General features: G+C 72.7%; 53 protein-coding genes (2 of these 53 running past the window's edge). 24 read left to right on the plus strand and 29 right to left on the minus strand.

What is annotated here, in order from left to right; genetic code table 11:
* Window positions 1-204, minus strand: partial view of a DUF2470 domain-containing protein gene (locus IOD16_RS37285; RefSeq protein ID WP_201438080.1) — the beginning only. 555 nt of this gene lie to the left of the window's left edge; 204 of the gene's 759 nt are visible here — the first part of the coding sequence; the start codon lies at window positions 202-204; the stop codon falls past the left edge of the window.
* A 250-nt stretch (window positions 205-454) separates the two neighbouring features.
* Here IOD16_RS37285 and IOD16_RS37290 point away from each other — a divergent pair, with 250 nt between their 5' ends.
* On the plus strand, window positions 455-928 hold the full coding sequence (locus IOD16_RS37290) for a hypothetical protein (protein ID WP_236594602.1): 474 nt from the start codon (window positions 455-457) through the stop codon (window positions 926-928).
* A gap of 60 nt (window positions 929-988) precedes the next feature.
* On the plus strand, window positions 989-1,453 hold the full coding sequence (locus tag IOD16_RS37295; protein WP_148088887.1) for a hypothetical protein: 465 nt from the start codon (window positions 989-991) through the stop codon (window positions 1,451-1,453).
* Between the two features lie 42 nt (window positions 1,454-1,495).
* Here the strand turns inward: IOD16_RS37295 and IOD16_RS37300 are convergent, their stop codons facing one another.
* The 6 genes from IOD16_RS37300 to IOD16_RS37325 form a co-directional block, all read right to left on the minus strand.
* Window positions 1,496-2,668 (minus strand): VWA domain-containing protein, encoded by a 1,173-nt coding sequence (locus IOD16_RS37300; protein WP_236594603.1) that lies wholly within the window; start codon window positions 2,666-2,668, stop codon window positions 1,496-1,498.
* Window positions 2,669-2,826: 158 nt separating this feature from the next.
* A complete protein-coding gene (locus IOD16_RS37305) occupies window positions 2,827-5,061 on the minus strand; it encodes a DUF5682 family protein (RefSeq protein ID WP_201438081.1) in 2,235 nt (744 codons plus the stop codon).
* On the minus strand, window positions 5,061-6,149 hold the full coding sequence (locus IOD16_RS37310) for an ATP-binding protein (RefSeq protein ID WP_201438082.1): 1,089 nt from the start codon (window positions 6,147-6,149) through the stop codon (window positions 5,061-5,063). The genes IOD16_RS37305 and IOD16_RS37310 overlap by 1 nt, the downstream gene beginning before the upstream one ends.
* Window positions 6,146-7,573, minus strand: a complete 1,428-nt coding sequence (locus tag IOD16_RS37315; protein WP_201438083.1) for a DUF5691 domain-containing protein — start codon at window positions 7,571-7,573, stop codon at window positions 6,146-6,148. Before IOD16_RS37315 ends, IOD16_RS37310 begins: the two co-directional genes overlap by 4 nt.
* A 259-nt stretch (window positions 7,574-7,832) precedes the next feature.
* Complete coding sequence (locus tag IOD16_RS37320) at window positions 7,833-9,107, minus strand: SWIM zinc finger family protein (RefSeq protein ID WP_201438084.1); 1,275 nt, start codon at window positions 9,105-9,107, stop codon at window positions 7,833-7,835.
* A gap of 60 nt (window positions 9,108-9,167) precedes the next feature.
* On the minus strand, window positions 9,168-10,346 hold the full coding sequence (locus IOD16_RS37325) for a homogentisate 1,2-dioxygenase (RefSeq protein WP_123744734.1): 1,179 nt from the start codon (window positions 10,344-10,346) through the stop codon (window positions 9,168-9,170).
* A 69-nt stretch (window positions 10,347-10,415) separates the two neighbouring features.
* Between IOD16_RS37325 and IOD16_RS37330 the strand changes: the two genes are divergently transcribed.
* From IOD16_RS37330 to IOD16_RS37340, 3 genes are read left to right on the plus strand one after another with little or no spacing between them, the layout of a single operon-like run.
* Entirely contained in the window at window positions 10,416-11,282 is an 867-nt protein-coding gene (locus IOD16_RS37330; protein ID WP_268957664.1) for a hypothetical protein, read from the plus strand.
* Window positions 11,279-12,451 (plus strand): fumarylacetoacetate hydrolase family protein, encoded by a 1,173-nt coding sequence (locus IOD16_RS37335; protein ID WP_201438085.1) that lies wholly within the window; start codon window positions 11,279-11,281, stop codon window positions 12,449-12,451. Before IOD16_RS37330 ends, IOD16_RS37335 begins: the two co-directional genes overlap by 4 nt.
* A 3-nt stretch (window positions 12,452-12,454) precedes the next feature.
* Window positions 12,455-13,123, plus strand: a complete 669-nt coding sequence (locus IOD16_RS37340; RefSeq protein ID WP_123744731.1) for an IclR family transcriptional regulator — start codon at window positions 12,455-12,457, stop codon at window positions 13,121-13,123.
* A 78-nt stretch (window positions 13,124-13,201) separates the two neighbouring features.
* Here IOD16_RS37340 and IOD16_RS37345 read toward each other — a convergent pair whose 3' ends face one another.
* A complete protein-coding gene (locus IOD16_RS37345; protein ID WP_123744730.1) occupies window positions 13,202-13,801 on the minus strand; it encodes a TMEM165/GDT1 family protein in 600 nt (199 codons plus the stop codon).
* A gap of 295 nt (window positions 13,802-14,096) precedes the next feature.
* Window positions 14,097-16,400: an RCC1 domain-containing protein gene (locus tag IOD16_RS37350; RefSeq protein ID WP_201438086.1), complete on the minus strand. Its 2,304-nt coding sequence runs from the start codon at window positions 16,398-16,400 to the stop codon at window positions 14,097-14,099.
* Window positions 16,401-16,566: 166 nt separating this feature from the next.
* Between IOD16_RS37350 and IOD16_RS37355 the strand changes: the two genes are divergently transcribed.
* From IOD16_RS37355 to IOD16_RS37370, 4 genes are read left to right on the plus strand one after another with little or no spacing between them, the layout of a single operon-like run.
* Window positions 16,567-18,051 (plus strand): cytochrome ubiquinol oxidase subunit I, encoded by a 1,485-nt coding sequence (locus tag IOD16_RS37355; RefSeq protein WP_123744728.1) that lies wholly within the window; start codon window positions 16,567-16,569, stop codon window positions 18,049-18,051.
* Between the two features lie 11 nt (window positions 18,052-18,062).
* The gene (gene cydB / locus IOD16_RS37360) at window positions 18,063-19,154 is read left to right on the plus strand and encodes a cytochrome d ubiquinol oxidase subunit II (protein ID WP_201438087.1); all 1,092 of its coding nucleotides are present in this window, start codon (window positions 18,063-18,065) and stop codon (window positions 19,152-19,154) included.
* Entirely contained in the window at window positions 19,151-22,273 is a 3,123-nt protein-coding gene (cydD, locus tag IOD16_RS37365; protein ID WP_201438088.1) for a thiol reductant ABC exporter subunit CydD, read from the plus strand. The genes cydB and cydD overlap by 4 nt, the downstream gene beginning before the upstream one ends.
* Window positions 22,270-23,391 (plus strand): GAF domain-containing sensor histidine kinase, encoded by a 1,122-nt coding sequence (locus IOD16_RS37370; RefSeq protein WP_442978081.1) that lies wholly within the window; start codon window positions 22,270-22,272, stop codon window positions 23,389-23,391. The genes cydD and IOD16_RS37370 overlap by 4 nt, the downstream gene beginning before the upstream one ends.
* A 26-nt stretch (window positions 23,392-23,417) precedes the next feature.
* Here IOD16_RS37370 and IOD16_RS37375 read toward each other — a convergent pair whose 3' ends face one another.
* Window positions 23,418-24,047, minus strand: a complete 630-nt coding sequence (locus IOD16_RS37375; protein WP_201438090.1) for a response regulator — start codon at window positions 24,045-24,047, stop codon at window positions 23,418-23,420.
* A gap of 60 nt (window positions 24,048-24,107) precedes the next feature.
* On the opposite strand from IOD16_RS37375, the gene IOD16_RS37380 reads away from it, so the two are divergent.
* On the plus strand, window positions 24,108-24,590 hold the full coding sequence (locus tag IOD16_RS37380; RefSeq protein WP_201438091.1) for a GNAT family N-acetyltransferase: 483 nt from the start codon (window positions 24,108-24,110) through the stop codon (window positions 24,588-24,590).
* Between the two features lie 59 nt (window positions 24,591-24,649).
* Here the strand turns inward: IOD16_RS37380 and IOD16_RS37385 are convergent, their stop codons facing one another.
* Window positions 24,650-25,252 carry a macro domain-containing protein gene (locus tag IOD16_RS37385; RefSeq protein WP_236594604.1) on the minus strand — a complete coding sequence of 201 codons (603 nt, stop codon included), beginning with the start codon at window positions 25,250-25,252 and terminating at the stop codon, window positions 24,650-24,652.
* Window positions 25,253-25,366: 114 nt separating this feature from the next.
* Between IOD16_RS37385 and pheA the strand changes: the two genes are divergently transcribed.
* Together pheA and IOD16_RS37395 are read left to right on the plus strand one after the other, a co-directional pair.
* Complete coding sequence (gene pheA / locus IOD16_RS37390) at window positions 25,367-26,260, plus strand: prephenate dehydratase (protein ID WP_236594605.1); 894 nt, start codon at window positions 25,367-25,369, stop codon at window positions 26,258-26,260.
* A complete protein-coding gene (locus IOD16_RS37395; protein WP_201438092.1) occupies window positions 26,257-26,871 on the plus strand; it encodes a histidine phosphatase family protein in 615 nt (204 codons plus the stop codon). Before pheA ends, IOD16_RS37395 begins: the two co-directional genes overlap by 4 nt.
* Window positions 26,872-26,902: 31 nt before the next feature.
* Here IOD16_RS37395 and IOD16_RS37400 read toward each other — a convergent pair whose 3' ends face one another.
* Window positions 26,903-27,253 carry a metallopeptidase family protein gene (locus IOD16_RS37400; RefSeq protein WP_123744719.1) on the minus strand — a complete coding sequence of 117 codons (351 nt, stop codon included), beginning with the start codon at window positions 27,251-27,253 and terminating at the stop codon, window positions 26,903-26,905.
* A 4-nt stretch (window positions 27,254-27,257) separates the two neighbouring features.
* Window positions 27,258-28,325, minus strand: coding sequence for a septum formation family protein (locus tag IOD16_RS37405; RefSeq protein ID WP_236594606.1), 1,068 nt, complete (start codon window positions 28,323-28,325; stop codon window positions 27,258-27,260).
* Window positions 28,326-28,445: 120 nt separating this feature from the next.
* On the opposite strand from IOD16_RS37405, the gene IOD16_RS37410 reads away from it, so the two are divergent.
* Genes IOD16_RS37410 through IOD16_RS37420 form a run of 3 tightly spaced genes read left to right on the plus strand, consistent with a single transcriptional unit; the run spans window position 28,446 to window position 30,768 of the window.
* Window positions 28,446-29,123, plus strand: coding sequence for a hypothetical protein (locus tag IOD16_RS37410; RefSeq protein ID WP_236594607.1), 678 nt, complete (start codon window positions 28,446-28,448; stop codon window positions 29,121-29,123).
* Window positions 29,124-30,287, plus strand: coding sequence for a glutathionylspermidine synthase family protein (locus tag IOD16_RS37415; RefSeq protein WP_123744716.1), 1,164 nt, complete (start codon window positions 29,124-29,126; stop codon window positions 30,285-30,287).
* 28 nt (window positions 30,288-30,315) lie between these two features.
* Window positions 30,316-30,768 carry a DUF350 domain-containing protein gene (locus tag IOD16_RS37420; protein WP_123744715.1) on the plus strand — a complete coding sequence of 151 codons (453 nt, stop codon included), beginning with the start codon at window positions 30,316-30,318 and terminating at the stop codon, window positions 30,766-30,768.
* 54 nt (window positions 30,769-30,822) lie between these two features.
* On the opposite strand, the gene IOD16_RS37425 is transcribed toward IOD16_RS37420, so the two are convergent.
* Complete coding sequence (locus IOD16_RS37425; protein ID WP_170185168.1) at window positions 30,823-31,437, minus strand: DUF6891 domain-containing protein; 615 nt, start codon at window positions 31,435-31,437, stop codon at window positions 30,823-30,825.
* 113 nt (window positions 31,438-31,550) lie between these two features.
* On the opposite strand from IOD16_RS37425, the gene serS reads away from it, so the two are divergent.
* The gene (gene serS, locus IOD16_RS37430; RefSeq protein WP_123744714.1) at window positions 31,551-32,801 is read left to right on the plus strand and encodes a serine--tRNA ligase; all 1,251 of its coding nucleotides are present in this window, start codon (window positions 31,551-31,553) and stop codon (window positions 32,799-32,801) included.
* 51 nt (window positions 32,802-32,852) lie between these two features.
* Here serS and lhgO read toward each other — a convergent pair whose 3' ends face one another.
* Together lhgO and IOD16_RS37440 are read right to left on the minus strand one after the other, a co-directional pair.
* A complete protein-coding gene (gene lhgO / locus IOD16_RS37435) occupies window positions 32,853-34,040 on the minus strand; it encodes an L-2-hydroxyglutarate oxidase (RefSeq protein WP_123744713.1) in 1,188 nt (395 codons plus the stop codon).
* 11 nt (window positions 34,041-34,051) lie between these two features.
* On the minus strand, window positions 34,052-34,942 hold the full coding sequence (locus IOD16_RS37440; RefSeq protein WP_201438093.1) for an LLM class flavin-dependent oxidoreductase: 891 nt from the start codon (window positions 34,940-34,942) through the stop codon (window positions 34,052-34,054).
* Window positions 34,943-34,989: 47 nt separating this feature from the next.
* On the opposite strand from IOD16_RS37440, the gene IOD16_RS37445 reads away from it, so the two are divergent.
* Together IOD16_RS37445 and IOD16_RS37450 are read left to right on the plus strand one after the other, a co-directional pair.
* A complete protein-coding gene (locus IOD16_RS37445) occupies window positions 34,990-35,808 on the plus strand; it encodes an HAD family hydrolase (protein ID WP_201438094.1) in 819 nt (272 codons plus the stop codon).
* Between the two features lie 43 nt (window positions 35,809-35,851).
* Window positions 35,852-36,787 carry an NAD-dependent epimerase/dehydratase family protein gene (locus IOD16_RS37450; protein WP_201438095.1) on the plus strand — a complete coding sequence of 312 codons (936 nt, stop codon included), beginning with the start codon at window positions 35,852-35,854 and terminating at the stop codon, window positions 36,785-36,787.
* Between the two features lie 65 nt (window positions 36,788-36,852).
* On the opposite strand, the gene IOD16_RS37455 is transcribed toward IOD16_RS37450, so the two are convergent.
* The 6 genes from IOD16_RS37455 to IOD16_RS37480 are packed head-to-tail and all read right to left on the minus strand — an operon-like array spanning window position 36,853 to window position 42,369.
* Window positions 36,853-37,407 (minus strand): acyltransferase, encoded by a 555-nt coding sequence (locus IOD16_RS37455; protein WP_236594608.1) that lies wholly within the window; start codon window positions 37,405-37,407, stop codon window positions 36,853-36,855.
* A gap of 5 nt (window positions 37,408-37,412) precedes the next feature.
* Window positions 37,413-38,528, minus strand: a complete 1,116-nt coding sequence (locus tag IOD16_RS37460; protein ID WP_201438096.1) for a DegT/DnrJ/EryC1/StrS family aminotransferase — start codon at window positions 38,526-38,528, stop codon at window positions 37,413-37,415.
* 4 nt (window positions 38,529-38,532) lie between these two features.
* Window positions 38,533-39,255, minus strand: coding sequence for a NeuD/PglB/VioB family sugar acetyltransferase (locus tag IOD16_RS37465; protein WP_201438097.1), 723 nt, complete (start codon window positions 39,253-39,255; stop codon window positions 38,533-38,535).
* On the minus strand, window positions 39,252-40,385 hold the full coding sequence (locus tag IOD16_RS37470; RefSeq protein ID WP_201438098.1) for a DegT/DnrJ/EryC1/StrS family aminotransferase: 1,134 nt from the start codon (window positions 40,383-40,385) through the stop codon (window positions 39,252-39,254). Before IOD16_RS37470 ends, IOD16_RS37465 begins: the two co-directional genes overlap by 4 nt.
* Entirely contained in the window at window positions 40,382-41,344 is a 963-nt protein-coding gene (locus IOD16_RS37475) for an SDR family NAD(P)-dependent oxidoreductase (protein WP_123744707.1), read from the minus strand. The genes IOD16_RS37470 and IOD16_RS37475 overlap by 4 nt, the downstream gene beginning before the upstream one ends.
* Window positions 41,344-42,369: a Gfo/Idh/MocA family protein gene (locus tag IOD16_RS37480; RefSeq protein ID WP_201438099.1), complete on the minus strand. Its 1,026-nt coding sequence runs from the start codon at window positions 42,367-42,369 to the stop codon at window positions 41,344-41,346. The genes IOD16_RS37475 and IOD16_RS37480 overlap by 1 nt, the downstream gene beginning before the upstream one ends.
* Before the next feature lie 168 nt (window positions 42,370-42,537).
* Here IOD16_RS37480 and IOD16_RS37485 point away from each other — a divergent pair, with 168 nt between their 5' ends.
* From IOD16_RS37485 to IOD16_RS37495, 3 genes are read left to right on the plus strand one after another with little or no spacing between them, the layout of a single operon-like run.
* Window positions 42,538-43,224, plus strand: a complete 687-nt coding sequence (locus IOD16_RS37485) for a glycosyltransferase family 2 protein (RefSeq protein ID WP_123744705.1) — start codon at window positions 42,538-42,540, stop codon at window positions 43,222-43,224.
* 2 nt (window positions 43,225-43,226) lie between these two features.
* The gene (locus tag IOD16_RS37490) at window positions 43,227-43,595 is read left to right on the plus strand and encodes a DUF2304 domain-containing protein (protein ID WP_201438100.1); all 369 of its coding nucleotides are present in this window, start codon (window positions 43,227-43,229) and stop codon (window positions 43,593-43,595) included.
* On the plus strand, window positions 43,592-44,479 hold the full coding sequence (locus IOD16_RS37495) for a glycosyltransferase family 2 protein (protein WP_123744703.1): 888 nt from the start codon (window positions 43,592-43,594) through the stop codon (window positions 44,477-44,479). Before IOD16_RS37490 ends, IOD16_RS37495 begins: the two co-directional genes overlap by 4 nt.
* A gap of 67 nt (window positions 44,480-44,546) precedes the next feature.
* Here IOD16_RS37495 and IOD16_RS37500 read toward each other — a convergent pair whose 3' ends face one another.
* Together IOD16_RS37500 and IOD16_RS37505 are read right to left on the minus strand one after the other, a co-directional pair.
* The gene (locus IOD16_RS37500; protein WP_201438101.1) at window positions 44,547-45,821 is read right to left on the minus strand and encodes a hypothetical protein; all 1,275 of its coding nucleotides are present in this window, start codon (window positions 45,819-45,821) and stop codon (window positions 44,547-44,549) included.
* A gap of 82 nt (window positions 45,822-45,903) precedes the next feature.
* Window positions 45,904-47,988 carry a DUF6541 family protein gene (locus tag IOD16_RS37505; RefSeq protein WP_201438102.1) on the minus strand — a complete coding sequence of 695 codons (2,085 nt, stop codon included), beginning with the start codon at window positions 47,986-47,988 and terminating at the stop codon, window positions 45,904-45,906.
* 237 nt (window positions 47,989-48,225) lie between these two features.
* Here IOD16_RS37505 and glf point away from each other — a divergent pair, with 237 nt between their 5' ends.
* The 3 genes from glf to IOD16_RS37520 all read left to right on the plus strand — a co-directional run bounded on the left by glf (window position 48,226) and on the right by IOD16_RS37520 (window position 53,234).
* Window positions 48,226-49,413, plus strand: coding sequence for a UDP-galactopyranose mutase (glf, locus tag IOD16_RS37510; protein ID WP_123744700.1), 1,188 nt, complete (start codon window positions 48,226-48,228; stop codon window positions 49,411-49,413).
* A 7-nt stretch (window positions 49,414-49,420) separates the two neighbouring features.
* The gene (locus IOD16_RS37515) at window positions 49,421-51,292 is read left to right on the plus strand and encodes a glycosyltransferase (RefSeq protein ID WP_201438103.1); all 1,872 of its coding nucleotides are present in this window, start codon (window positions 49,421-49,423) and stop codon (window positions 51,290-51,292) included.
* 85 nt (window positions 51,293-51,377) lie between these two features.
* Window positions 51,378-53,234, plus strand: a complete 1,857-nt coding sequence (locus IOD16_RS37520; RefSeq protein ID WP_236594609.1) for a glycosyltransferase — start codon at window positions 51,378-51,380, stop codon at window positions 53,232-53,234.
* 741 nt (window positions 53,235-53,975) lie between these two features.
* Here the strand turns inward: IOD16_RS37520 and IOD16_RS37525 are convergent.
* The 5 genes from IOD16_RS37525 to IOD16_RS37545 all read right to left on the minus strand — a co-directional run.
* Window positions 53,976-54,188 carry a hypothetical protein gene (locus tag IOD16_RS37525; protein WP_148088884.1) on the minus strand — a complete coding sequence of 71 codons (213 nt, stop codon included), beginning with the start codon at window positions 54,186-54,188 and terminating at the stop codon, window positions 53,976-53,978.
* A gap of 97 nt (window positions 54,189-54,285) precedes the next feature.
* The gene (glfT1, locus tag IOD16_RS37530; protein ID WP_201438104.1) at window positions 54,286-55,182 is read right to left on the minus strand and encodes a galactofuranosyltransferase GlfT1; all 897 of its coding nucleotides are present in this window, start codon (window positions 55,180-55,182) and stop codon (window positions 54,286-54,288) included.
* A gap of 9 nt (window positions 55,183-55,191) precedes the next feature.
* On the minus strand, window positions 55,192-56,007 hold the full coding sequence (wzt, locus tag IOD16_RS37535) for a galactan export ABC transporter ATP-binding subunit Wzt/RfbE (RefSeq protein WP_123748206.1): 816 nt from the start codon (window positions 56,005-56,007) through the stop codon (window positions 55,192-55,194).
* A gap of 18 nt (window positions 56,008-56,025) precedes the next feature.
* A complete protein-coding gene (wzm, locus tag IOD16_RS37540) occupies window positions 56,026-56,952 on the minus strand; it encodes a galactan export ABC transporter permease subunit Wzm/RfbD (RefSeq protein WP_201438105.1) in 927 nt (308 codons plus the stop codon).
* Between the two features lie 59 nt (window positions 56,953-57,011).
* Window positions 57,012-57,472: the 3' portion of a class I SAM-dependent methyltransferase gene (locus tag IOD16_RS37545; RefSeq protein WP_201438106.1), read on the minus strand. Its footprint extends 391 nt past the window's final position; the window shows 461 of its 852 coding nt (coding positions 392-852); its start codon lies beyond the right edge, outside the window — the gene reads right to left on this strand; the stop codon is at window positions 57,012-57,014.

The raw sequence follows: 57,472 nt of genomic DNA on the forward strand, positions 1-57,472 counted from the left end.
GGCCTCGCGCGCGGCCTCGACCAGCGGGTGCCCGTCGGGCAGCACGAGCGTCGCGTCACCGTTCGGGTGAACGTGGTGGAGCACCGGCGTGATCCGGTTCTCCGTGCCGCCGGAGGGCAGCAGGGCCGCGCGCCCACCGCGGGCGGCGATCGTGCGGGCCCGCTCCGCCGGATGCGGCGCCGGCGGTCGACGTGTCTCGTTCACCCGCTCACCTCCCCAACTTAGGGCAGCCTAACTTGACGAAGCCCGTGGCGGTAGTCCCACGTCCGGCTTACCGCGGCTCGCCGCGGGCCCGCGTGGTTCACGCAGGTTAGGGGGTCGGGCACGGCCCTGCCGAACGGGTCGGCGCACCGGGCGCCCGCGACGCCCCCGTCGAACGGCGGAACGGTCCGGTTGGCCGATTCGGCGGCCCGCGCGATCGTCGTAACCTTGGCTCGCCTGGCGGAGGTGGCTCGTGGTCGTGCCGAACAAGCCGTCCACCGGGGGCGCGGCCCTCGACGACCGGTGGACCCGGTACTGCGTGGAGATCGCCGGTCGGCGGGCGTTCGGCTGGGTCGTGGTCGGCGCGCTCGCGTTCCTCCTGCAACTCGCCCTGATCTTCGTGGTCGAGGTGTCGTCCTCCCTGCCGCTCCTGCTGCTGCTGTTCTCCGCGCTGGTGCTCGGCCACGGGCTCACCCGGCGGCCGGCGCTGCCCGAGGCGCTCGGCGAGCACGCCTGGGTCTACGTGCGCGTCCACTGGCGCGGCGGGCTGCTCGTCGTGCACGGACCCCGGCCGCTCGTGCTGGACGTGAGCGCCGGACCCGTCGTGCGCGGGCGGATCAACCGGCACCGGCGGGCGTGGGTCGTCGCACCCGACCGCGCCGGGAACACCGTGGTCACGTTCCGGGGCGTGCCGAAGCTCTTCCCGGCGAAGGTCGTGCGGCGATGAGTTTGCTGATCATCTATTCGGTTACCCCCGGAGGGGACATCTGGTTTGCTGGGAGCGGTGGTGGGCGAGGCTTGGGTGGACAAGTGCCTGACCAGTGCGGATCGCCGCGCGGTCGGGTTCGTCGGGCTGGCGTTGTTCGCCTTGCTGACGTTGTGGGTCGTGTCGGAGTGGGTCGGGTCGCGCTGGGTGTTCCTCCTCACCCCGCTGTGCGTCGAGTTCGCCGTGCCCGGGCTGCGGCACTTCTTCTCGCGCCGTTCCCTGCGGCGGCTGCTCGACACCTACCCGCGGCACGCCGTCTCGGTGCACTTCGTGCCGGGGCGCACGCGCGTCGGGCGGCAGACCTACCTGGAGACGGCGGGCTCCGACCGGACGTTCCTGCGGCTGGCCGAGATCCCCGAACGCGTCCGCGAGAACATCCACCGCGGCGGCCGGGTGTGGCTCGCCGGGCCCGACCCGCGCGGCCGGGCGGCCGTGCTGACCCGCGGCGCGCCGTTCATGACGCTGGGCCGGGTCGTCATCCGCTGAGGGGCGGTCGTTCGTCGACGGCCGCCACCCGTCGACCGGTGGTCAGCGACCCACCGGGATGCCGCTCTGCTCGGCCCACGCGGCGACGTCCTCCCGCCGCAACGCCGTGGCCAGCAGGTCGGGGAACCGGTCCGGGGTGCAGGCGAACGCGGGCGCGCCCAACTCCGACAGCTTCGCGGCCAGCTCGTGGTCGTAGGCGGGCGTGCCGCTGTCGGACAGCGCGAGCAGCACCACCACCGTCACCCCGCTCTGCACCAGCTCCCGCACCCGCCGCTGCAACTCCCGCGCCACACCACCCTCGTACAGGTCGCTGATCAGCACCACCACCGTGTCCGTCGGGCGGCGCACCAGCGACTGGCCGTAGGCGACGGCGCGGTTGATGTCCGTGCCGCCGCCCAGCTGGGTGGCGAACAGCAGGTCGACCGGGTCCTTGAGCTGCTCGGTCAGGTCGACCACCTCGGTGTCGAACACGACCAGCTTCGTGTCGACGGCCTTCAACGAGGCCAGCGACGCGCCGAGCACGGCGGAGTACACGACCGACTCGGCCATCGAGCCGGACTGGTCGACCAGCAGGATCACGTCCCGCAGCGACGCCTGGCGGCTGCGCCTGCTGTTGCCGACCAGGTCCTGCACGATCACCGTGCGCTGGTCGGGCTGGTAGTGGCGCAGGTTCTTGCGGATCGTGCGGTTCCAGTCCACGTCCGACAACCGCGGCCGGCTCGTGCGGCGGGACCGGTCGATCGCGCCGTGCACCGCGGCCAGGAGCCGGTCGGCGAGCTTGCGCTCGATGTCCTCCACCACCTTGCGCACCACGGCCCGGGCGGTCTCGCGGGTGCGTTCCGGGATGGCGCGGGAGAGGGAGACCAGCGTGCCGACCAGGCTCACGTCCGGCTCGACGCCCGACAGCAGCTCGGGTTCCAGGAGCAGCTGGCGCAGCCCCAACCGCTCGACGGCGTCCTTCTGCATCACCTGGACGACCGAGCTGGGGAAGTACGTGCGGACATCGCCCAGCCACCGGTGCAACACCGGCGACGACCCGCCCAACCCGGCGCCGCGCTTGCCCCCGGCGTCCACCGGGTCCCCGCCGCCGTACAACCCGGTCAACGCCGAATCGCGCCGCTGGTCGTCCTCCCCGAGGGCCCCGAGGTCCCCCGCCGCGCCGCCCAGCAACAAGCGCCACCGCCGCTGCCGCTCGACCGCGATATCCTGCGTCACGCGAACACCTGCCCGTCCCGGCCACCCCAAGGCCCTCGGTCACACCATCGGGTGATCATCGCCCGACAATGTACGGAAACACTGTTACCGCCCCTCGGTTAACACCATGAGGAGCCCCGACCAACCACCACCCGTCCCACCCCGGCAGGCCCGTCACGTCACGCGCCCGCCCCCAGCAGATCGCGCACGTGGCCGACCAGACGTGCCGCGAGCTCTTCGTCCCACTCGCCCACCGCCACCGCGCCACCCGCCGCCGTGCCCTTGACCCGGTCGCCGAGCATCCGGCGCTCCGCCGGGCTGAAATCGCCCACCGCGCGGCGCAGGAGCGGCAGCGCGGCGGCGAAGTCCGCGCCGGACAGGCCCGTCAGCCACTCGTCCACGACGCCGAACAGGCGCGGATCGGCGGTGAGCAGGGCGGCCGAGCCGCGCAGGAAGCCCGCCACGAACGCGGTCGCGCCCGCGGCCAGCGAGACCGCGCGGTGCAGGCGCGTGGCGACCTCGTCGGAGTCCAGGGCGCCCGTCTCCCACAGCAGACGCGTCGCGCGGCCGGTCGGCAGGCCGTGCGCGTCGGGCATCGCGACCAGCGACTTCAGCGCGCGCTGCCACGTGTCGCGGTGCTCGTCGTCCGCGGCCAGGCGGACCGCGTCGTCCGCGCCCTCGACCGCCTTGACCGCGCGTTCCGCCGTGTCCTCGTCCACGCCCCGGCACGCGAGCGGCAGACCCACCGCGCCGCGCGCGAGCAATCCGTGCAGGGCAACGCGAAGCAGCTCCGGGTCCGTGCCCCGCACCGAGCCGTAGCGGACGGTGGTCGCCAGGTCCGGCAGGGCCGCCAGGAGTTCCAGGGCGTCGGTCGCGGCGGCGGCGCAGCGGTCCAGCGCCCGCCGGGCCGCGGCGACGGCCTCCGGGATCTCGCAACCCACGGCCTCGCTCAACGCCTCGGCGGCGTCGACGACCCGGGTGGCCTCGGCGGCACGGGCGACCAGCACGGTCCGCGCGGCGGCCTCGACCGTCGTGCCGTGCCGCGCCGCGACGGCCAGCGCGACCGCGAACTCCGGCCGCCAGTGCAACTGCCAGGCCTCGGCGAACGTGCCCAACGTCCGGGTCGTGTCCGGCGTGCCCCACGGGACGTCGAGAACCACCAAGCGCCGCAACAACTTCGAGCGCTCACGATCGGTGTCCTTGCGCAGGTCGAAGCGCATCGGCTTGACCGCCGCACCGGCCGGCATGCGCAGGCGCCGCTGCAACCGCGCCAGGTCCGCGGCCAGCGGCGACGTCGGGACGTCGTCGCCCACCTCGCCCAACCGCTCACCGACCACCAACTGCTCGTGCACCAGGCGGAGCGGGGTCGCGTCACCGCCGCACAACACCGCCAGCGACGCCTCCATCACCTCCGACAACCCCGGCGACGGCCGCCCGCGCATCGCCGCCAACGCGTCCGCCAGCCGCACCGCCTCCACCGCGCTCGCCGTCGACGCGGGCAGGTCCTCCGCCCGCAACACCGCGCACGCCTTCGCGAACCAGCGCGGCACGGCGTCGCCGCGTTCGGCGCACTCCCACAGGTGCGCGTACCAACCCGGCGAAGCGACACCCGCGCCGTACCCGGACGACGCGGCCAGCCGACCGTGGCTCCACGGCACCCAGGTGCCCGAGATCTTCTTGCGCGGCAAGCCCTTCAGCGCCGCGGCGTCGACCGACGCGGGCGGCAGGGTGCGCAGCGCGGGCACGTGCCACGCGCCGGCCACCACCGCGATCGGACCCTCGACGTCCTTCAACGCCTGCCGCACGTTCTGCCGCATCGCGGCTTCCCGGCGCAACGTGCGGGCGTCCACCTGGTCGGCGAACTCCTCCCGCAACGCGCCCATCGCCTCCGCGACCGCCTCGGCCAGGTCACGCGGGTCGGTGTGGTGCTCGACCACGTCCTCCCACCAGCGCTCCGGGTCGTCGAAACCCGCCGCCTCCGCCAGCGTGCCGAGCGGGTCGAGCGCCGCTCTCGGGGAGCCGGGGGAACCGGCGGAATCGGGTGCCTCGGAGGGGTCGGGCGCGTCGGGCGTCTCCGGGTCGGCCAGGGAGGCGGCGGCCGGCAGGTCGAAGAACCGCACCGGCACACCGTGGGCGTGCGCCCACGTCATCGCCCGCCACTCCGGCGAGAACTCGGCGAACGGCCAGAACGCGGCCCGCGCCGGCTCCGCCTCGTCGTGCAGCAGCAACGCCACCGGCGGCGTCAGGTCCGGCACGTGCGGCAACAAGGCGTCACCCTCCGGCGGTCCCTCGATCAGGACCACCTCCGGCCGCAGAGCCGCCAACGCCGCCGCGACCATCCGCGCCGAACCCGGACCGTGGTGCCGGATCCCGAGCAGCGTCACCCGGTCGGGCAAGGGCTGGTCGCGTGCCATCAGCCCACCAGGTCCTGGCACGCCCGGTACAGGTCACGCCACTCGACGCGCTCCTTCACCACCGCCTCCAGGTACTCCTGCCACGCCGCCGCGTCCGACACCCGGTCCTTCACCACCGCGCCGAGCAGGCCGGACGCCAGCTCGTCGGCGGTGATCGAACCGTCGCCGAAGTGCCCGGCCAACGCCATGCCGCTGGTCACCACCGAGATCGCCTCGGCCGTCGACAGGCTGCCGCTCGGCTTCTTCAGCTCCGTTCGGCCGTCCACAGTGGACCCGTTGCGCAGCTCGCGGAAGATCCGCACCACCCGGCGCACCTCCTCCAGCGCCGGCGGCTCGGCGGGCAGCTGCAACGCCCGGCCCAGCTGGGCGGCGCGCGCCGACACGATCTGCACCTCGTCGTCCTCGGTCGCGGGCGGCGGCAGCACGACGGTGTTGAAGCGGCGGGCGAGCGCCGACGACATCTGGTTGACGCCCCGGTCGCGGTCGTTCGCGGTGGCGATCACGGTGAAGCCGGGCACCGCCTGCACCTGGATGCCCAGCTCGGGGACCGGCAGCGTCTTCTCGGACAGGATCGTGATGAACGAGTCCTGCACCTCGGCGGGCATCCGGGTCAGCTCCTCCACCCGGACGACCGCGCCCTCCCGCATCCCGGTCATCACCGGGCTCGCCACCACCGCCGCCTCGGACGGGCCCTCGGCGATCAGCCGCGCGTAGTTCCAGCCGTAGCGGACCTGGTCCTCGCCCGTGCCAGCGGTGCCCTGCACGACCAGCGTCGAGTTGCCGCTCACCGCCGCCGCGATGTGCTCGGACAGCCACGACTTCGCCGTGCCGGGCACGCCCACCAGCAGCAACGCCCGGTCGGTGACGAGCGTGCCGACGGCGATCTCGACCAGCCGCCGGTCGCCGACGTACTTCGGGGTGATCACGGTGCCGTCCGGGAGCCTGCCGCCGAGCACGTAGGTGACCACCGCCTGCGGCGACATCCGCCACCGCGGCGGCCGGGGCCGGTCGTCCGCCGCCGCCAGGGCCGCGAGCTCGGCGGCGTACTGCTGTTCCGCGGCGGGCCGCAGCACGGTTTCGGTGGTCACTGGCTTTCCTCCCGGTGGTTGAACGCCTCGCGCAGCTGCATGCGCAGGCGCAGGACGTCGAGTTCGACGGTGTGCTCGGGCCAGCGCTCGGTGATGCGGGCCCAGTTCGCGCCGAGGACCTCGGCGTCACCCCTGGCCAGCAGCACCGCGGGCGGCCGGCCGGCGCGCCACCGCGGGTCACGCATCCCGACGTAGCGGTCGAGCAGGTCCGCGGTGGCCCGCGCGCCCCACGGCGCGGGCAACTGCGAGCACGCGTGGTCCAGCAGGTCGTAGTTCCACTGCCGCGACACCTCGACCACGGTGCGCGCGGCCAGCTCGGCGGGCAGGCCGCCGAGCATCTCCAACTGCTCCATGCCGGTCAGCGACCGGGTCGCCGCGACGGCCCACGGCCGGGCGTCGTCGGCCAGCCTCAGGTTCTGCGCCACGCCTCGCAGCAGCGCGCTCGCCCACGGCCCGCGCGCGAGTTCGGCGGCGGCGCCCTCGTCGTCGGTGTCCAGCCGACCGGTCCAGTGCTGCGGCGGCACGCTCGCCGCCGCACCCCGCAACCGACCCGCGACACCCGCCTCGGAACCGTCTTTCAGCAGGTCACGGGCCTCTTCCGGCTCAGGCGCGGTCTCGGCCCACAGCTCCTCGGTCTGCACGTCGAACCCGTCCGCGGTCAGCCACAGGCCGCGGTGCAGGCGTTCGGCGGCGCGTTCGGCCAGGTGGGAGGTGGGCAGGGTGCGCAGCAGCCGCAGCGCTTCGTCGTGCACGCCGATCGCGCGGTCGTCCAGCGCGCGTTCGAGGAGCGGTTCGTCGTCCGGGCCGAGGTTCGCCTCCAGGGCGCTGACCAGCACCTGGCGGTCGGTGGCGCGGCGCTGGATTTCGAACTGCGCGGCCAGGAACGCGCGCGTCCCCGCCGGATCCTGGTTGCGCGCGCGGCGCAGGGCGGCGAGGCGGGACGTGCCGGGCAGGTCGAGGGCCTGGTCGAGGTCGATCTCCTCCGCGACCACGCCGGTCGCGGCCCAGGCCCAGGCCGGGCGGATGCCCGCCAGCCACCGGCCGCGAGCGCCGAGGACGGCGGACACGGCGGGGCGCAGGCCGGGGTGCGCGGTGCCCAGTCCCAGCAGCGCGGGCAGCTCGCGGTGGTCGGCGACGACGCGGGCCGACTTGGCCATGCCGCACCACTCCGTCAGCAGCACCTGGTCGTCCAGGGCCAGGATCTGGACCAGCACGGACCTGGCCGGCGGGTGGGCGCGCACGTCGTCGGAGGCGGGGGCGGCGGGGAGCGGCGGGGTGTCGACGGGCGGCGGGAGCTGCGCGCCGTGCGCGGCCACGCCCAGGGCGGCGACGCGGTCCAGCAGGGCGGTCGGCGTGGTGCCCGCGCGGTGCGCGCCGATCAGGGCCGCTTGGACGGCCTCGTCCCAGTCGGCTTGGAGGGTCATGGCCGGCCGCCGGTCGTCAGGGACGCGGCCGGGGTGGCGGTCGGGCGGATAGCGGTCGGTCGGAGGGGGAGTGGCCGAAGGGTGGTGGGCCGAAGGGTGGTGGGTCGGAGGGTGGTGGGGCGGGGTCGGTGATGGTCGTGGGGTTGGTGGGTCGCGGTTCCTCGTATGCAACCGAGGGGTGGTAACGGTGTTTCCGTACATTTTCGGGCGATGATCACCCGATCGTGTGCCGGGAGGGGTCCTGTTGCCTGCGTGATCATCATCCCACCACCTCCGGTGCTCCGCCTGGCGTGGCGACGGCGCCCAGGTGCAGTTCGCGGCCGTTCCACAGGCCCCACGCGTCGAAGCGGTCGCCGCCCGTCAGCGCCAACGCCTGGTCCAGCGCCGAGTCGCTCCGGACCCGGAGCCCGCGCCCTTCCTCGTCGACCAACTGCCCGGTGTCCTCGGTGACCCGCACCGACGCGCACCCCAGCGGGTGCAGGCGCAGCCACGGGTCGGCCCTCAGGCACTCCTCGAGGCCGGCCAGCGCGGCGCGCCACGACGCCGGCGCGGGCACCGGCTCCGGCTGCCGCTCCGCCGACAGCTCACCCACCGCGACCCGGTGCGGCGGGACGCCGGGATAGGGGTGCAGCACCCCCTCGACCTGCACGCCGTGCGTCAACGGCGGCACGGGGCGGCCCCCGCCGCCGGCGTGCCGCACCGCCACCACCCAGCCGTGCGCGCGCCCCCACACCCACTGCCGCACGGTCCGCACGAGGCCGTCGTCGCTCTCCACCTTCAGCAACGGCGCCCACCGGTCCGACCAGCCGGGCCCGGCGCGCACCTCCTCCTCGGCCACGGAGAACCCCAGCCGGCGGCGGATCACTGGATCAGGCGAGGACGACAGCCGGGCCAGCAGGTGCAGCCCACCCAGCCGGTCCGCCGCGTCGTGCGCCCACCGCGGCCCGCCCGCCGCCACGATCCCGCGCACCTCGTCGACCGCCGACGCGAGCCCCTTGGCCTGCGCGTCCACCATCCGCGCCTGGATCGAGTGCCACCACGCCGCGTCCCGGGCGGGCAGTCCCGCCAGGCCCGCGCCGGCCACGTCGCCCAGCCAGTCGGTCAGCCCGGCCACGCCGGCGCGCACCGCGGTCTCCCTGGACAGGGCCGTCTTCTCCTTGGCCCTGGCCCGCCGCTCGACCGCCTCCGGCGACTCGTCCGCAGCGGCCGGCGTGGCCGCCCGGTTGCGGCGGTTCAGCCACTCCGTCACCCAGTCCGGTGTCTCCGCCGCGGGGAACGGCTCGCGCACGTCCCGCAGCTGCAACGCCAACGCGTGCTTGCACGGGAACTTGCGCGACGGGCAGGAGCACTTGGTCGCCCGGTCGCCCAGGTCGACGCACACCTGGTACGGGTTCTTGCCGCTGCCCTTGCACAGCCCCCACAGGGCGGTGTCGCTGCGACCCGTCCCCTGCCACCCGGAGGACCCCGCCAGCCGGGTGGCGCTGCTCGCCACCCGGCCGTCCGGGGCCTGCTCCAGAAGCGCTTGTGCGTCCATGCCGGCAGACGTTAGAGGCACCCACCGACAGAAGCCGGACCCCCGGCGGCGGAAAGTGGATCAATCCAGGTCAGGACCCCGACGGGCCCACGACCAGGCGTACTTCGGGTCCTCGGAGGCCACCGCGGCCTCGCCGAGGTCCAGCGGCCGGAAGGTGTCGACCATGACCGCGGTCTCGTCGAAGTAGTCCACGCCGAGCGACGCCTCGACCGCGCCCGGCTGCGGGCCGTGCGTGCAGCCCGCCGGGTGCAGCGACAGCGACCCGATGCCGATGCCGGAGCCCTTGCGCGCCTCGTAGTTCCCGCCCACGTAGAACATCAGCTCGTCCGAGTCGACGTTGGCGTGGTTGTAGGGCACCGGGATGGCCAACGGGTGGTAGTCGACCTTGCGCGGCATGAACGAGCACACCACGAAGTTCGGCCCCTCGAACGTCTGGTGCACCGGCGGCGGCTGGTGCACGCGGCCCGTGATCGGCTCGAAGTCGCGGATGTTGAACACCCACGGGTACAGGCAGCCGTCCCAGCCGACCACGTCGAACGGGTGGTTGGCGTAGGTGAAGCGGGTGAGCCCCGCGCGGTGCCGCACGAGCACGTCCACGTCCTCGCCGTCCACCAGCAACGGCTCCGCCGGCCCGCGGACGTCGCGCTCGCAGTACGGCGAGTGCTCCAGGAACTGGCCCTTGGCCGACAGGTACCGCTTCGGCGGTCCGATGTGTCCGGTGGCCTCCAGCACCAGGATGTCCATGGGTCCGGACGGCACCACGCGGTACGTGCACGACGTCGGCAGCACCACGTAGTCGCCCTCGGCGACCGGCAGCGCGCCGTAGATCGTCTCCACCACGCCCTCGCCGGACCGCACGTACAGCAGCTCGTCGCCGGCCGCGTTGCGGTACAGCGGGCTGGGCGCGGTGGCGGTCACGAAACCGATCACCACGTCGGCGTTGCCGAACAGCGTGCGCCGGCCGGTGACCGCGTCGACGTCGGAGGAGTCCCAGGTCAACGCCGGTGTCTTGAAGTGCCGCGGCTTGAGCGGGAGGTTCGGCGTCAACGCGCCGCGCGTCTCTTCGACGGTGACCGCGTCGACGATCGCGGTCGGCAGGTGGCGGTGGTAGAGCAGCGCCGAGTCGGCCGAGAAGCCCTCGACCCCCATGAGCTCTTCCGCGTACAGCCCGCCCTCCGGTGTGCGGAACTGCGTGTGGCGCTTTCGGGGGATCTCACCCACCTGGCGGTAGTACGCCATGGTTCACTCCGGGCGTTCGATAGTCGGACATCTTTGTTCATTGACCGGTACGCCACTAGCGTGTCAGCCGTGTCAAGCGCCTTCGAACTCCGTGCGCCCGGTCCACGCGGCACTCCGCCCCTGCTCGCGAGGCTTGTCGACGACGCCGCGCTGTTCCCGCCGGGCAACGCTTCGATGCCCGACGCGGTCCGCGGCCACCTCGACGCACGTGTCGGGGACTGGGCCGGTGCGGTCGGTCTCTTCCTGTGCCCCGCGTCCCGGCTCGCCGAGCTCATCACCGAGCTGATCAAGGTCAAGCCGGTGAAGCCGGTGGCCCTGTCGCTGGTCATCGACACGGGTCTGGGAGGTGTGCCCAAGGCCGTGTCGATCGTCGAGTCCCGCAGTGAGCTCTTGGCGCTGCGGATGGTCGAGATGCCGGCCCCGTCCGACGTGGACGAGGTGTGGCTCGAACGCGTCTCGGAGTTCGTGCCCGAGGACGTCATCCGCGTCGTCGAGCCCCGCCGGGGCGGCGCCGAGTGGCTGGACGGCGTGCGCCGCGTCATCGAGCACGGCAGCTGGCCCAAGCTGCGCTGCGGCGGGGTCAGCAAGGAGAACTTCCCCAGCATCGACGAGGTCGCCGACTTCCTCGCCGTGGTGAGCGGCGGCGGCGTGGCCTTCAAGGCGACCGCCGGCCTGCACCACGCCGTGCGGCACACCGACGCCGATACCGGGTTCACCCACCACGGGTTCCTCAACCTGCTGGTGGCGACCGCGCGTTCGCTGTCCGGCGGCGACGTGCGCGAGGCGTTGGCCAGCACGGACGCGGTCGCGCTGGGCGACGAGGCCAACGGGCTGTCCGACCAGGCCGCGCACGCCGTGCGCGGCGTGTTCGCCTCCTACGGGTCATGCTCGCTGGACGAGCCGATCGCCGACCTGGAGGAGCTGGGTCTGCTGTGAGCTGGATCGAGGACCCCGCGTTCACCGCCGACGCGCCGTTCGGGCCGCAGACGCTGCCCTACGGCGTCGTGCCCGGCGGTGTCGCGGTGCGGGTGGGCGACCAGGCGTTGCTGCTGCGGGGACTGGCCCTGGGCGAGCGGCTGGAACCGGTGGTGGCCACGGGCACGCTGGACGCGCTGCTGGCGGCCGGCAGGCCCACGTGGAGCGAGCTGCGGGCGCGGCTGGTCGAGATCGTCTCGGCCACGTCGGCGCCGCGCGGCGCGGAGCTGGTCGGGCTCGACGGCGCCGTGCTGCCGTTCGCGGTGGCCGACTACGTCGACTTCTACTCGTCCCGCCACCACGCGGAGAACGTCGGCCGGATCTTCCGGCCCGACGGCGCGGCCCTGCTGCCGAACTGGACGCACCTGCCCGTCGGCTACCACGGCCGGGCGGGGACGGTGGTCGTGTCCGGCACGCCGATCGTCCGGCCGCACGGGCAGCGGCGGTCGTCGACCGGTCCGGTGTTCGGGCCGACGGGCCGGCTGGACATCGAGGCCGAGGTCGGGTTCGTCTGCGGCGGGCCGGTCGCGTCGCGGCTGACGCCCGACCGGGCGGTCGACCACGTCTTCGGCGTGGCGCTGGTCAACGACTGGTCCGCGCGGGACGTGCAGGCGTGGGAGTACCAGCCGCTGGGCCCGTTCCTGGGCAAGTCGTTCGCCACGTCGGTCTCGGCGTGGATCACGCCGCTGGAGGCGTTCGCGGTGGCCCGCGTGTCACCGCCGCCGCTGGGCAACGACGTGCTGCCGTACCTGGTCGAGGAGCGCTCGTGGGGCCTCGACATCGACCTCGAGGTCGAGTGGAACGGCACCGTGGTGTCCAGGCCGCCGTTCCGCGAGATGTCGTGGACGTTCGCGCAGCAGCTCGCGCACCTGTCGGTGAACGGCGCTACCGTTCGGCCGGGCGACCTGATCGCCTCGGGCACCGTGTCCGGTCCGGCCCGCGACGAGCGCGGCTCCTTCCTGGAGCTGAGCTGGGGCGGGAAGGAGCCGGTGGTGCTCGACGACGGCGAGCGGACGTTCCTGGAGGACGGCGACACGGTGCGGATCACCGCGACGGCGCCGGGTGAGGGCGGCTCGGTCGTCGGGCTGGCCGAGGTGGTCGGCACGGTCGTGCCCGCCGACGAGAGGTAGAGCGTGGTCAGACCCGATCCGCGCGGCCGGCTGCCGGCGCCCGCGTCGAAGGAGAGCTCGCTGACCCTGGAGCGGGGCCTGGCCCTGCTCCAGGCGGTGGCCGACGCCGAGTCGGAGGCGCCGTCGATCAGCGAGCTGGCGGCGGCCATCGGCGCGTCGCGGGCGGCGGTGTACCGGCTGCTGGTGCCGTTGCAGTCGCGGGGGCTGGTGCGGCGCGAGGGGTCGAAGGTGCGGCTCGGGCTGGGTGTGCTGCGGCTGGCGTCGAACGTGCTGCCGCAGCTGCGGCTGGCCGCGCAGCCCGCGTTGCGGACGTTGGCCGAGACGGTGGGCGCGACGTCGCACCTGACCGTGGCCGACGGGAGCGAGGCGCAGGCGGTGGCCGTGGTCGAGCCGTCGTGGACGGCCTACCACGTGGCGTACCGGGTCGGGTCCCGTCACCCCGTGCACCGGGGTGCGGCGGGCAAGGCCATCGGCCTGTCCCCGGAGGGGCGGCAGTGGGTCAACTCGACCGGCGAGCTCCAGCCGGGCGCGTTCGGGGTGGCGGCGCCGGTGCGGGGCGTGCCCGGATTGCGGGCCAGCGTGGGCGTGGTGGCCCTGGAGAAGCTGGACGGTGACGTGGTGGGGCCCCACGTCGTGAGGGCGGCTCAGGAGGTCGCTGACGCGTTGCGCTGACGGGTCGCACCGACCGGTCGCACAGCGCCACCGCTCGCCCGCCGCTCGGCGGGCGGGTCCGGACATCCCCGCGGTCCGTCAGCCGAGGACCGCCTGCCACGCGGCGACCAGGGCGAACGCGGCGAACACGAAGCCGCTCACCCGCTGGATCAGGTGGGTCGGGATGCGGGTGGCGATCTTGCGGCCCACCAGGACCGCGATGGCGGCCACGGTGGTCAGCGCCAGGAACGCGCCCAGGCCGACGAACACCGGGCTGGCGTAGCGGGCGGACAGGGCGGCGGTGGCCAGTTGCGAGGCGTCGCCCCACTCGGCGGCGAACAGCACGCCGAACGACGTGAGCGCGGCCCGCCGGAACGTCACCTGACCGGGCCCGGCGGCCGCCGCGCCGTCCTCGTCGCCGTCCTTCGAGAAACCCTCTTTGAGCAGCAGGAACGATCCGACGCCGAACAGCACCGCGACCACGGCCGCGACCACCCGGTCGGGCAGCAGGGTGAGCACGCCGCCGAACGTCGCGGCCACCACGCACTGGATCGCGAACGCCGCCGTGACCCCGGCGAAGACCGGCCACGCCCGGTACCTCGTGGTGAGCACCAGCGTGGCGACCATGGTCTTGTCCGGCAGCTCGGCCAGGAAGACGATGGCGAAAGCCGTCGCCAGCGCGATGAGTTCAGGTGCCACGGGAACCTCCGACGTCCGAAACGGTCCCGGACGGAGGCAGCACGACCCCGACCGGGCGTGGTGCACTGCCCGGCCGGAGGTCTCGTTCGCCCGCTCCTGGAAGCGGGTGAGGGACCGGGTCCGCGCTAGGCGGACCAGTATGTCGATCCTCTCGCCCCGGTCGTGGTGACCCGGGGGAACTACTCCCCTCTGGCGTCCACATCGTACCCCGCGCCGCCCGCCCCCCACGCGGGGACGCGGGCTACCGCTCGGCGCGGACCACGACCCTGGCGCGGGGCGGTGACCCCGACGCGGGCTACGGCTTGATCGCGAACATGGCGACCCCGCCGGCGCTGACGGCCGACACGCCGGAGATCGAGGTGCGGACCGGGGCCCTGGTCAGGCAGTGCTCCGACCGAGGCGTCGTCGTGCAGCTGCCGGACGTGCCGTTGCCGAGGTTGCCCGCGAGGTTGTTGAGGCCCCAGGCCCACACCGAGCCGTCGGCGCGGAGGGCGAGGGCGGTCGAGGAGCCGCTCCCGATCGCGACGACGTCCGTCAGCCCGGCGACCAGCACCGGGACGCCGGAGTGGCAGGCGGCCGGGTCGGCGCACGGCGCGCCGGTCCCGAGCTGGCCCCAGTAGTCGTAGCCCCACGACCACGCCCGGCCGTCCGCGGTGAGGGCGTACCCGTTCTCGACGCCGCCCGCGATGGCGACGGCGTCGGTCAGCCCGACGACCTGCGCGGGCGACACGTCATCGCCCAGCGGCGAGCCCGTCCCGGTCTCACCCCGCCGGTTCTGGCCCCACGCCCACACCGTGCCGTCCGAGCGCAGCGCGTAGCCCGTGGCCGACCCGGTGGTCGCGATCGCGGTGAACCGGGTGCCGTCGGGCCGCGGCAGCGCGATCCGCCTCGGCCTGCCCGGCAGGCAGTCCGACTCGGTGGGGCACAGGCCGTAGGGCGGGCCGTGCACGGAGTTGCCCCAGCCCCACACGGTGCCGTCGGACTTGAGCGCGTACGCCGTGACGTGGTCCCCGGCGATGGCGGTCACGTCGGTGAGGCCGCCCACCCGCACCGGGACGGCCGAGTCGCCGACGACGTCCGGGCCGAGCTGCCGGTCCTGGTTCGACCCCCAGCCCCACACCGTGCCGTCGGACTTGAGCGCGTACCCGGTGGAGCCGCCGGCGGCCACCGCCGTCACGCCGGTCAGCCCGCGGACCCGCAGCGGCACCGCGGAACGGCCGCCCACGGCGCCGGCGCCGAGCTCGCCCGCGTTGTTGGCGCCCCACGACCACACCGTGCCGTCGGACTTGAGCGCGTAGGCGGTGAAGTCGCCGGCGGCCACGTCGGTGACCCCGGACAACCAGGGGTGAGGGCTCGGCGTCGAGCCGTGGCCCAGGTCGCCGCCCCAGGTGTGCAGGCAGTCGGCGGCGCACGCGGGCGGGGTGGCGAAGAAGCCGGCGACATCCACGACCAGGTCCGCGGAGCCCGCGTTGTTGTACAGCGTCATCCGCGCGTCATCGCCGAGCGCCACCACGGCGGCGTTCGCCGTGTCCCGGCCGGCGGGCAGGTTCAGGTTCGACGTCCCCGGCCGCGGCGTGCCCGCCCGGTAGGCCGACACGTACGAGTCGGCGGTGACGTTCGTGCCGGTCAGGTTGAGCGACACCGCCGTCGCGGTGGTGGGGATCCGGCCGGCGAGGTCGACGTCGCGGGTCAGGCGCGGCCCGACCGGCCCGCCCGCCTCGCGCGTGTCGAGGGCGCGCGCGGTCACCGGGAAGAACCGGTGGCCGCGGTCGGCGGCGTAGTAGCCGGCCACGTCCACGACCAGGTGCGTGCTGCCGGCGTTGTTGTACAGCGCGATCCGGCGGTTCGCGCCGAGGGCGACGGTCACCAGGTTGGGGCTGGTCTGGCCGGCCACCAGGTTGAGGTTCGACGCGGTGGGCCGGACCGCGCCGGACGGGTGCGCGATCACGTGGGTCGCGGCGGTCGGCTCGGTCGCGGTCAGGGTGAAGGTCACCGAGGTGGCCGAGGCGGGCACCACGCCGGACAGGTCCACCTCGCGCGTCGAGCGCGGGCCGACGGGCGCGCCCGCGCGGGTGTCGAGGACCCGGGTCGGCTCCGTCGTGGTGAACCGGGCCGCCTCGTCGCTGGTGTAGTACCCGGCCAGGTCCGCGACCAGGTGCACCCGGCCTGCCTTGTTGGTCAGGTGCAGCTGCCGGCCGCCCTCCTGGAGCGCCACCGTGACCAGGTTCGCCCTCGTCTCGCCCGCCTGGAGGTTGAGGTACGAGTTCGCCCACGCGGACGTGACGCCGACGTGCGTGACCCGCGTCGGCTCGGTGCCGGTCAGGTTGAACACCACGGCGGTCGCGGAGGCGGGCACGTGCGGGGCCAGGTCCAGGACCACGCCGGCGCCGACCGCGCCGGGCACGCCACCGGCTCCGGTGCCGTCACGCGTGTCCAGCACCCTCAGCGGGTTCATCGGGACGAACGTGAGACCGGCGTCGGCCCGCCGCCCGTCCACGAGCGCGACCGGATCGGGTTGCGCCGTGGCGGGTTGCGCCGTGACGGGTTGCGCTCCCAGCACGGCGAGCACGCCGACGACCAGCGGAACGAGCCGCTTCATGATGTTCCCCCGGGGTGTAGGACGAGCCGGACGAGACTATGTCGGATCCCCGCTGAACGGGAACACGTCGGCGGCGGTGTGACACCGCACACCGGGACCTTGGTCCCGGGTCCCGGGGGACCGTCGTACCTGAGGCCGGGCACCGGTCCGGACCTAGGTTCGACCCGTGGACGTCCTCGACCTGGCACGGTGGCAGTTCGGCATCACCACCGTCTACCACTTCCTGATGGTGCCGCTGACCATCGGGCTCTCCCTGCTGGTGGCGGGGATGCAGACCGCGTGGGTGCGCACGGGTGACCGCAAGTACCTGGCGATGACCAAGTTCTGGGGCAAGCTGCTGCTGATCAACTTCGCCATGGGCGTGGTCACCGGCATCGTGCAGGAGTTCCAGTTCGGCATGACGTGGAGCGCCTACTCGCGCTTCGTCGGCGACGTGTTCGGCGCGCCGCTGGCGATGGAGGGCCTGGTCGCGTTCTTCGTCGAGTCGACGTTCCTCGGGCTGTGGATCTTCGGCTGGGACCGCCTGCCGAAGAAGGTCCACCTGGCCTGCGTCTGGGCGTTCTCGCTGGCCACGATCGCGTCGGCGTACTTCATCCTGGCCGCGAACTCGTGGATGCAGCACCCCGTCGGTGTGGAGCTGGTCGACGGCCGGCCGCGGCTCACGTCGATCTGGGCGGTGCTGGGCAACAACACCACGCTGGCCGCGTTCCCGCACACGGTCTTCGGCGCGTTCGCCGTCGCCGGCACGTTCCTGGTGGGCGTCGCCGCGTGGCACCTGTGGCGGCGCAGCGACGACGGCCCGGTGTGGCGCGCGTCGGTCAAGTTCGGCACGTGGGTGGGCGTCGTGGCGTTCACCGGGCTCGCGATCAGCGGTGACGTGCAGGGCAAGCTGATGTTCGAGCAGCAGCCGATGAAGATGGCCGCGGCCGAGGCGCTGTGCCACACCGAGCAGCCCGCCGCGTTCTCGGTGTTCGCGATCGGCGACGTGTCGCGGCCCGACTGCGAGAACGTCAAGAGCGTCACCGTGCCCGCGCTGCTGTCGTTCCTGGCGCACAACGACTTCACCACCGAGGTCAAGGGCATCGAGGAGCTGGTGCCGCTCTACCAGGAGAAGTACGGGACGAACTACCCGGTCGACCCGAAGCTGGGCGAGCTGTCGGGCAAGCCGATCGACTACGTGCCGAACCTGCCGGTCACCTACTGGGGCTTCCGGCTGATGATCGGGTTCGGCGGGCTCGCGGTCGGCGCCGGGCTGCTGGTCCTGTGGCTGACGCGCGGTGGTCGGACGCCCCGCGGCCGGTGGTTCAAGTGGCTGGCGCTGGGCAGCATCGCGACGCCGTTCCTGGCCAACAGCTTCGGCTGGATCTTCACCGAGATGGGTCGGCAGCCGTTCGTGGTGGTGCCGAACCCGAGCGGGGTGGACGGGGTGTGGATGTTCACCGCCCGCGCCGTGTCGTCGTCGACACCGGGGGAGGTGTTGACGTCGTTGGTCGCCCTGACGCTGGTCTACGGGGTGTTGGCCTGCGTCGAGGTGTTCCTGATCCGGCGGTACGTCCGCGCGGGGGTCGCGGGCGTGCTGCCGGCTCGAAAACCCGACGACGACGGGTCGCGTGACGACGACCGCGACGACGTCCTGACGTTCGCCTACTGAGAGGGGGAGCCGTGGAGACGCTCTGGTTCTGCGTGATCGCCCTGCTGTGGCTGGGCTACCTGTTCCTGGAGGGGTTCGACTTCGGCGTCGGCATGCTGCTGCCCGTCCTCGGCCGGTCGGAGCGCGAGCGGCGGGTGCTGATCAACACCATCGGGCCGGTGTGGGACGGCAACGAGGTGTGGCTGCTGGTCGCGGGCGGCGCCACGTTCGCCGCGTTCCCCGACTGGTACGCCTCGCTGTTCAGCTCGGTGTACCTGCCGCTGGTGCTGTTCCTGCTGGCGCTGATCGGGCGCGGCGTCGCGTTCGAGTACCGGGGCAAGGTCGACTCGGCGCGGTGGCGGCGGACGTGGGACGCCGTGATCGTCGCCGGCTCGTGGGTGGCCCCGCTGGGGGTCGGGCTGCTGCTGTCGGCGACCGTGTTCGGGATGCCGCTGGACGCGGCGGGCGACCGCGTCGGCTCGCCGTTCGCCTCGATCCGGTGGGAGACGCTGCTCGGCGCGGCGGCGGTCGCCGGGTACGCCCTGGTGCACGGCGCGGTGTTCCTGTCGCTGAAGACCGAGGGCGAGGTGCGGGAACGGGCCCGCGCGCTGGCGCTGAAGGTCGCACCGGTGGCGTTGCTGCCCCTGCTGGTGCTGCTGCTGACCGTGCAGCTGAGGTTCGGGTCGGCGTGGACGTGGGGCGCGTCGATCGTGGTGGCGCTGGCGGCGCTGGGCGCGTACGGGCGGCTGGTGCTGCGGCGCGAGGGGCAGGCGTTCGCGTTGATGGGCGTCGCGGTGGCGGCGACCGTGGCGGCGCTGTTCGGCGCGCTGTACCCGAACGTGCTGCCGTCCACCCTGGACCCGGCCTGGTCGCTGACCGTGGCGGGCGCGGCGTCGAGCCCGTACACGCTGACCGTGATGACGTGGGTGGCCGCGTTCGGCACGCCCGCGGTGCTCGTCTACCAGGGTTGGACGTACTGGGTGTTCCGCAAGCGGATCGGCACCCGGCACATCCCCGCTGTGTCCGTCCCTTCCGCGTCCGCCCCCTCCGGGTCTGTTTCTTCTGGGCCGGCTTCTTCTGGGTCTGTTTCTTCTGGGCCGGCTTCTTCTGGGCAGGTGCCGTGAACTTCCCCGGAGCCCCTTCCGCCACGAAGCCGGGGAAAGGCCCGCTCGGCGCGCTGCCCGCGCTCTCGCGCTCGGCGCGCCGGGCGTTGGCCTGGTGCGCGGCGCTGGCCGCGCTGACGGCGGTCGCGCTGGTGTGGCAGGCGGTGGCACTGGCGTCGGCGCTGGTGACCGGCGGGTCGTTGTGGGTGCTGGCGTGCGCGGTCGTGGTGCGGGCGGGGCTGGCGTGGGCGACCGAGTCGGTGGCGGCGCGGGCGGCGGCGGGCGCGAAGGAGGAGCTGCGGGCGGCGGTGCTGGACCGGGCGCTGGGCCTGGGGCCGTCGTGGATCGTGGCGCGGGGGCCGGCGTCGTTGGCGGTGCTCGCGACCAAGGGGCTGGACGCGCTGGACGCGTACTTCACCCGCTACCTGCCGGCGTTGGTGACGACGGCCGTGGTGCCGGTGGCGGTGGGCGGTTGGATCTTCCTCACCGACCCGACGTCGGCCGTGCTGATCGCGGTGACGCTGCCGCTGATCCCGGTGTTCGCGATCCTGATCGGCCGGTTCACCGCCGACCGGGTGGCCGCCGCGGCGTCGGCGCTGGAGCGGCTGTCGGGTCGGTTGGCGGAGCTGGTGCGGGCGTTGCCGGTGCTGACCGCGTTCGGGCGCGCGGCGGCCCAGGCGTCGGCCGTGCGGGAGGTGGGCGAGCGGTACCGGCGGGCGACCATGGGGACGCTGCGGGTGGCGTTCCTGTCGGCGTTGGTGCTGGAGATCGTAGCGTCGCTGTCGGTGGCGCTGATCGCGGTGGGGATCGGGCTGCGGCTGGTGTCGGGGGAGATGACGCTGGTCACGGGCCTGGTGGTGTTGATCCTCGCGCCGGAGTGCTACCTGCCGCTGCGGGCGGCGGGCGCGGCCCACCACGCGTCGGAGGACGGGGTGGAGGCCGTGCGGCGGGTCGCGGAGATCCCGGCTCCCGGCACGACCTCGACCTCGACCTCGACCTCGGCTGTGGCCGGGTCGACGCCGGTGGTGGGGGTGGAGGTCCGGGACCTGCGCGTCCGGCGGCGGGAGCGGTTCGCGCCGGACGGGGTCGGGTTCCGGGTGCGGCCCGGGGAGGTCCACCGGCTCGACTCGCCCAGCGGCGCGGGCAAGTCGACGTTGTTCGGGGTGCTGCTGGGGTTCGTGGAAGCGGACGGCGGGTCGGTCGCGGTCGACCGGTCGGCCATCGCCTGGGTGCCGCAGCGGCCCGCGTTCGCCGGGCGGACGGTGGCCGACGAGCTGGAGCTGACCGCGGGACGGGTCGACCACGACGTCCTGGCGTCGGTGGCGGCGGAGCACCTGGTGGCGCGGCCGATCGCGGAGCTGTCCACCGGCGAGCGGCAGCGGGTCGCGGTGGCGCGCGCGCTGACGCGGGTGCGGGACGGCGCGAAGGTGCTGCTGCTGGACGAGCCCACCGCGCACCTCGACCCGGCGACGGCCGCGAAGGTGATGGCCGCCGTGCACCGGGCCGCCGCCGAGGGCGCGGCGGTCGTGCTGGCCACCCACCGGCTGGTGGGTGGGCGGGCCGAGGAGGTCGCGGCGGCCCGTGAGGTCCGGGCCGCGGACGACCGGCCGGTGGTCCCGCGGACGCCGCGGCCGACCCGGAGGCTGCTGGCCGGGGCACTGCTGGGCGCGGCGGCGTCGTTGAGCGGGGTCGCGCTGACGGCGTTCGCGGCATACCTGATCGCGAAGGCGGCCACCCAGCCGCCGATCCTGACGCTGTCGGTGCTGGTGGTGGGCGTGCGGACGTTCGCGCTGGCCAAGGGCGTGTTCCGGTACCTGGAGCGGCTGGTGTCGCACGACGCCGCGTTCCGGCACGCCGAGGCGGCGCGGGTCCGGCTGTGGCGCGGTCTGCGGCCCGGTCAGGCCGAGCTCACCCGGCTGGTGGACGACGTCGACACGGTCCGCGACCTGGTGCCGCGCGTGCTGCAACCGCCGCTGATCGCGGTGGGCGTGTCGGTCGCGGCGGTGACGTTGTTCGCGGTGATCGAGCCGGTGGCGGGCCTCGCGCTGGCGGTGGCGCTGGTCGTCGGCGGCACGCTGGCGCCGGTCGTCGCGGTGCTCACCGAACGCCGTGCCACGGCCGTGCTCGCCAGGGGGCGGCGGCACGTGTCGGAGCAGGTGCTGACCCTGCTCACCGCCGCGCCGGACCTGATCGCGTTCGGGGCCGATCGCCGGGTGCGCGCCGACCTGGCGCGGCTGGACGCGGACCTGGCGCGGCAGGCCCGTCGGCAGGCCTTCGGCGCGGGCGCGGCGATCGGGATCGTGCACCTGACGACCGGGCTGGCCGCAGCGGTGTGCATCGGCCTGGCCGGCGGTGTCGACCCGCTGCTCGTTCCCGTGCTCGGCCTGGTGCCGCAGGCGTTGGCCGAGGTGTTGAGCACGCTGCCCACCGCCGCGCAGCACCGCGGGGCGTTGCGCGAGTCGTACGGCCGGATCGTCGACCGGTCGACGCCGACGCAGGGCTCGCGGGTTTCGCGGGTGGAGCGGGGCGCGGTCGGTGGCGCGGTCGGCCTCGAAGGCGTCACGGTGACGTGGCCGGGCAGCGCGGAACCGGTGCTGGAACGGGTGTCGTTCGACCTGCCGGCCGGCGCGAAGGTGGCCGTGGTGGGTCCGTCGGGGGCGGGCAAGTCGAGCCTGTTCGCGTTGCTGCTGGGGTTCATCGAGCCGGAGCGCGGCCTGGTCTGGCGGCCCGACCGGGTGGCGTGGTGCCCGCAGGAGCCGATGCTGGTCTCGACCACGGTCCGCGAGAACCTGCGGCTGGGCGACCCGCGGGCGGACGACGAGCGGTTGCGGTGGGCGCTGGACGTGGCGGGGGTCCGGCTCGACCTGGACACCGTGATCGGCCCGACGCTGCTGTCGGGTGGCGAGGCGCAGCGGGTCGCGCTGGCCCGCGCCCTGCTCTACGACGCCGACCTGGTGCTCCTCGACGAGCCGACCGCCCACCTGGACGAGCCGACCGCCGCCGCGCTGCTGGCGCGCCTGGACGACGTGCTGCGGGACAAGACCGTCATCCACATCACCCACCGGCCGGGCGAAGCCGCCCGGACCGACCTGGTGCTGGACGTCACCGAGGGGCGGACGCGGGCCAGGGCCTACCGTTGACCACCGTGGACCCCGCCCGCGTGCTCGCCGCGTCGACCGAGATCACCTCGGCCGCCCTGTCCGGCGACGACCCGGACGCCGTGCTGCCGCTCGTGGTGCGCAGCGCCGTCGACCTGGCCGGCGCGGACCTCGGGCTCGCCATGGTGACCGCCGACGACGGCACGCTGACCGTCGAGGCGTCCTCGGGCGACGACGACCCGGTGGGAGTCGTGCTGTCGAGCCGTTCGTCGGCGGCGCGGGCGGCGCGGACCGGCGTGCCCGTGGTCGCGGCCGACTTCACCACCGACCCGCGCACCGCGCCGTTCGTGCCCAAGGCGTTGCGCGGGTACGGGCCGTTCGCGGTCGCGCCGTTCGGCACCAAGGAGCGCCGGATCGGCGCGCTGGCGGTGTACCGGCGCAAGGGCGCGCGACCGTTCAGCCCGGACACCGTCGAGGTGCTGGCCGCGTTCGCCGCGCAGGCCGGGCTGGCCGTCGTGCTGGCCGAGGGGTCGACCGCGCGGCAGCGGATAGCGGTCTACCAGGAGCGCGAGCGCATCGCCCGCGACCTGCACGACGTGATCATCCAGCGGTTGTACGCGACCGGCGTGCAGCTCGACCTGCTCGACCGGCGGCTCAAGCTCGAAGGCCGGGAGGCGCGGCGGCTGGCCGACTGCGTGGACCAGCTCGACCAGACCATGGCGGAGGTCCGCGCCACCGTGCGGGCGCTGCGGAGCGCGGACCCCGGCAAACCCGCCGACGTCGACCTGAAGGGCTCGGTGCTGGCGGAGGCCCGCACGGCGGGCGAGCTGCTGGGGTTCGAGCCGGACGTGCGGATCGAGGGGGAGGTCGCGGACGTGCCCGCGGACCTGGCCGACCACGCCCGCGCGGCGCTGCGCGAGGCGTTGTCGAACGTGGTGCGGCACTCGGGCGCCCGGCAGGTCGGCATCACGCTGCGCCGCACACCCGACCGGCTGGACCTGGAGGTCGCCGACGACGGCTGCGGCATCCCGCGCGGCGTCGCCAAGCGCGGCCTGCGGCACCTGGAGGAACGGGCCCTGGCCGCCGGGGGCGGCTGCGAGCTCACCTCCTCGCCCCGCACCGGCACCACGATCACCTGGCACGTCCCGCTGACCGGCTGACCGGGCGTCCGCCGGCCGGTGAGCGCCTAGCGCGAGCGGCGGGCGACCCAGGCGGCGGCTTGGGTGCGGCGTTCCATGCCCAGCTTCGACAGCACGGCGGTGACGTAGTTCTTCACCGTCTTCTCGGCCAGGAACAGCCGTTCGGCGATCTGGCGGTTGGTCAGGCCCTCGCCGATCAGGTCGAGCACCCGCCGTTCCTGCTCGGTCAGCGCGTCCAGCACGTCCACCTCGGCCGGGCGGCGCATGCGGTCCAGGACGCGGGAGGTCGTCTGCGGGTCCAGCAGCGACCGGCCGGCCGCCACCTCGCGCACGGCGGTCACCAGGTCCTGCCCGCGCACCTGCTTGAGCAGGTAGCCCGAGGCGCCCGCCATGATCGCGCCGACCAGCGCCTCCTCGTCGTCGAACGCGGTCAGCACCAGGCACTTCGGCCCGTCCGCCAGGGCGCGCAGCCGACGGCACAGCTCCACGCCGCCGCCGTCGGGCAGCCGCACGTCCACCACGGCCACGTCGGGCCGGGTCGCCGACGCGCGGACCAGGGCCTCGTCCACCCCGCCCGCCTCGGCGACCACCGAGATGTCGCCCTCGTCCTCCAGCAACTCGCGCAGCCCCCTGCGCACCACCTCGTGGTCGTCCACGAGCAACACTCGCACGGGCACGAACCAACCATAGGTCGAATGCCGGTACCCACCGCGCCCGCCCGCCAAGACAGTGCAGGGATGCTCGTACGCGCGATCGAGGAAGCCGACCGGATCGTCGTCGGCAGGCTGGTGCTTGAGCTGTGGGGCGCGCACACCGCGGTCGCCCACGGCCAGGTGTTCTTCCCGGCGAGCCTGCCCGGGTTCCTGGTCGAACAGCAGGACACCGTCGTCGGGTTGCTCACCTACGCCGCCGCCGACGGCCACTTGGAGATCGTCACCATCGACGCGCTGCGAAGAGGCAGGGGTGTCGGCAGCTCGCTGGTCGACGCCGCCGTGCACCGGGCGCGGCAGCTCGGCTGCTCCCGGGTCCGGCTCACCACGACCAACGACAACCTCGACGCCCTGCGCTTCTACCAGCGCCGCGGCTTCCGGCTCGCCGCCCTGCGCCCCGACGCGGTGCGCGAGGCCCGCCGCCTCAAGCCGGAGATCCCCAGCGTCGGCGACTACGGCATCCCCATCACCGACGAACTGGACCTGGAGCGCTGGGTCGCGCCACGCTAGTTGTCCACAGGCCCCAGCCGGGCTGTCCACAGGTTGTGCACAACCAGCGGCCGGACGCGTCACCTGCTGGGCAGTGGGCTGAACACCTCGTCCCACGCCGCCGCGACCTGCCGCGCGCACGTGGCGGGCGCGACGCCGCCGACACCGGTGCCGAGACCCGGCATGGCGATCGTGCGCACGACCGCGCGCAGCGGGCGGCCGTCGTCCAGCCGGCCGGCCAGCCACAACCGCAGCACGGCGCGCGCGGCCAGGTACGGGTGCACGGTGTCCGCGGGCAGCAGCTCGCCGGGCTGCCGCATGGTCGGCGCGCTGATCAGCCACTCGGGCTCGGGCTCGCCGGTCGGCACGACCAGCGCCTCACCCACCGGCAGCTCGCCGCCGTGCAACCCGAGCACCGCACTGCGCACGTTGCCCTCCACCAGCGGGAACGCACGCGCGTAGACCGCGTCGATGCCTCCCCGCATCCAGCCGGAGGAGTTCGCGGGGCTCACCACGGCCTCGGCGACGATGTCGAGCACCGAGCCCCGGTGCACCTCGACGCCGCTGCGCCCCTCGGCCACCGCGAGCCAGGCGCGGGCCAGCGGTTCGTCGACGGCGCACAACACCAGACGGGGAACTGCTACCGGAGCGTTGATCTCACCCTCCGTATCGGCGGCGGACACGTCACCAGCATTCCAGGACAACCCGTTGCTGCGGAACGGGGGCGGGCACCCACCGGGCGGGTGATCCTCGCCTCAACAACAGTCACCGGACGTGGTCCTCGTATCGTTGCGGCCGTGCTCGCCTACTTCGGACCGCAGGGAACCTTCACCGAGCAGGCCGCACGCGGCTTCGCCTCTCCGCAGCAGGAGCTGGTGCCGTTCGAGACGGTGCCCGCCGCCCTGGCCGCCACCCGGCGCGGGGAAACCCGGTCGGCGTGCGTGCCGGTGGAGAACTCCGTCGAGGGCGCGGTGCCCGCGACGATGGACGCGCTGACCGAGGGCGAGCCGCTGGTCGCGGTCGCCGAGGCGGTGCTGCCGGTGCGGTTCAGCGTGCTGGTGCGGCCCGGCGGCGAGCCCGTGCGCACCGTCGCCAGCCACCCGCACGCGCTGGCCCAGGTGCGGCACTGGCTCGCCGAGCACCTGCCGGAAGCCAAGGTGGTCGCCGCGACGTCCACCGCCGCCGCAGCGCGCGCTGTGCTCAACCACGAGTTCGACGCCGCTGTCAGCGCGCCGGTGGCCGTGCGGCACTACCCGCTGGAGGTGCTGGCCACCGACGTGGCCGACGTGCGGGACGCGAAGACCCGGTTCCTGCTGGTCCGCCCGCCCGGTGAGCTGCCCGAGCCCACCGGCCACGACCGCACGTCCGTCGTCTGCACGGCGGCGGACCGGATCGGCGCGCTGTCGGAGCTGCTGACGGAGCTGGCGCTGCGCGGCATCAACCTGACCCGCATCGAGTCGCGGCCGACCAAGGGCAGGCTCGGCGAGTACCGGTTCTACATCGACTTCGACGGCCACGTGGCCGAGCCGAGGGTGGGCGACGCGCTGGCCGCGCTGCACCGGCACTGCCCGCACACCCGGTTCCTCGGCTCGTACCCGAAGGCCGAACCGGGTGGCGCGGTGGCCGGCAACGAGGAGTTCGTGGCGGCGGCCGACTGGGTCGACGCGGTCCGGAGGGGGCAGGGCGCGTGAGGTTGATCCTGGTCAGACACGGCGAGACGGCGTCGAACCTGAAGATGGCGCTGGACTCGCTGCCACCCGGTCCGCCGCTGACGGAAGCGGGACGGGCGCAGGCCGCCGCGCTGGCCGAGCAGCTGGCCGCCGAGCCCGTGGCGGCCGTGTACGCCAGCACGGCGGTGCGCGCGCAGGAGACCGCGGCGCCCGTGGCGGCGGCGTTCGGCCTGGACGTCGAGGTCGTGGAGGGCGTGCAGGAGATCTTCTGCGGCGACCTCGAAGGGCGGCACGACCGCGAGGCGTTCGAGGAGTTCATCGCCACGGTGAAGCAGTGGGCCGCGGGCGACCTGGACGTGCCGCTGCCCGGCGGCGAGAGCGGCCGCCAGGCCATCGACCGCTGCCTGGCCGCGGTGGACCGGATCACCGCCAGGCACCGCGACGGCGACACGGTGGTGCTGGTCAGCCACGGCGCGGTGCTGCGGATGGGCGCGCTCGCGCTGGCCCGCAACGTGGGCCCCGCCCTGGCCGAGGCGGGTCTGCTGCCCAACACCGGCCGGGTCGTGCTGGACCGCGCCGGCGACGGCTGGCGCTGCACCTCGTGGACCGGCGTGGACGTGGTCGACGGCTAGCCGGAGTGCGTGCCGGTCGGGGGCAGGCCGGTCAGCCCCAGCCCAGCTCGTGCAGCTTGGCGTCGTCGATGCCGAAGTGGTGCGCGATCTCGTGGACCACGGTGACCACGACCTGCTCCACCACGTCCTCCTCGGTGCGGCAGATGTCCAGGATCGCCTCGCGGTAGATGTAGATCCGGTCCGGCAGCACGCCGCCGTAGTCGCTGGTCCGCCTGGTCAGCGCGATGCCGTGGTAGAGCCCGAGCAGGCTCGGCACGTCCGGGCTGCGGTCCTCGACCAGCACCACGACGTTGTTCATCGCCGCCGCGAAGTCCGGCGGGATGAGGTCGAGCGCCTCACCGACTAACTCCTCGAACCGCTGACGGGTCATCTCCACCGGCATGTCGTCACCTCGACGTCGTAGTGGTCGTGGCTGTCGTGGTCGTCTCGTCCGACTTCGGCGGCTTGGAACCCGACGAGGGCGGTGCGGCGGAGCTGGAGTTGGACTGGGAGTGCAGCGGCGCGCCGGTCGGCTCGTCCTGCTGCACGGCGGTCGTCTGCGGCGGGTTCGACGTGGTCAGCGGCGGGGCGTCCGGGTTGCGCACGCTGCCCTCCCACGCGATGAGGACGCCGTCCACGGGGGTCGCGCCGACCTTGCAGTTCGCCAGCCGGGAGCCGGCGGCCCAGCTCTGCGGCACCCGCGTGTCCCAGGTGACGATGAGGCCGCGGGCCTTGAGGTCGGCGCCACCCGTGTACTCGGTGGTGAGCTTGGCGCACTCGGTGAACATCAGCTCGTCCTGCTGGTCGGGCACGGGGAACTCGCCCGGCGGCATCGGCACCACGCCGGTGATCTCGAACGTGTGCGGCTTCGCGCAGTCGATCGGGTCGGCGACCGACCCGGTGGCGGTGATGCCGAGGCACACGCCCGGGTCGTAGACGTCGGACTGGTCCTGGGCGCGCGCCGTGCCGTAGGACGGGAGCAGCCCGCCCGCCGGGCCGGCCACCTGCAGGCCGCAGCGCAGCGTCCGCCGGCCCTCGGCCCACAGCCGCTCGCCCGGGTTGAGGGGGCCGACGGTGTACTTGCCGTACGGGTCGAACTTGCCGCCGAGGTAGTCCAGCGACGTCTTCGCGCACTGCTCCTGGCTGATCTGCTGCCACTGCTCGTCGTCCGGGAACGGCGCCTGGGGGCCGTGAGCGGCGGAGATGTCCGCCACACCGGTCACTTCGAACAGGTGCTGGGCGGCGCAGTCGACCTTCTCCACGTCCGACAGGTCCTGCTTGGTCCAGTTCAGGCAGTCACCCGCCTGAGCAGCCATGACGGGGTTCACCGCGGTCGTGGCCGGGCTGCCTGCCCCGCCCGCGCCCACCGGCCACCCGGTCAGCGTGCTCAGGGCCAGCAGCACGAACGCGCCAGCGGACGCGCCGAGCATGACCAAGTGGTCACCTCGACGAAACCAGCGCGTGGTGGCGGACATCTACTCCATGATGCCTGTGTAGGCCGTGCAACCGTTCGGGCGGGTGCGGAGTGTTGCTTTTGGGACACTCGTCACCCATTCGGCGGCAGATCTCTGTAGCGTCCCCGCCGGGAGTGGCTGATGACTGAGAACGACAACACCGGTAGCGCCGCGACACCCGGCCAGGGTGGGTCGAGCGGACCGGACCAACCGACCGGACCGGCGACGCCGGGGCCGGGTGGCGGTGGCGCGTCGCCGCCGCCCTACGTGCCCCCGACGCCGCAAGAACCGCCGCAGGGCGGCCGCGGTCAGATCCGCAGCCAGGAAGCGGGCCGGACCAAACCCCGGCCGCCGACGCTGGCCGAGCAGCGCGCCCGCGCCGCGGCGATCGAGCAGCAGCGCGAGCAGCAGCTCGCCGTCGAAGCCGAGGGGGCCCGCCGCAAGAAGCTGCGCAAGCGCCTGCTCATCGGCGGTGGCGTGGCCGTCGGCGTGGCCGGCGTGGTGGCCATCTGGTACGCCGCGTCCAGCCCCGACGACGTGGTCGCCCAGTGCGTCAAGGACGACGTGGTGGTCGAGGACCAGTACTGCGACGAGCAGTACGCGCGCAGCCACGGCGGGTACGTCAGCAGCGGGTTCATCTACATCGGCGGCAGCTCGTACCGCTACAACTACGGCGCGCCGAGCACCCCCGTCGGCCAGAAGGTCAGCGGCGGCAGCTACACCATGCCCAAGGGCGCGAACATCTCCACCAAGTCGGGCACGGTCGTGCAGCGCGGTGGGTTCGGCGTGTCCGGCGGCAGCAAGAGCGGGGGCAGCTGAGTGCGTCGGGAGTCCTCCGCGCCCCGGCCGAACTGGCAGCGCACCGTCTCCGAGCAGGGGCTGGTGTTCGGCGCGCCCGCGCGGGCCGCGGACGGCAGCCCGCGCCCGTACTGGGACGAGTCGGCGCACTACGTCTTCGACATGAGCGACGTGCTGTCGCTGGAAGCCGACGTGGAGCTGCTGCACAACATGTGCCTGGAAGCCGTCGACAACGTGGTGCTCACCGAGCGCTACCGCGACTTCGGCATCAACGAGTGGCTGTGGCCCGCGATCGCCGAGTCGTGGAAGCGGCGCGACCCGCACGTGTACGGGCGGTTCGACCTGCGCTACGACGGGAGCGGGCCGGCCAAGCTGCTGGAGTACAACGCCGACACCCCGACGTCGCTGCTGGAGGCGTCGGTCGTCCAGTGGAACTGGAAGACCGACGTCTACCCGGAGGACGACCAGTGGAACTCGATCCACGAGAAGCTGGTCGAGCGCTGGGCCGAGATCGGCAGCCGGCTGCCGTCCAACGAGCTGCACTTCACCTGGTCGGGCGCGGACCCCTCGGGTGAGGACCACGTCACCGTGGCCTACCTGCAGGAGACCGCGGCCGAGGCGGGCATGGACACCGTCGGGCTGGCGATCGAGGAGATCGGCTGGGACTCGCTGCTGAAGCGGTTCGTCGACCTCGAGGACGCGCCGATGGGCACGGTCGTGAAGCTCTACCCGTGGGAGTGGGTGGTCGACGAGCAGTTCGGCCGCTACGCGGTGGAGAGCCTGCCCGGCACCCTGTGGGTCGAGCCGCTGTGGAAGATGCTGCTGTCCAACAAGGCGCTGCTGGCCGTGCTGTGGGAGATGTACCCGGGCCACCCGAACCTGCTGCCCGCGTTCCTGGACGACCCCGGCCTGCTCACCGAGTACGTGCGCAAGCCGCGGCTGGGCCGCGAGGGGCAGAACATCCAGATCGTCGCCCCCGGCTACGAGACCCAGACCGGCGGGGTCTACGGCAAGGAGGGCTTCGTCTACCAGCTGTTCGACCCGCTGCCCGAGTTCGACGGCTACCGGCCGGCGCTCGGCGCGTGGGTCGTCGGCGACTCCTCGGCGGGCCTCGGCATCCGGGAGACCGTCGGCCTGGTCACCGACGACGGCGCGGCGTTCGTGCCGCACAGGATCGTCGAATGAGCTTCAACCCGCACAACCTGGAGGGTCCGTGAACTCCCACCTCGCGTTGGACGCCGGCTTCGGCGCCGCCATCGGCCAGGGCGTCGGCGCGATCGCGCTCTACGCCGTCGTCGGCCTGCTGCTGATGATCGTCGGCTTCTACGCCATCGACTGGACGACGCCGGGCAAGCTGAGCGCGCTCGTGCGCGGTGGCGCGCCGAACGCGGTCATCGTGACGTCGGCGGGCCTGGTCAGCATGGCCCTGATCGTCGTGGTGGCGATCTACAGCTCGGCGGGCAAGCTGGCCGAGGGCCTGCTGTCCGCGCTGATCTTCGGCTTCGTCGGGATCATCGTGCAGGTGCTCGCGGTGCGGCTGCTGGAGTGGGTGACCCGGCTCGACATCGGTTCGCTGATCGAGTCCGACCGGTTCGCGCCGGCCAGCGTCGTGGTCGCCTCGGCGCACGTCGCCCTCGGTCTCGTGGTCGCCGTCGCGATCTCGTAGCACCACCTGCTCCGAAGGGGGTCGCGCCGATCGGCGCGACCCCCTTCGTGCTGCTCAGGCCACCGGCAGCCGCTTCTGCCAGGCGATCGGGCCGACCTGGATCCGGGTGCGCGCCGACCCGTTCCACTCGACGGGCAGGCCGCCCGCGGCGAGCGCGGCGACCACCTCCCGGCCCACGGCCTCGTCGGCCGCCGCGTGGTCGACGGGCTCCAGGTCCGCCTCGTCGCCGAACGAGCCGTAGGCGAGCCACACGCCGCCGCCCGCCACGGCGCTCTCGGTGTCCTGCCGGTGGAAGAACACGTACCCGCGCGCGTCCTCGCCCGCCTCGTCGCCGATCTCGGCGTGACCGCAGGTCTGGCAGCACGTGAAGTCGGCGCGGGCCACGATCCCGGCCCGGTCGAGCGCGTCGAACACCGCGAACAGCCGGTCCACGTCCGTGCGCTCCGGCCAACCCTCCTGCTCGGCGGCCCGCTCCCGCCACACCCGCCGCACCACCGACCGCGCGACCGGCGGCGTGACGGGGTGCTCGTCGTCGAAGTGGTCGACCAGGTCCCGCACGATGTCGTCGGACGAGGTGAAGCCGGCGTGCACCAGCGTGCGCGCGTAGTCCTCGACCTCCTCCAAGACCTCGGCGGGCAGGGCGTCGTCGTCGTCGGTTCGTTCAACCACGGGTGCATCCTGCCCGAGGGGTCCGACAATTCCCGGCCGCCCGGGGCCGTCGGGGCCGCGCCCGGCCGGAAGTCGTTCGAAGTGGTTTCCACCCGGGTACTACCCTTCCTGGTGTGATTGACCTGAAGGCACTGCGCGAGAACCCGGAAGCCGTCCGCGCGTCGCAACGCGCGCGTGGCGAGGACGAGACCGTGGTCGACGCGCTGCTGTCCGCCGACGAGCGCCGCCGGGCCGCCATCGCCCGCGCCGACGCGCTGCGCGGCGAGCAGAAGACGTTCGGCAAGCAGGTGGGCCGGGCCAGGGGCGAGGAGCGCGACGCGCTGCTGGCCAAGGGCAAGGAGCTGGCCGCCGAGGTCAAGGCCGCCGAGGCGGAGCAGTCCGCCACCGAGGCGGAGCTGACCGAGCTGCACCGCGCCGTGCCCAACGTGGTCCACCCCGAAGCGCCCGAGGGCGGCGAGGACGACTACGTCGTGCTCAAGCACGTCGGCGAGCCGCGCGAGTTCGACTTCGACCCCGCCGACCACCTCGACCTCGGCGTGCGGCTCGGCGCGATCGACATGGAGCGCGGCGCGAAGGTGTCCGGCTCGCGCTTCTACTTCCTGACGGGCGTCGGCGCCCAGCTGGAGCTGGCGCTGCTGAACATGGCCGTCGCCCAGGCCACCGCGGCCGGGTTCACGCTGATGATCACGCCGACGCTGGTGCGCCCGGAGATCATGGCCGGCACCGGGTTCCTCGGCGCGCACGCGAGCGAGATCTACCGCCTCGAAGCCGACGACCTGTACCTCGTCGGCACCTCGGAGGTGCCGCTCGCGGGCTACCACGCGGACGAGATCCTGGACGGCCCGAAGCGGTACGCGGGCTGGTCGTCGTGCTACCGGCGCGAAGCGGGCTCGTACGGCAAGGACACCCGCGGCATCATCCGCGTGCACCAGTTCAACAAGGTCGAGATGTTCTCCTACGTCAAGCCGGAGGACGCCGAGGCCGAGCACGCCCGGCTGCTGGCGTGGGAAGAGGAGATGCTGGCCAAGATCGAGGTCCCGTACCGGGTCATCGACACGGCCGCCGGCGACCTCGGCACGTCGGCCGCGCGCAAGTTCGACTGCGAGGCGTGGATCCCGACCCAGCAGGCCTACCGCGAGCTGACGTCGACCTCGAACTGCACCACGTTCCAGGCCCGCCGGCTCAACGTGCGCTACCGGGACGAGAACGGCAAGCCGCAGATCGCCGCCACGCTCAACGGCACGCTGGCCACCACGCGGTGGATCGTCGCGATCCTGGAGAACCACCAGCAGGCCGACGGCTCGGTCGTCGTGCCGCAGGCCCTGCGCCCGTTCCTCGGCCTCGACGTGATCAAGCCCGCCTAGGCGCGGCTCGGCCCGTGGCCTGACCGCGCGCGGCGGTCAGGCCACGGCCGGTCACGTCCAGCTGTGCTCGACCTGCCCGGCCACGTGCTTGCCGATCTCCAGGGCCGACGTGGCGGCCGGCGAGGGCGCGTTGAGCACGTGCACCTGGCGGGGCGCGGTGTCGATGAGGAAGTCGTCGACGAGCGAGCCGTCGGCGCGCATCGCCTGCGCCCGCACGCCCGCGGAGGCGCGGACCAGGTCGTCCTCGCCGACGGCGGGCACCAGGCGGGCCAGGCTGCGGGCGAAGCGCTTGCGCGACAGGGACCGCAGGACCTCTTCCACGCCGGTGCGGGCGAAGGTGCGCGCCAGCCGCCAGGTGCCGGGGAACCGGGCGACGTCGACCAGGTCGGAGGGGGAGATGTCGCGCCAGCGGTAGCCCTCGCGGCGCAGGGCGAGGACGGCGTTCGGGCCCGCGTGCACGCTGCCGTCCAGCATCCGGGTCAGGTGCACCCCCAGGAACGGCAGGGCCGGGTCCGGCACCGGGTAGATCAGGCCGCGCACCAGGTGCCTGCGGTCGTGGCGCAGCTCGTAGTACTCGCCCCGGAACGGGACGATGGCGGCCGAGGGCGTCACGCCCGCCAGCTTGGCCACCCGGTCGCTGTGCAGGCCCGCGCAGTTCACCAGGGCGTCCGCCCGGATGACGCCCCGCGTGGTGGCCACCTCGACGCCGCCGCCGCTGAGCGCCCGGCGGATGGCCAGCGCCGGGGTGTGCAGGCGCAGGTCCTGCCCGTTCAGCTCGCGGACCATGGCCTCGCACACGGCGGGGAAGTCGATGATGCCGGTGCTCTCCACCCGCAGCGCGGCCACCGCCGCGACCTCGGGCTCGTACTCCCGGGCCTCGTCGACGCCGATCCGCTTGGCGGGCACGCCGTTGGCCTCGGCGCGGGCCGCCAGCGCCTCCAGGCGGGGCAGCTCGTCCGGCGAGGTGGCGACGACGAGCTTGCCGCACACCTCCACCGGCACGCCGTGCTCACGCGCGTAGGCGACGATCGAGGCGTTGCCCGCCACCGACATCCGCGCCTTCAACGACCCCGGCTTGTAGTACAGGCCCGCGTGCACGACGTTGCTGTTGTGCCCGGTCTGGTGCGCCGCCCACCGCGGCTCCTTCTCCAGCACCACCACGTCGTGCCCGCGCCGGACCAACTCCCGCGCGGTCGCCAGGCCTACGATTCCGCCACCGATCACCACAACTCGTCGCACGGGCCGGAACGCTAGCCGACCAGTTCGGGCAGCACGTCGGCGGCGACCCGTTCCAGCACCGCCTCGCTGCCCGCGTACACGCCGTCGGCGCGGGGCCAGTGCACGACCAGGTCGGTGAACCCCAGCCCGCGCGCCCGCCCGGCCACCTCGCGGAAGTGCTCGACGCTGGTCAGCGAGTACACCGGGCAGGAGTCGGCGTTGAGGTGGAAGTCGATCGACTCCTTGGCCCGCCCGATCCCGGCCAGCACCTCGCGGAACCGCGCCGCCATCGCGGCGACACCGTCCCACCAGGCGGTCTCGTCGTCGGTCTCCGGGCCGGTGGTGACCCAGCCCGTCCCGTACTTCGCCGCCACCGCCATCGCCTTCGGCCCGTTGGCCGCGACCACGAACGGCAGCCTCGGCCGCTGCACGCAGCCCGGGGCGCTGCGGGCGTCCCGGATCTCGTAGTGCTCGCCGCTGAACGTGGTCCGCTCCTGCGCCAGCAGCAGGTCCAGCGCGGCCACGAACTCCTCGAACCGGCCCTGCCTGCTGGGCGTGCCCCGCTTGGTGCCGAACGAGGTGGCGCCCATCACCTCGGTGTCGTATCCCACACCGCCCGCGCCGACGCCGAGCGTGAAGCGGCCGTCGGAGAGGTCGTCGAGGGCGAGCAGCTCCCGGGAGAACGGCACCGGGTGGCGGAAGTTGGGCGAGGCGACCAGCGTGCCGAGCCGGATCGTCGAGGTGGCCGAGGCCGCCGCGGCCAGCGTGGGCACGGCGCCGAACCACGGCCCGTCGACCAGCGAGCGCCAACCCATGTGGTCGTAGGTCCAGGCGTGGTGGAAGCCGTACTCCTCGGCGGCCTTCCACTTGTGTTCGGCCATCCACCAGCGGTGTTCGGGCAGGATCACAATCCCAGTGCGCACCCGGCGACGGTAGCCGAGTCCGTTTCGGGGGAGTGCACCATGTGGGGGTGCAGAGACCTTCCCTTGTGGCATCCGACGTCGACGGCACCCTGCTCACGCCCCTGGGCCGGGTCAGCCCGCGCACGGCCGGCATGGTCGGCCGGGTGCTGGCGGCCGACGTCCCGTTCGTGCTGGCCACCGGCCGCCCGCCCCGCTGGGTGCCGGAGGTGGCCGCCGCCGCGGGCCTGTCCGGCTACGCCGTGTGCTCTAACGGCGCGGTGCTCTACGACATCGGCGCGGACCGCGTCGTCACCGCCGAGCTGCTCAGCCCCCAGCAGCTGACCGACCTGGCCGCCGTGCTGGACGAGGCGCTGCCCGGCTGCGCCCTGGCCTCTGAGCGGGTCGGCGAGTCCGCCCGCGGCGCCACCGAGCCCGAGTTCATCGCCGACGAGCACTACCTGCACCCGTGGGACGAGGGCGGGCAGCCGCTGCCCGGCCACCAGCGGGCGCAGCTGCTCGGCAAGCCGGCGGTGAAACTGCTGGTCAGGCACCCGTCGATGGCGTCGGACGAGATGGCGCGGGCGGCCGGGCCGCTGGTCGGCGACTCCGTGGCGATGACCTGGTCGACCAACGAGGGCCTGCTGGAGTTCGCCGCGCCCGGCGTGACGAAGGCCTCCGGCCTGGCCGCCGTCGCCGACCGGCTCGGGGTGGCCCCGGGCGGCGTGCTGGCGTTCGGCGACATGCCCAACGACGTGCCCATGCTCACGTGGGCGGGCCACGGCGTGGCCATGGCCAACGCGCACCAGGACGCCCTGGACGCCGCCGACGAGGTCACCGCGGCCAACTCCGAGGACGGGGTGGCGCTGGTGCTGGAGAGGTGGTTCTAGGCTGCCCGTGAGACTCCCCGAACCCACCCCTGGAGAGACACCCGTGCGCGCACTCGTGACCGGCGGTGCCGGCTTCATCGGTTCTACCCTGGTCGACAGGCTCCTGAGGGACGGGCACGAGGTGCACGTCGTCGACGACCTCAGCCGGGGCAAGCGGACCGCGCCCGCCGACCCGGCCCACGCCGACCGGTACTCGTTCTCGCGGGTCGACATCACCTCGCCGGAGCTGGCCGACGTGGTGGCCTCGTTCGGCCCCGAGGTGGTCTACCACCTGGCCGCGCAGATCGACGTGCGCGTGTCCGTGGCCGAACCGCTGCTCGACGCCACCAAGAACGTGCTCGGCACGGTGAACCTGGCCGAGGCCGCCCGGCGCGCGGGCGTGCGCAAGGTGCTGTTCGCGTCGTCCGGCGGCTCCATCTACGGCACGCCCGACGCGCTGCCGGTCGCCGAGTCGACCCCGATCAACCCCAAGTCGCCCTACGCCGCGTCCAAGGTGTCCGGCGAGGTGTACCTGAACACCTACCGGCAGCTGTACGGCCTGGAGTGCACGCACCTGGCGCTGGCCAACGTGTACGGGCCGCGGCAGGACCCGCACGGCGAGGCGGGCGTGGTGGCCATCTTCGCGTCCGCGCTGCTCGCGGGCCGGCCGACGAAGGTGTTCGGCGACGGCGGCAACACCCGCGACTACGTGTTCGTGGAGGACGTCGTGTCGGCGTTCGTCGCGGCCTCCGGCGAGGCGGGCGGCGGCCGGCGGTACAACATCGGCACCGCGCACCAGGTGTCCGACCGGGAGCTGCACACGCTGGTCGCCCGGGCGGCCGGGGTGGCCGACGAGCCCGAGTTCGCGCCGGCCCGGCTCGGCGACCTGCGCGCGTCGGCCATCGACCCGTCGCTCGCGCAGGCGGAGCTGGGCTGGAAGCCCGAGGTGGACATCGCCACCGGCGTGCACCTGACCGTGGACTACTTCCGCGACGCCTGACCCCGGACGCGGCCGGCCGGTGACGAGGAGTTCCCCGTCACCGGCCGGCCGCCGTCGTTCCCGACCTACCCCTTCGCCACGAGCCCGTCGCCGTCCGGCACGTGCTCGGTGCCGCAGGAAGGGCAGCGCAGGTCGTCGTCGAGCCGGGTCGCGCAGCGGCACACCCAGCCCTTCCGCTTGGCCGGGTTGCCCACCACGAACGCGTGCGCCGGCACGTCGCGGGCCACCACCGAGCCCGCGCCGACGAACGCGTTGCGCCCGATCGTCGTGCCGCACACCACGACCACGCCCGCGCCCAGGGTGGCGCCCTCGCGCACCAGGGTGGGCAGCAACTGGTCGCCGCCGAGCTTCTGGTGCGCACGGGGCCGCATGTCGTTGGTGAACACGGCGTTCGGCCCGAGGAAGACGTTGTCCTCGCAGGTCACGCCGTTGTAGACGAGCACGTTGTTCTTGACCGTGACGTTGTCGCCGAGCACCGCTTCGTTCTCGACGAACGCGCCGTCGCAGATGTTGCAGTCCTTGCCGACCCGCGCGCCCGGGAGCACGTGCGCGAACGCCCACACGCGGGTGCCCGCGCCGACCGAGTCGCTCTCGCACAGGCCCATCGGGTGGACGAACACGCCGCTCAACGGACGGCCCCGGCCAGGACCTCGACCACCCGCTCCTGCTGGGCGCGGGTGATGCCGGGGTACATCGGCAGGCTCAGGATCTCGTCCGCGACCCGCTCCGCGTGGGGGAACGAGCCGACGCCGTGCGCGTCGGAGGCGAACGGCGCGGCCAGGTGGATCGGCGTCGGGTAGTGGATCGCGGCGCCGACGCCCTGGTCCTGCAGGTGCTTGAGCACCCGGTCCCGCTCGGCGACCCGGACCACGTACAGGTGCCACACGTGCTCGTTGCCGTCCAGCGTCTTCGGCGCCACCACGCCCTCGACACCGGCCAGCAGCTCGCCGTAGTACTCGGCGGCGGCGACCCGCAGCGCGTTCCACGCCTCCAGCCGGCGCAGCTTGGCGTGCAGCACCACGGCCTGCAACGTGTCCAGCCGGCTGTTGAAGCCCAGGGTGCTGTGCACGTACTTCTGCTGCGAGCCGTGCTGGCTCAGCAGCCGGACCCGGTTGGCCAGCTCCTCGTCCTGCGTGGTCACCGCGCCAGCGTCGCCGTAGGCGCCGAGGTTCTTGCCCGGGTAGAAGCTGGTGCCGGCCAGGTGGCCGAGCGAACCGGACACCGCGCCGTTGCGCCGCGCGCCCTGCGACTGGGCGGCGTCCTCGACGAGGAACACGCCCTGCTCGTCGCACGCCGCCTTCAGCTCCTCGACCGGCGCCATCTGGCCGTAGAGGTGGACCGGCAGCACCGCCTTGGTGCGCTCGGTGAACGCCGCCAGGGCCGCCTTGGTGTCGATCAGGTAGGTGTCGGGGTCGCAGTCCACGAACACCGGCGTCGCGCCCGTGCGGGCCACGGCCTCGGCGGTCGCGATGAACGAGTTGGTCGGCACGACGCACTCGTCGCCGGCGCCCACGCCGACGGCGCGCAGCGCCAGCTCCAGCGCGTCGGTGCCGTTGGCCACGCCGACGCAGTGCGCGACCTGGCTGTACTCGGCGTACGCCCGCTCGAACTCGCCGACGGCGGGACCGCCGACGAACGCCGTCCTGGCCAGCACCGCGGCCCAGCCCTCGGCGACCTCCTCGGCCACCTCGGCGTGCTGGAACTTCAGGTCGACGGGGGGGATCGGGGCCGGGATCGTCATCTGCTCATCCTCGTGAGATCGCTTCACCAGCGGCGCTGGTCTCGCTGGGCTTGGTCTGACCGGGTGTGGTCTGGTCGAGCGCGCGCAGGCGCCGGGCGGGTGAGCCCGCCCACACCTCGAAGGGCGGCACGTCGGCGAGCACCACCGCGCCCATGCCGACGAGGGCGCCGGCGCCGACGGTGAGGCCTTCCCGGACCAGCGCGCCGCTGCCCAGGTAGGCCGCCTCGCCCACGGTCACGCCACCGGCCAGGGCGACCCGGGCGGCGAACGTGACGTGGTCGGCGACCGCGTCGTCGTGGGTGATGGTGACGTGCGGCATGACCACCACGTGCGACCCGATCACCTGCGGCGCGGTCACCGCGACGAACGCGAGCAGCACCGAGCCGGCGCCGATCTCGACGCCCGGCGCGACGCTCGCCCACGGGTGCACCACGGTGGCGTAGCGCTCGGCGGGCAGGCCGAGCCGCGCGGCGATCTGCCGGCGGCTGGCCTGGTTGCGGGTGCTGGCCGTGCAGAGCAGGACGCGGGCGTCGGGGTGGTCGGCGACGGCCGCCGACGGCCCGAGCACGGGCACGCCGTCGATCACCTCGCCGTGCCGCGCCTCGTTGTCGTCCAGCAGGCCGAGCACGGACCAGCGCGGCTCGACGGCGTTGACCGCGGCGACCGCGGCCAACGCCTCCCGGGCCAGTCCGCCCGCGCCGACGAGCAGCAGCGGAGCAGCGGTCACTTCGACCCTCGGAGCACCGCGTCGAGCGCGCCGACGACGGTGTCCTGCTCGGCCTCGGTCATCTGGTGGAACAGCGGCAGGATCACCGAACGCCTGGTCAGGTGCTCGGTGACGGGCAGCTCGACGTCCCGCTGGTCGGCGTAGGCCGGTTCCAGGTGCGAGGCCATGATGCCCCGCCGGGCCGACACGCCACGCTCGGCCAGACCCGCCAGCACGTCCACCGAGGTGCCCTCGAACGAGTCCGGCAGCACCACCCAGAACGACTGGTAGTTGGTCGTGCCGTGCTCCGGGTCGCCGACGCAGCGCAGGCCGTCCAGCTCGCCGAGCAGCTTGTGGTAGCGCCCGGCCAGCTCGCGCCGCTTGGCGATCACGTCGGGCAGCTTGCGCAGCTGGATCAGGCCCACCGCGGCCTGCATGTCGGTCATCCGGAAGTTGAAGCCGACCTCTTCGTACTGCTCCAGCTTCACGCCGCCGGCCGCGTGGCGGTCCGCGGCGGACATGCTCATGCCGTGCTCGCGCAGCTTGCGCAGCCGGGTCGCCCACTCGGCGTTCTCGGTGGTGACCATGCCGCCCTCACCGGTGGTGAGCAGCTTGCGCGGGTGGAACGACCAGGCGGCGAGGCCGGCGCCGGAGCTGACCGGCCGGCCGCGGTAGGTGGAGCCCGCCGCGCACGCCGAGTCGTGCACCAGCGCGACGCCGCGCCGGTCGCACAGCGCCTGCACCGAGTCCACGTCGAACGGCACGCCGCCCTGGTGCACCGCGATCACGGCGACCGTGCGGGGCGTGACCGCCGCGTCCACGGTCTCCGCGGTGACGTTGCCGGTCGCCGCGTCGACGTCGGCGAACACGGGGGTCGCGCCCACGTACTTCACCGCGTTCGCGGTCGCGATGAACGAGAACGACGGCACGACGACCTCGTCGCCGGGGCCCACGCCGAGCAGGTGCAGCGCCAGGTGCAGGCCGGTGGTGCAGTTCGACACCGCCACGCCGTGCCCGGCGCCCGCCGACTCGGCGAACGCCTGCTCGAACGCGGCGACCCGCGGCCCCTGGGCCACCCAGCCGGAGCGGACGACCTCGGCCGCGGCCAGGGCCTCCTCCTCGCCGAGGAACGGCCTGATCACCGGGATCATCGCTGCGCCTTCCACCAGGTCACCAGGTCCGCCAGGCCCTCGTCCAGCGAGATGGTCGGCTTCCAGCCGAGCTCGCGCTCGGCGGCGCCGATGTCGGCGAGCCGGCGGGTGACCGAGTTCACCGAGCGGGCCGGGCCGAACTCCAGCGGCACCGTGGAGCCCATCACCCGCTGGAGGGCCTCGGCCAGCTCCAGCAGCGAGGTCTCGGTCGCGGTCGCGATGTTGTAGACGGTGTCGGTGACCTCCGCCTGCGCGGCCAGGATGTTGGCGCGGGCGATGTCGCGCACGTCCACGAAGTCCATGGTCTGCTGGCCGTCGCCCAGGATCAGCGGCGGCTCACCGGCCTCGATCTTCTCCATCCACCGGATCAGCACCTCGGTGTACTTGCCGTGCGCGTCCATGCGCGGGCCGTACACGTTGAAGTAGCGCAGCGCCACGTAGTCGAGGTCGCTCATCGCCTTGAAGCTGCGCAGCATGCCCTCGTTGAACGCCTTGGCGGCGCCGTAGAACGTGTCGTTGTTGTACGGGTGGTGACGCTCCGTGGTCGGGAACTCCTCGGCCAGCCCGTACACCGACGCCGTGGAGGAGGCGATGACCTTCTTCACGTTCGCCTCGACGGAGGCCTCGATGATGTTGAAGGTGCCGTCGACCAGCACCTCCAGCGCCACCCGGGGCTCGGCGGCGCAGCGGGTGATGCGCAGCGCGGCGAGGTGGAACACCAGGTCGGCGCCCGCGATCGTCCGCTTGACGAGGGGGATGTCGCGGATGTCGCCCTCGACGAGCTTGACCTTGTCCGGCGCGGCGGCCAGGGCGTCGGCCAGGTTCTCCACCCGGCCGCGGCTCAGGTCGTCGATCACCACGACCTCGCGCGCGCCCGCGGCCAACAACTGGTCGACCACGTGCGAGCCGATCGTGCCCGCGCCGCCCGTCACCACGGCCCGCTGGTCGGTCAAATCCATCAGAGAGCTCCTCCGTTCACGTCCGTCAGCGGCACGAACGTGCCACCGGCGGCAAGGCTGGCCGACGCGGCCTCCAACTGGGCCAGGACCCGCAGGCCCGAGCGCCCGTCGGTCAGCGGCGCCCGCTTCTCGATGATCGACGCGGCGAACTCCGCCATTACTCCGCGCAGCGCCTCGCCGCCCGGCAGGGCCGGCGCGACCATGTCGCCGATGCGGTAGGAGACGCGCACGCTCTCGTCGTCCGGCCGCTCGATGCCGCGGTCGTAGACGGCCAGCGGCTGCGTCGGGTCGAGGTCGTTCCACACGGCCGTGCGGCTGGAGCCGCCGACGATCATCGAGCGGATCTTCGTGGGGGACAGCCAGTTCACGTGCGCGTGCGCGATGGCGCCGTTGGACAGCCGCACCGACATGTACGCCACGCAGGCGCGACCGACGCCCGCCGGGTCCGACCCGTGCGCCGCGACGGCCACCGGGTGCACGTCGTCGGGCAGGATCGAGTCGAGGATCGACAGGTCGTGGGGCGCGAGGTCCCACAGCACGTCGATGTCGGGCTGGACCAGGCCCAAATTGATGCGCACCGAGTCGATGTACTGGATGTCGCCCAGCTCGCCGCCGCGCACCAGGTCGCGCAGCCTGCGCACCACCGGCGTGTAGCAGAACGTGTGGTCGAGCATCAGCGTCAGACCGCGCTCCTCGGCGGCCGTGACCAGCTTCAACCCGTCCGCGTAGGACGAGGCCAGCGGCTTCTCGACCAGCACGTGCTTGCCGGCCTCGAGCGCGGCGAGCGCGACCGGCAGGTGGGTGGCCGCCGGGGTGGCCACCGCCACCGCCTCGACCTCCGGGTCGGCGAGCACCTCGTCGAGGGATGACGTCACCCGCACGGTGCTGTACCGGCCCAGGACGCTGCGCGCGCGCTCGACGTCGAGGTCGCACAACGTCGCGAGCCGTAGTTCGGGGGTCGCCTGGACGTTGCGCACCAGGTTCGGCCCCCAGTAACCGGCACCGATGACGGCCACACCAACCATCGAAATCCTCTCCGAGTTCTGGGAAGCGCCAGCACGGCCGCGAGCGGCGTCGACTCCGGACGCTTGTCGTGCGGCTGCTGGGCGTACCCGAGGCAGTGTAGATGTCCGGGGTTGCAGTACTCTTCGTGCCACCTTCGTCCATCTTGCAGTGGTATCTGGAGACCTCTTGTGACCGACTGGTCGGAAGTGTGGCTCGTCGTCCCGGTCTACAACGAGGGACAGGTCATCGAGGACGTCGTGCGGCACGCACGGGAGACGTTCCCGAACGTGGTGTGCGTGGACGACGGCAGTCGTGACAACTCCGCCGACGGCGTTCGCGCAGGTGGGGCGCACCTCGTGCAGCACCCGGTGAACCTCGGCCAGGGCGCGGCGATCCAGACCGGCATCGAGTACGCGCGCAAGCAGCCGGGCGCCGAGTACTTCGTCACCTTCGACGCCGACGGCCAGCACCGCGTCGAGGACGTCCTGTCGATGCTCGAGCGGCTGCGCTCCGAGCCCCTGGACATCATCGTCGGCACCCGGTTCCACGGTGACACCGCGCACATCCCGTGGATCAAGCGGGTGGTGCTCAAGACGGTCGTGATGCTCAGCCGCCGCACGCGCAAGCTCGGCCTGACCGACGCGCACAACGGCCTGCGGGTGTTCAACCGCGCCGTGGCCGAGCGGATCAACATCACGCTGAACGGCATGGGCCACGCGTCGGAGATCGTGGAGATGATCGACCACCACAAGTGGCGGGTGGCCGAGGAGCCGGTGACGATCCTCTACACCGAGTACTCGATGGCCAAGGGCCAGTCGCTCATCAACGGTGTGAACATCCTGTTCGACACCATGCTCAAGAGCAAGGCGCACTGATCATGCTGATCCAGTACATCCTGGTCCTGTTCTCGTTCGCCGTGCTGCTGCTGTTCCTGCGCAAGCGCGGGACGACGAAGTCGGCGGCGAGCGTGAAGCTCGCGTTCATGCTGTTCGTGGTGTTCGGGATCTACGCCGTGCTCCGCCCGGGCGACGTGACCGTGGTGGCCGGGTGGCTCGGTGTCGGCCGCGGCACCGACCTGCTGCTGTACGCCCTGGTCGTGGTGTTCACCTTCACCACGCTGAACGCCTACCTGCGGTTCAAGGAGCTGGAGCTGCGCTACGCGCGGTTGGCGCGGGCGATCGCCCTGCGCCAGGCCGAGCCCCCGGTTTCCGCCGGTCAGGGCCCTGCGGGTGCGGAGCGGTCATGAGCATCCACTTCGTCGTCCCCTACTACGTGGACCCGCGGTTCCTGATCGAGCTGGTCGACAGCGTCCGCAAGCAGACCAGCGACCGGTGGCGGCTGACCATCGTCGACGACCGGTACCCGGACACGACGGCGGAGGAGTACGTCCTCGGCCTGGCCGACCCGCGCATCGAGTACGTGCGCAACGAGCAGAACCTCGGCGCCACCGGCAACGTGTGCAAGTGCATGACGCTGGGCAAGGAGGAGTACCTCGTCGTCATGGGCGCCGACGACGCGTTGGAGCCCCGGTACGTGGAGGTCGTGCTCGACGCGTTCAAGCGGTACCCGAACGCCGTCATGGTGCACCCGGGCGTGACCGTGGTCGACGGCGAGAGCCGCCCGACCGACAGCCTGGCCGACAAGATCAAGCGGGTGGCCGCCCGGTCGGCGTGGAAGGAGCGCGAGCTGGACGGCCCGGCCGCCGCGCAGAGCCTGATGAACGGCAACTGGCTGTACGTGCCGGCCATGGCGTTCCGCAACGACGCCGTGCCCAGGATCACGCGGCTCGGCGAGTTCGGCTCGATCGCCGACCTGGCCTGGTCGATCGACATGCTCATCGGCGGCGGCACGCTGGCGCTCGACCCGACGCCGGTGTTCCGCTACCGCAGGCACGCGGCCAGCCACTCCTCGATCGGCGCGCACAGCGTGCAGCGGTTCGAGGAGGAGCAGCGGTACTACGCCGCGGCGGCCGAGCAGCTCAACGCGGCCGGCTGGCACAAGGCCGCGCGCGCCGCGCGGCTGCACCTGCTGTGCCGGGGGCACATCACCAAGTCGGCGCTCGACGCCGCGCTGGCGCGTGACCTGAAGCTGGCCAAGTCGCTCGCGGGACGGGCGATCCGCCGGGTGTGACCCGCCGGGTGCGCAGCGGTCCGGCCGGGCCACCGGGCCCGGCCGCCGCGCGGCCCGGGGCGTCGGCTCAGGCAGCCTCGGTGGTCCGGCTCGCGCCGCCCGTCGCAGCCGCCCGGCGGAGCGCGGCCCGCAGCCCCAGCAGCATCACCAGCAGGGTCAGCAGGGGCCCGACGGTCTGCGCCAACGCCGCGACGAACGGCGGGTCACCCGGCAGGGTGACCATCACCAGCGTGGCCACCGAGCCGACCGCCCAACCGAGCGTGATGGTGTTGTCGCGACCCAGCGCGACCAGCGCGGGCTGCGCCACGAACGCCCCGATGAGGATGACCGTGCTGACCGCGAGCAGCACGGTGACCGCGGTGGCCGGGTCGACCTTGGTGCCCATGAACGTGCGCAGCAGCCACGGCCCGACCAGCGTGAACACCACGGCGTAGGCCAGGCCGAGCCCGCAGAGCACGGCGAGCGCGAGCTTGATGCGCCGCGCGACGAAGCCGTGGTCGCCCTTCGAGGCCGCCGCGGTGAGACTCGGCAGCAGCATCGTCTGGATCGGGTACAGCAGCAGCAGCGGGATGCGGGCGACCACCACGGCCTGGCCGAACGCCAGCGCCACCACGCTGTCCAGCGGCAGCCGGGAGTTGACCGCGAGCGGCGCCAGGTTGGGCAGCAGCTGGGACAGCAGCGTGGCCGCCGCCAGCGCGGCGAGCGCCTTGCCCACCGGCGGCACCGCGACCGCGCTCGACGTCGCCGCCGACCGCCCCTTCGGCAGCCAGAGCAGCCCGGCCAGCGTGGCGAGCACCGACCCGCCCAGGTAGGCGAGCCCGAACAGCCACGCCTCGGACGCCTGAAGCACGACCAGCAGGCCGCACAGCCCGAGCCGCACGCCGCCCTCGACGGTCAGCGTCACCGCGTAGCCGCTGAACCGCTGCAGGCCGGCGAGCAGGCCGCGCACGACGCTCAGCGCCGCGATGAGCGCCGGCGTCGCCAGGACCTCGGCGAACAGCACCCAGTCGCCGCCGAGCGTGCGGTCGACCGCGAACGGCGCGAGCAGCAGGAGCACGGCGACGACCACCGCCGCGAGGCTCCCGCCCGACGCGCACACCCGGCGGACGACCGCCCGCACGGGCTGCCCGGAGGCGACGGCGCGGCTGGTCACCTGCTCCAGGGCGGCGAAGATGCCCGGCCCGATCACGTTGACCACGAAGTACAGGGTCACCGCCAGGTTGGCCTGGTCGGTGCTCAGCGTGTGACCCGTCAGCGCCACGAACAGGTAGCCGGCCAGCCCGAACACGCCGAGGCCGACGGCCATCTGCACGGACGGGCTGAAGAATCGCCGAAGGGTCATCGAGGTCGACACCTGCCACACGGTAGGGGTGCGGGCCGCGCCGCCGACCGACCGGGTCCACCCGCGGTCCGCGGCGCGGCGCTCAGCGTGACGTCACGGGGTTCCCGGCGTCGCACGCGGACAGCCGGTACAGCTTGACGGTGCCCTTCTGGGCCAGCAGCTCGAAGCCGGGGTCGGAGGCCGAGACCCGCAGCCCCGGGTAGTCGTTGTTGCGCGCGTCGTGCGGCCAGAACGTCCGGTTGGCCATCAGCAGGTAGTGCACGCCCAGCCGCTCGGCCGCCCGGCACACCTCCGGGTCGCGGCCCGCGTCGTCCAGGTTGGCCGCGAGGTACTGCTGCTCGGTGCTCCACGGGATGTTGGCGTGCGGGAACAGCGCCCGGCGGCTCACCTCGGCGAGCATCACGGTGCTGCCGTCCCACGGGTTGTTGGCGACCAGGGCGTCCTCGGGCAGCTCGGCCTCGAGCTCGGGCAGGAACTCCATCTCGGTCCGGTCGACCAGCGTGGACCTCTGCGGCACGTCCTCGACCGCGTAGGTCCCGGCCACGATGTCCGTGTTCGCCCCGACGTAGAAGAACTTGGTCGCCAGTGCCAGCACCGCCAGCACCACCAGGCTCAGCACGGTCGGCGTGCGCAGCAGGGACCGGCGCCCGACGACTGCCCTGCCCTCGACTGCCCTGCCCTCGACGGCCCTGCCCTCGACTGCGCCCGCCGTGACCGTCCCGGGCGGCACGGTCGCCGCCGGCGCGGGCGCCTTGGCGATCAGCGCGCCCAGGCGGTCGGCCAGCCGGGTGATGCCGAGCACGGCGAGCGGCACGGCGGTGAGCGGCAGCATCGCGGCCAGCCGGAAGGAGTCGTTGTACCAGTAGCCGGTGATGAACTGGGTGCTCGGCCGGTTGATCGAGGCCGTCACCACGTAGAGGAACGCGGTGCCGGCGAACGCCGCCACCAGCCACCGGCTGGTCCGCAGCCGCCACGCGACCACCGCGCCGATGACCGCCACCAGGGACAGCGCCCACAGCGCGGGCTTGCCGTTCGGCGCGCTGAGCAGGGCCTCGCCGACCGCGCGGGCGGGCGTCTCGAACGGCGGCCAGACGTGGCTGCGGACCTCGGCGAACATCGGCGCGCGCGCCACGTACGCCCACGCGCCCAGGAAGAGGAGCGCCGCGACCGACACGCCGGTCACCGCGCGGCCGGTGCGCCCGGCGCGGCGCAGCCGGACCGCCCACCGCAGGACGCTGGTGGCGATCGGGAACAGGCACACCACGATCAGGCTGAACACCGTGTTCGGGTGCGCGAAGGCGCAGGCCACGACCACCAGCGGGGCCAGCGCCATCGCGCGGCGCCTGCCGATGACGTCTTCCCTGGCCAGCGACGTGGCGGCGAGCACCATGGCGACGCCGGCGGGCGCCAGGGCGAGGCCGAGCAGGTTCGGCCACAGCACGCCGAAGCCGAGCAGGCCCCACGGGAACGCGGTGAACGCGACGCTCACCGCGCCGGTCACCGCCATGGCGGCGGTCGAGCGGCCGACGAGCTGGCGCACCAGCAGCATGCAGCTCAACGGCCAGACGAGCATCGAGATGACGCCCGCGACGAGGTTCGCGGCCGTCGCGATCGGCACGCCCGTGCTCAGCACCACCAGCGTGGTCAGGCCGTGCCAGCCCGCCGGGTAGAACGTGGTCGGGGTCGCGACGTTGCCCAGCGTGCCCATGGCCATCGACGAGGCGTTGCCCGAGTCGAGGATGTGCGCGAGCGCGCTGTAGTGGAAGATCGCGTCGTAGGTCTGGGACAGCTGATCCGGCTGCCCCACGCCCTGGACCAGCACGTACCAGCCGATCGCGATCGCGGGCAGCAGGCCGAGGGCGGCGGCGGCCAGCACCCGGCGCGGGTCCGTCGCGCGTGGCGGCGCGATCCGCCGCAGCAGCAGCGACACGACCGCGGCGAGCACGACGACCACGGCGGTGGCGCCCAGCACGACGAACGGCGACCACCGCAGGCCCAGCACGTCCGCCAGCACGGCGGTGAGCGGCACGATGAGCATGCTCAGCGTCGGCGCCATGCCCCAGGCGGACAGCCCGCGCAGGCCGATCGCGTACGAGAGCGCCGCGCCGGGACCGATCAGCCACGCCGCGGTGACGAGCGCGACCGGCACAACGTCCAACCAGCTCATGTCCCTGCTACCCCGCCGTCGTAGAGATGCTTGAGGCACCCACCGGTGGCGTGAGCGGACACCGGACAGCGTGACCGTGCCAGGCGCACGGTGCTGTGACATTGTGGTACGGCCTCACGGCGGAGTGTACCGACGGGGGCTCCCCGATCACCCTCCAGGCCGGTAGACCGGCGCGCGGGCCCACTCCGGGTGGGTACCCGCCGGCCCGATCGCCCGGCGCGACTATCCTCGGGCCCTGTGAGCTTCGCTGGATTTGACCTGATCGTCGTCGGTTCCGGGTTCTTCGGCCTCACGGTCGCCGAACGGACCGCATCACAGCTCGGCAAGCGCGTGCTCGTGGTGGAACGCCGCGCGCACATCGGCGGCAACGCCTACTCCGAGCCAGAGCCGGAGACAGGCATCGAGGTGCACCGGTACGGCGCGCACCTGTTCCACACCTCCAACAAGCGGGTGTGGGACTACGTCAACCAGTTCACCGAGTTCACCGGGTACCAGCACCGGGTGTTCGCGATGCACGCCGGCCAGGCCTACCAGTTCCCCATGGGCCTGGGCCTCATCTCCCAGTTCGTCGGCCGCTACCTGAGCCCCGAGCAGGCCCGCGCCTGGGTGGCCGAGCACGCCGCCGAGATCGACTCCAAGGACGCGAAGAACCTGGAGGAGAAGGCGATCTCGCTCATCGGCCGCCCGCTGTACGAGGCGTTCGTGCGCGACTACACCGCCAAGCAGTGGCAGACCGACCCGAAGGAGCTGCCCGCGGCGGTCATCAGCCGCCTGCCGGTGCGCTACACCTTCGACAACCGCTACTTCAACGACACCTACGAGGGCCTGCCCGTCGACGGGTACACCGCGTGGCTGGAGCGGATGGCCGACCACCCGAACATCGAGGTGCGGCTCGACACCGACTACTTCGACGTCCGGGACGAGATCCCGGCGGGCACGCCCGTCGTCTACACCGGACCGCTCGACCGCTACTTCGACTACAGCGAGGGCTGGCTCGGCTGGCGCACGCTGGACTTCGAGCAGGAAGTCCTGCCGGTCGGCGACTTCCAGGGCACGCCGGTCATGAACTACAACGACGCCGAGGTGCCGTACACCCGGATCCACGAGTTCCGGCACTTCCACCCCGAGCGCGAGTACCCGTCGGACAAGACGGTCATCGTGCGCGAGTTCTCCCGCGCGGCCGAGAAGGACGACGAGCCGTACTACCCGATCAACACCGCCGAGGACCGCGCCAAGCTGGAGCGCTACCGCGAGCTCGCGCGAGCGGAAGCCGCCGAGCGTAACGTCGTCTTCGGTGGTCGACTGGGCACCTACAAGTACCTGGACATGCACATGGCGATCGGTTCCGCGCTGAGCGTGTTCGACAACAAGATCGCCCCGCACCTGGCCTCCGGTCGGGCGCTGGACGGTTCGCTGGAGGACTGAGTCGGTCATGTCGGGCAACTCCACCCTCGTCGAGCACGAGGCACCCGAGAAACTGCTGGCACAGCGCGGCCTCTTCGCGGGGCCGTCGCAGATCGTCTCGGAGGACCTCTACGCCGAGATCTCCCAGGGCATCGCCGACCGCGAGCGGCACCGCATGGTCGTCCACCCGCACGCCACGGTGTCGATGAACACCTACTTCGGGCGGTTCCCGGCCACGTACTGGCAGCGGTGGTGCGTCAGCCCCGAGGTGGAGCTGAGCCTGACCCTGACCGGTTCCGGCACCGTCTCCGTCGTGGCCTCCGACGCGGAGGGCGAGTCGCGCACCGTCGTCGCCGAGCAGGTCGCCGACGCGTCGGGCCAGGTCGTCACCATGACGGCCAAGATCGACAAGTTCACCGACGGCGGCGCGCTCTGGTTCGACGTCGTCACCGGCGAGCACGAGCTGGTCGTCGAGCACGCCCGGTGGACCGTCGTGCCGCCCGAGCGGGTCCGCCCGACCGCGATCGTGATCTGCACGTTCAACCGGGTCGAGGACTGCCTCAACACGATGGCGGCCCTCGCGTCCGACCCCGAGCCGCTGGGCCTGGTCGACGCGGTCTACGTGGTCGACCAGGGCAGCGACCCGGTCGAGTCGCGGGACCGGTTCGCCGAGGTCGCCGCCGCGCTCGGGGACAAGCTGCGCTACATCCGCCAGCCCAACCTCGGCGGCGCCGGCGGCTTCACCCGCGGCCTGTACCAGGTCATGGAGGTCGACCACGCCGAGAACGCCAACGTGCTCTTCATGGACGACGACGTGCTGTGCGAGCCGGAGATCGTGGTCCGCACGACCGCGTTCGCGAACCGCACCGCGCAGCCGGTCATCGTCGGCGGGCAGATGCTGTACCTGCTGCACCCGAACCACCTGCACGTGGGCGCGGAGTACGCCAACCTCGACACGCTGGCCCCCGGCCAGGTCGTGGAGGGCGCGCTGCACGACGCCGACCTCACCGGGTACGACGAGGAGACCGGTAAGCGCAACGTGCAGGACCGCCGGGTCGACGCGGGCTACAACGGCTGGTGGTCGTGCCTGATCCCGTCGGAGATCGTCAAGGCGGTCGGCTACCCGCTGCCGCTGTTCTTCCAGTGGGACGACATCGAGTACGGCTACCGCGCGCGCGCCCACGGGTTCGCCACGGTCACGCTGCCCGGCGCGGGCGTGTGGCACGCCGACTTCCACTGGAAGGACTGGGACGACTGGCACCGGTACTTCAACCTGCGCAACGCCCTCATCACCTCGGCGCTGCACAGCCAGTTCGACCCGAAGCGGATCTGCCGGTCCATGGCGGCCCAGCTCGCCACCTACCTGGTCGGCATGCAGTACGGCCTGGCCGCGACCCAGCTCAAGGCCATCGAGGACTTCCTCAAGGGCCCCGAGATGCTGCGTGACGGCGGCGTCCAGGCGGCGGCGGACATCCGCAAGCTGCGCGCCGAGTACCCCGAGACGGTCAAGCACCCGGCCTCGGAGGTGCCCGGCATCTCCTCCGGCGACCTGCCGCTGATCTCGGCGCCGCCCGCGCCGCGGCTGTTCGCGCCGGTGCTGGCCAAGCGCGTGGTCAACCAGCTGCTCGGCCGCAGCGTGCACGACGTCGGCGCGGTGGCCGCGGGCGACTCGGCCTGGTGGCACGTGTCGCTGTTCAACACCGCCGTGGTCACCGACGCGTCCCAGGAGGGCGTGCGGGTCCGGCGGCGCGACCGCGAGCTGGCCATCCGGCTCGGCCGGGAGGGCACCAAGCTGCTCAAGGAGCTGTACCAGCGGGCTCCGGAGATGCAGCGGGCCTACCGCGACGCGATGGGCGAGCTGACGAGCCGCGAGAACTGGCGGCGCTTGTACGACCTGTGACCGGTGAGCGGGGCGGCCCTGGGCGGTCGCCCCGCTTCCGTTCACCCACTTCTTCTCTCACGCGCTTCTCACCTGGGGACCTTCAGTGGACGCAGTGCACCGGATCATCCTGCCGAGGGACGACGACCCGCTCGACGTCCGGCCGATGTACCTGGACGAGCCGGAGAACGTGCACTGCCAGGTCGACTCCCGGCGCGGGCTGACCGTGCCCGAGCACGCCAAGGTGTCGTTCGCGACGTACTTCAACGCGTTCCCGGCCAGCTACTGGAAGCGGTGGACGGTCGTCGACGAGGTCGTGCTGCGGATGCGCGTGCGCGGCTCCGGCCGGATCGACGTGTACCGGTCCAAGCCGAGCGGCGACGTCGTGCACCTGGAGGGCTCGTTCGTCCGGGACGCGGCCGACTGGACGTCGCTGGAGTTCCCGGTGTCGCTGCGGCCGTTCGAGGACGGCGGGCTGATCTGGTTCGACGCGTTCACGCACGAGACGCCCCTGGAGATCCAGGACGCCGAGTGGGCCGTGCGGACGCCGTTGCCGGTGAAGAAGGTCGCGGTCAGCATCACCACCATGCGCCCGCACGACGCCGTGGAGGCGTTGCGGGCGCTGGGCAGCGACCCGGCCGTGCTCGACGTGGTGAGCAACGTCTTCGTGGCCGACCAGGGCGCGGTGAAGGTGCGCTCGCTGGCGGGCTTCGCGGAGGCCGAGGCCGGGCTCGGCGGCCGGCTGGAGGTCATCGAGCAGGACAACCTCGGCGGCGCGGGCGGGTTCACCCGGGGCATGTTCGAGGCGGTCGAGCACACCGACGCCGACCAGATCATGCTCATGGACGACGACATCCGGCTGGAGCCGGAGGCCGTGCTGCGGTCCAACGCGTTCGCGCGGGCGGCGGCGTCACCGGTCATCGTCGGCAGCCACATGCTGAACCTGCAGGCCAGGACCAGGCTCCACAGCACCGCGGAGATCGTCGACCTGGGCACCTGCTTCTGGCGGGCCGCGCCGGGCGCCGTGACCGACCACGACTTCGCCGTGTCGTCGCTGCGCGAGACGCCCGAGCTGCACCCCCGGGTCGACGCCACCTACAACGGCTGGTGGATGTGCCTGTTCCCGCGCGAGGTGATCGAGCGGACCGGCTACCCGCTGCCGCTGTTCATCAAGTGGGACGACGCCGAGTACTCGTTGCGGGCGCTGGAGCACGGCTACCCGACGGTGTCGCTGCCGGGGTCGGCGGTATGGCACATGCCGTGGACGGACAAGAACGACTCGACCGACTGGCAGGCCTACTTCCACACCCGCAACCGGCTCGTGCTGGCCGCGCTGCACAGCCCGTACGACGTGCGCAACGGCATCGTGAAGCACGGGCTGAAGCTGTCACTGCGGCACCTGCTGTCGATGGAGTACTCCACGGTGGTGTTGCAGCAGAAGGCGATCGAGGACTTCCTGGACGGTCCCGCCGGCCTGTTCGACTCGCTGCGCTCGGCGCTGCCGATGGTGCGCGCGCTGCGCGAGGAGCACAGCGACGCCCAGCGCCTGGAGTCGGCCCGCGAGTTCCCGCCGCCCACGTTCGACATGGTGCGCGCGGAAGCCCTGCTCCGGCCGTCCAAGGGCAAAGCGACGATCGCCGTGCGCGCGGCCAAGTCCGTCCTGCACAACCTGCGGCCACCCCAGGCCTCCGCCGGGGACCGCCCGCAACTCAACGTACCGGCCCTGAACGCTCGCTGGTTCCTGCTCGGCAACCTGGACAGCGCCACGGTCTCGACCGCCGACGGCACCGGCGTCGCCTTCTACAAGCGCGACCCCGACCAGTTCCGCTCCCTGATGGCGCGCGCCATCCGCAACTACCGCAGGCTGGGCAAGGAATGGCCGCGCCTGCGCCGCCAGTACCGCGACGCCCTGCCCGACCTCACCTCCGCCGAGCAGTGGCGAAAGGCCTTCGAGAACCGCTGACCCCCGCCTGACCGCCGGCCCGGTCGGCCGGTCGGCCCGGTCGGTCGGCCAGGATTCTGACGCTTCGAGGGCTTCAAAGCTCTAAAAGCTTCAAAGCATGTCCTCGCCGGACGGGCAGATCAGCAGGATGACCGGGGCTGGGTGGTTGTGTGCCGGGTCCGTCGTTGGTCCGGGGTACGTGTCATCCCGCCGACCTCCACAAGGGCTACCACACGTATCAAGGGGGGCCGCCCCCAGTGAATGCCGTGGCCATCGGTGAACCCGGCCCCCCTTGACACGCGTGGCAGGGCTGCGCCAGGTCGGCGGGATGACACGAACCCCTCCTCTAGGGAGAAGGGCCCGCCAGTGGACCGACAGCGACCGGTCCGCGGCGACGGGCCCGGGTCATTCCCCGTCGGCCGGGTGCCTGACCCGCTGTCAGTGCCAGGGCGGTTTGCTTAATCGAGGGGTTCGTGTCATCCCGCCGACCTGGCTTTGCCCTACCGCGCGTGTCAAGGGGGCGTTGTCCAGCACTGGCTACGGCTCTCACTGGGGGCGCCCCCTTGATACGTGTGGTAGCCCGGAGGGAGGTCGGTGGGATGACACGCACCCCGGACCACAACGGACCCGCAGCAGAACCACCCAACCCCCGGTCATCCTGCTGATCTGCCCGTCCGGCGAGGACATGCTTTAAAGCTTTTTTCTTTTCTTTCTTCTTCTTCTTCTTCTTCTTCTTTCTTCTTTCTTCTTCCATCCACATCTCTAGGCGAAATGCGCTGCCACGACGTGGCTGAAGTTCACCACGAACTCCTTGCCGTCGGCAGTCTGGATGGCCTGCGTGTGGCCGTTCCGCACGACCTGGATCAACCTGGACCCCAGGTCCTCGGCGGTCTCCGGCGACACCATGATCGAGATCGGGTTCGAGTTCGCGGCCAGGTGCAGCACCAGAGCCGTCTTACGCGCTTCAGAAGTCATGCCGGACAGCCCACCAGCGGTGCCACCGGGCAGGCAAGACGGGTTCGCCGTCAGCGATTCCGCGTCGGGCTGAACTCCGGACCGGCGCGGAATCGCGTCACTTTCGGAAGAAACGTTCCCGCTGCCCCAGCCGCACGAGCTTCAGCCACTCCACGAAGGCCTTCGGGTCGCGTCGCACGCCGATGAAGTACAGCCCGAACCGGAACGCCTCCAGCAGGCCCAGCTTCCGCATCCCGGGCTGCGACAGCAGGTAACCCCGGTTGCGGTAGGTGTAGTAGCGCTTGATCGCGTTCTCCGGGTCCTGCGCGTGGAACCGGCCGCCGAGCATCGGCTTGAACTCGTCCGACCCGTCCGGGTGCAGGTAGGCGACCTTCAGCGACGTGCCGAACGGCAGGCCGGTGCGCACCAGCCGTCGGTGGATCTCCACCTCGTCACCGCGGAAGAACAGCCGGTAGTCCGGCACGCCGATGACGTCCACCGTGGACGCCTTGAACAGGGCCCCGTTGAACAGCGACGCGATGCCCGGCAGGAAGTCGACGCCGAGCTCGGACGCGTTCCGCTTCCACGTCAGGCCGCGCCGCAGCGGGAACGCGAGCTTCTCGGGCCGCTCGATGTTCGTCACGACCGGCGAGATGGCGGCCAGCTTGCGCCGCTGCGCCTCCTCCAGCAGCACGGCGAGCACGGTCTCGTCGGCGGGCCGGCCGTCGTCGTCGGCCAGCCACAGCCAGTCCGCGCCGAGCGACAGCGCGTGCAGCATCCCGAGCGCGAACCCGCCCGCGCCGCCGAGGTTGCGGTGCGAGGCCAGGTAGGTGGTGGGGATCGGGCACTGCGCGACCAGGTCGTCCACCGGCTGGTCGGGCCCGTTGTCGACGACCACGAGGTGGTCGAGCGGCCGGGTCTGCGAAGCCAGCACCTTCAACGAGTCGGCCAGCAGCTCCCGCCGGTGCCGCGTCACCACGACACCGACGACGGAGCCCTGCGGCAGTGCGCCCACGACGCTCACCTACTCGCCACCGTTCCCGCTCAGCACCCGCGGCTGACCGATCCGCTCCAGCGTCTCCGGGGCCATGTTCTCGAAGGGGTCACGTCCCTTGTAGGTGGTGAGCACCTCCCGCAGAGACCCCTGCATCTTGACCTTGCCCTCGTCCATCCAGATCGCCGTGGAGCAGAACTCGGCGAGGAAGTCGTCGGAGTGGTTCGCGAAGACCAGGATGCCGGACCGCTTGACCAGGTCGTTCATCCGGTCGCGTGCCTTGGCCATGAACGCCGCGTCGACCGCGCCGATGCCTTCGTCGAGGATCAGGATCTCCGGGTCGATCGACGTCACGATGCCCAGCGCCAGCCGCACCCGCATACCCGTGGAGTAGGTGCGCAGCGGCATCTGCAGGTAGTCGCCGAGCTCGGTGAACTCGGTGATGTCGTCGACCCGCTTCTCCATCTCCTTGCGGCTCATGCCGAGGAACAGACCGCGAATCATGATGTTCTCGTACCCGGAGATCTCCGGATCCATGCCGACCCCGAGGTCGAACACGGGCGCGACCTTGCCGACGACGCGCGAGCTGCCCCGCGTGGGCTCGTAGATGCCCGCGAGCAGCCGCAGCAGCGTCGACTTGCCGGCGCCGTTGTGGCCGACGAGGCCCACCCGGTCACCGTGCCGCAGCGAGATGTTGATGTCGTGCAGGGCTTCGATGATCGGGACCCGGCCCTCGGAGCCGATCTTGCCGCCGACCTTGCCCAGCGCGAGCTTCTTCAGCGACCTCGACTTGGCGTCGAAGATCGGGAAGTCGACCGAGGCGTTCCAGACGTCGATGCTGACCATGATGTGTTGCGGCCTCACTCAGACCCAGTAGGAGACGCGGGCACGGTAGTTCCGCATCGCGATCAACGCCAGTCCCCAGCCCACGACGGTGAACGCGCCGACGACCACCCAGTGGTGCCAGTCCTGCGCGTGCCCGAGCATGGGCGCCCGGACGATCTCCACGTAGTGGTAGATGGGGTTCAGCTCGGCGATCAGCATGCGCCAGTCGCCGTCGCCACCGCTGCCTTCGCCGCCGGTGACCTTGTTGAGCACGCCGACGTGCCACACGATCGGCGTCATGAAGAAGATCAGGTTGATGAAGCTGCTGATGACCGGCGGGATGTCGCGGAACCGGGTGCTGATGATGCCGAACAGCAGCGCCACCCACACCGCGTTGACCACGACGAGCGCGAGCGCCGGGATGGCCAGCAGCACCGTCCACGACAGGCCGGGCTGGAGGATCTTGTCGCCCTCCATACGGTAGCTCTCGCTCAGCGTCGGGAAGAAGATCACGAGGACGACCAGGTAGACGACCATGTTGTGCATGAGGAACAGCGTCTGGCGCCACACCATGCGCAGCACGTGCACCGTTATGGGCGCGGGCAGGTGCTTGATCAGGCCTTCGTTGGCGATGAAGACCTCGGTGCCCTCGGTCACCACGCCGAGGACGAAGTGCCAGATGATGAACCCCGCCGTCACGTACGGCAGGAAGGTGCCCAGCTCCTGGTTGAACAGCTGGGAGTAGAGCAGGCCGAGCGCGAGCGCGGTCGTGCCCATGGAGATCGTGATCCACAGCGGGCCGATGACCGACCGGCGGTAGCGCTGCTTGATGTCCTGCCACCCCAGATGGCCCCACAGCTCCCGCTGCCGCCAGGCGTCGCGCACGTCGCCGAACGCGCGCGCGAAGGTGCGCGAGTTGGGTGCCAGGGGAGCGGGTGGTCGCTCGACCGTACTCGTGGGTTGCACGAGTAAGGAGACTACCGGCGACGGGGTGGTGGCCCTGTCGCCGGGCTGTCACGGTGCGGTCACCGCTGCTGCGAGGCCTCCGGCACACCGGTTACCTTCATGATCACCTGTTCGTGGTCGTACGTGTACCCGCAGTAGTCGAACTCGATCCCGGTGCGGTCGACGTACTCGGACCACGCCTTGTGCTCGTGGTCCTGCCACCCCGGGTAGTTGAAGTACTCGTCGAAGACGATCACGCTGCCGGGCACCAGCCGCGGGCCGACGAGCTCCAGCACCGTCTTGGTCGACGAGTACAGGTCGCAGTCGACGTGCAGGAACGACACCGGGCCGGTGTGCTCGTCGAGGAAGCCGGGCAGGGTGTCGTCGAACCAGCCGACGACCAGCTCCGCGCCGTCCACGTCGGGCAGGCCGTCCATGCCGAACAGGCCGGCCGGGAAGCCGTTGCGCCAGTCCTCGGGCAGGCCCTCGAACGAGTCGAAGCCGTACACGTCGCGGCCCTCGAACGCGGTGGCGATCAGCT

It is taken from the genome of Saccharothrix sp. 6-C (assembly GCF_016695385.1).
GTDB classification, from domain to species: domain Bacteria; phylum Actinomycetota; class Actinomycetes; order Mycobacteriales; family Pseudonocardiaceae; genus Actinosynnema; species Actinosynnema texasense.

Excerpts from the sequence above, each read along its gene's own strand:
- IOD16_RS37525 (WP_148088884.1), bottom strand. The coding sequence starts at position 54,188 with ATGACTTCTGAAGCGCGTAAGACGGCTCTGGTGCTGCACCTGGCCGCG.
- IOD16_RS37410 (WP_236594607.1), top strand. The coding sequence starts at position 28,446 with ATGACTGAGAACGACAACACCGGTAGCGCCGCGACACCCGGCCAGGGT.
- IOD16_RS37380 (WP_201438091.1), top strand. The coding sequence starts at position 24,108 with ATGCTCGTACGCGCGATCGAGGAAGCCGACCGGATCGTCGTCGGCAGG.
- IOD16_RS37400 (WP_123744719.1), bottom strand. The coding sequence starts at position 27,253 with ATGCCGGTGGAGATGACCCGTCAGCGGTTCGAGGAGTTAGTCGGTGAG.
- IOD16_RS37315 (WP_201438083.1), bottom strand. The coding sequence starts at position 7,573 with ATGACCCTCCAAGCCGACTGGGACGAGGCCGTCCAAGCGGCCCTGATC.
- IOD16_RS37350 (WP_201438086.1), bottom strand. The coding sequence starts at position 16,400 with ATGAAGCGGCTCGTTCCGCTGGTCGTCGGCGTGCTCGCCGTGCTGGGA.
- IOD16_RS37515 (WP_201438103.1), top strand. The coding sequence starts at position 49,421 with ATGTCGGGCAACTCCACCCTCGTCGAGCACGAGGCACCCGAGAAACTG.
- IOD16_RS37495 (WP_123744703.1), top strand. The coding sequence starts at position 43,592 with ATGAGCATCCACTTCGTCGTCCCCTACTACGTGGACCCGCGGTTCCTG.
- IOD16_RS37320 (WP_201438084.1), bottom strand. The coding sequence starts at position 9,107 with ATGGACGCACAAGCGCTTCTGGAGCAGGCCCCGGACGGCCGGGTGGCG.
- IOD16_RS37325 (WP_123744734.1), bottom strand. The coding sequence starts at position 10,346 with ATGGCGTACTACCGCCAGGTGGGTGAGATCCCCCGAAAGCGCCACACG.
- IOD16_RS37305 (WP_201438081.1), bottom strand. The coding sequence starts at position 5,061 with ATGGCACGCGACCAGCCCTTGCCCGACCGGGTGACGCTGCTCGGGATC.
- IOD16_RS37470 (WP_201438098.1), bottom strand. The coding sequence starts at position 40,385 with ATGATCCCGGTGATCAGGCCGTTCCTCGGCGAGGAGGAGGCCCTGGCC.
- IOD16_RS37490 (WP_201438100.1), top strand. The coding sequence starts at position 43,227 with ATGCTGATCCAGTACATCCTGGTCCTGTTCTCGTTCGCCGTGCTGCTG.
- wzt (WP_123748206.1), bottom strand. The coding sequence starts at position 56,007 with ATGGTCAGCATCGACGTCTGGAACGCCTCGGTCGACTTCCCGATCTTC.
- IOD16_RS37480 (WP_201438099.1), bottom strand. The coding sequence starts at position 42,369 with ATGGTTGGTGTGGCCGTCATCGGTGCCGGTTACTGGGGGCCGAACCTG.
- IOD16_RS37405 (WP_236594606.1), bottom strand. The coding sequence starts at position 28,325 with ATGTCCGCCACCACGCGCTGGTTTCGTCGAGGTGACCACTTGGTCATG.
- IOD16_RS37505 (WP_201438102.1), bottom strand. The coding sequence starts at position 47,988 with ATGAGCTGGTTGGACGTTGTGCCGGTCGCGCTCGTCACCGCGGCGTGG.
- IOD16_RS37500 (WP_201438101.1), bottom strand. The coding sequence starts at position 45,821 with ATGACCCTTCGGCGATTCTTCAGCCCGTCCGTGCAGATGGCCGTCGGC.
- IOD16_RS37475 (WP_123744707.1), bottom strand. The coding sequence starts at position 41,344 with ATGGATTTGACCGACCAGCGGGCCGTGGTGACGGGCGGCGCGGGCACG.
- IOD16_RS37460 (WP_201438096.1), bottom strand. The coding sequence starts at position 38,528 with ATGACGATCCCGGCCCCGATCCCCCCCGTCGACCTGAAGTTCCAGCAC.